This window comes from Streptomyces sp. NPDC026062 (assembly GCF_055568375.1).
Map to the genome: position 1 here is coordinate 1 of NZ_JBVHOQ010000035.1, position 57,454 is coordinate 57,454.

The window sequence follows — 57,454 nt, forward strand, 5'->3', positions numbered from 1 at the left end:
CCCCATGCACGCACCCGCACCAGCCCCCTGGCAGCACTTCGCCCCGCCGCATACGACGGGGCGAAGCAGCCAGGCCCGAATTAACCAACAGCGTCCCACCACAGGCTGCCGGGCCTCAGCACGCACATCAGTCGACGAGATAGTGGGCTTCGACGTAGGCGACGGTGGAGCCGTAGGGCTCTCCTACCGGCTTCAACATATACCGGCGGAAGACTGCAGCGGTGGCACGGCGGACGCCGCGATTGCGGGCTTCAGCGTTGTCCCATGACTGGGCGAGGGTGCGCCTGACCACCTGGTCGATCTCCTCGGCCAGGTTCTGCTCCGTGACGGTGAGGCCGGACGGCGCGTGGTCATGGATGATCCGCGACAGGACTCCTACGTGGTCATCGTCCAGTACAACGGCTTCGTCGGGGTGCTTCTCCGCGTTCACGATGGCATGGGCGACCCGGAGTGCTTCGGCCAGGAACTCCAGGGCGTCCTGGGCGTTCTGGATGATCCGGTCCCGCAGCTGCCTGATCCGCTCTGCCAGGGCGGTGTACTTCGCGGACCCCGGTTCGACGCCCTTCTCAAGGGCCGCCTTGATGTGGTCCAGGATCTCCGCCGCAGACGGCGGCCTCTTGTCCTCGCTGTCATCCTTGTCGGGCTTGGGACGGACGAGGGCCAGAAGCTCTTTGAGGATTGTGATGCCTTGGGCATCCAGGACGAGGGCTTCTTCCTGGGACGCGGCCACCGAGAAGGAGTGGACGTGGGCATTGATTATCTCCAGGACCATCGGTCCCAGCTCGCCCAGTCGCTCCTTCCTTTCCTCGTCGGAGGACTTCTTGAACAGGGTCGTGTACACAGACCCGAAGAGCCCGAACCCGTCCTGGTATTTGGTGACGCGCTTGTCCGTGTTGATGAGTGGGTACAGGCGGGCTAGAAGCCGGTAATTCTTACTGAAGACCTCGGCGGCGGCCGGATCGCCGGCCAGGTAGCTGTTGATGACGCGTACGGACTCGTAACCGTTGGCTGTGAGGTCAAGGCCGTCCACGTTCGCGAGGAGGTCCTCGATGCAGGCGAAGGTGGTGCGGAACTCGGCGACCAGATCGGTCACGTCGGTGACGAATCCGCCGCCCTTGCCAGCGGACCCCTCCGAGGTGGGGTCGACGACGGCACGCTGGACCTCTTCGGCCAGGCTGATGTAGTCCACGACCACGCCGGTGGTCTTCACGAATCCGGCCGGGGACACCCAAGTGCGGTTCGGGCGTGTAATCGTCTGGAACAGGTTGTGAGCTTTCATCGGCTTGTCCAGGTAAAGGACGCCCTCGTTGGGGGCGTCGAACCCGGTCATCAGCTTGGCCGTCACGACCAGGAAGCACAACGGGTCATCGGGAGTGAGGAATCGCCGCTTCTGGTCCTCCTCGTCGACCTCGGAGAGCCTGTAGGGCCGCATGGTCGCTTCCTCGGACTTGGCGTCCGAGACGTGGATATTTACCTCTGCGGTGATCCGATCGTGCTTGCCGACCTCGGCGAGTACCCGAGATGCCTCAAAGCCGGCCAACAGCTCGTTGATCTTGTCCGTGTATGCCACGGCCAGCTCACGGTTGTAGGCAACGACCTGCGCCTTGAGGCCGTTGCGATAGGTGCCAGCCAGGTAGTGGTCCACGATGTCCTGGCAGACCGTGTGGATGCGTTCAGGATTGGCGAATACCGAGGTGAGGCGCCCGAACTTACGGGACAAGGTTTCACGGTCGGGGTCGTCGAGGTCGAATTCGTCGGCGAACTGGTCGAACTCGGCCTGTAGGGCCCGGTCGTTCATCTCGAAGGTGACTGGGTGCGGGTCCAGCATGACAGGAACGGTTGCCTCGTCCCGGAGAGACCGGGACACCGAATACCGGTGCAACACCCTGTTCGGGTCGGTCTCCTCACCGAAGAGGGCGAAGGTGTTGGTGGCGAGATTCCTGACGGGTGTGCCGGTCATGCCAAAGAACTTCGCGTGCGGCAATGCTGCGCGCATCTGCCCCGCCAGGGACTCTTCCTCAGATGACTGCGTGCGGTGTGCCTCATCGACCAGCACGATGATGTTGCGGCGGGTCGACAGGTTCTTGCCGGCATCGGCGAATTTGTGAACGGTTGTGGAGATGACGCCGCGCACATCGTCAGCCAGCAAGGAACGCAACTCCTTGCTGGTGGAGGGCTGGTGGAAGTAGGCGTCGCCCATCGCGGAGGTGAATACCCCGGAGGTTTGCCGCACGAGCTGGGTCCTGTCCGAGAGCAAGATGATCGTCGGCGATTCGGTGCGGGTGTCAGCCAGCAGCAGCGAAGCGGCGAACACCATGAGCAACGTCTTCCCGCTGCCTTGGTGGTGCCAGACCAGACCCTTCTTGCCGTCGGCCAGGACCCGTCCGTGGATCAGATGGGCGGCCTCCATCTGTGGGTAGCGGGGCAGGTACTTCTTGTCTGCCCCGCCTCCAGAGGTGTCGAAGAGGACGAAGTTGGCGAGCATGTCCAGGACCGTGGCCGGGTTGAGCAGCAGCTCGACGGAGCGCCGCACGTCGGCCTGCCCGGACAGGTTCTCGTCGTCTTCGGTTGATCGGAACGGCTGCCACAGGTTCAGCGGCGCACCAGCGGCGCCGAACCGCAGTTTCAGCCCGTCGGAGGCGACAGCGAACACGTTGGGGGTGAAGAACCACGGGTACTCGGTGGCGTACACGTCGTTGATCTCGCGTGCGGCCTCGGCCCACCCTGACTTAGCGGTCGGTGACTTCACCTCTACGACAACGAGAGGCAGTCCATTGACCCAGTACACGAGGTCGAACCGGCGGGGGGTCTTGCCGGGGACGGTTATGGTCACCTCGTCCGACACGACCAGGGTGTTGGCGGTTGGGTGCTCGAAATCGATGACCTTCAAGGCGTGCCATACGCCGTCGGCGCCCCTGAACTCCTTGTGCCCGCGCAGCAGTTCCAGCACCTGTTCGTTGGCTCGCACCAGCCCGCCGTCGACGGCGTTGACCGCGGCGACGATCTCCTCGACCACGGCGTCCACGCCGAACCCGTCGATCACCTCAGGGTTAAGCCGGACGATGGCGTCCCGCAGATGGCCGGCGAGAACCGTTTGTGTCGTCTCACGCGGCAGTGACCTGCCCGCTTCGAAGCCCCACCCCATGGGGAGGGACCACTGGATCATCAGGTTCTGGAACTCGCGTTCCGCGATACCCATCGCCATCAGGCGACCTCCAGCTCGGCTGACTCGATGGTGATTGCTCGATCCAACAGCCCTGATAGCAAACCAGCTCGAACCTGACGGAGACTTGTGGCCTCCGCGCGCAGCGTGATGACGAGTGCGTCGACCGCCGCAGCACGCTCAACTAGTGCTGCCTGTTCCTCTGGCGAAGGCACGGGCACTTCGCGAGCGATATATTCCTTTACTGACAGATTAGTGATGCCAGTCGTGCGGCGTGAGTAGTTGCGGGTGATCCCAGATACCCAGTCGTGTCGGAGTCGCCAGAACACCCACTTTGGGAGCGCCCTCTCAGGCTCTACCCGCATCAAGCGCTGGAAGTCGGTAGGCACACACGGTGCTAGGCCGGGGCCCGCAATAGCGACTCTGCCGACGGGCTGCTCGGGTGAACCGCCAGATCGCTCCAGGATGATGTCCTGCTCCTGCACCGTTCGGGTGTCAGCCTGCTTGGTCGTGAACGACCGTACTGGTGAGCCGTCGGTTACGAAGTCGGAGGTGCCGGGCGCGTAGATGCGAGGCCCAAGCGCAAGGCGATCAACTTCCCCTTCACCCTCAGGCTTGCCCCAGACGCCCCCGACCACATGGGAGCACAGATCAACAATCCGCTGCGGTTTGCCCATGACGGTCGCGAAGTGCTCTGCGAGCACCGAGTTGAGAAGCCTCCGTGCGGTGCTGGCCTCGGATTCAAGCGCAGCAATCTGGTAATCTACCGCGCCGATAATCTTGACGATCCGCTCCTGCGTCGACCGCGGCGGAATGAAGATCGGAGCCTCTTTAAACACCGGAATAGTTGTGCGGCGACGCCGAGCGATAGAGCCGATTGCGCGACTGTCAAAGTACGGGGTGAGTACACCGCCTTCGAGGACTATTCCCCAGAACCTGGCGTCCTGCCCTTCGCGTACACGGAACACCGGGTAGACCGGAGAGGTAACGCCGGCGCTGTCGCGGAGCCATTGCCCAATGGCTCCGGTCCAGAGGAGGTATGGGTTCCAAGCGATGTCGAAGGGTTGGAGTACTTTGTACTTGCTCGTGTCCTCAGTAGCGACCCTCTTGTTGAACACCTCGCTCTGGGGGACGATGCCGCGCCCCTCGGTAACGCTGAGGACCACCTCGACAACCTTGTCCTTGTTTCGGACATCGACGTGTTCGAGGACGTCATCCAGAGTGCCTGGTTTCCACCCGGCGGGCTCAGTCATCGAAGCCCTCGATCCCTGTGGCGGTGAGGACCTGCAGCATGCGAGCCTCGGCCCGTTGCCGGTCGGCCCGGGCGAGGTTGTAGGCGTCGACCAGAACGTCCAACTCCTCCTGCTCAGCTGTGGCCTGCTTGATGTACCGGCCGATATGGAGGTCGTACCCGTTCTCCGCGATCTCTGGCAAGGGAACGAAGCGGGCGGCGAGCCCTCTACCACCATCGAGTTCGGTGGGGGAGGCGTCAGCATTGAAGCTGGAGTGGTAGGCAGCCACCGTATCGGCGATGTCGGTGTCGGTGATCGTATTGCGGTTCTTTCCAGGCGTGAACCGTTCTGATGCGTCAATGAACAGCACACCTGCCCGGCGCTCCGGGGCCTTGGTGCCGGGGGCGCGGAAGACGAGGATGCAGGTCGGGATCGGCGTACTGTAGAAAAGGTTCTTTGGTAGGCCGATGACGGCTTCAAGTAGGTCGTCATCCAGGACACGCCGACGGATGACTGCTTCCTGGCCACCTCGGAAGAGGACGCCATGGGGTAGGACGACACCAGCGCGGCCCTTCTTCGGGGCCATGCTAGCGATCATGTGCTGTACGAATGCCCAGTCCGCCGATGACTGTGGAGCGACCCCGCCGATGGCGCGCGGGTCATTAGTCCAAGGCTTCCACTTGAGGCTGTAGGGCGGATTGGCGACGATCACGTCGAATTGCTTGACGGATCCGTTCGGCCTCTTGAAGCGAGGATCCCTCAAGGTGTCGCCGATCTCGACCTTGAACTCGGTCAGGTTGTGCATGAAGAGGTTCATGCGGGCCACACCCGCAGTGTCCGTCACAGCCTCCTGCCCGTTCAGGCTGAGTGTGTATCCACGCCCGCCTCGGGCTTTGAGGAAGTTAGCGGCGGCAATGAGCATGCCGCCTGAACCGCAGGTCGGGTCGTACACCGACTCGTGGTTCTTGGGGTCCAGCAGTTCGATGATTAGCTCGACGACCTCGCGCGGGGTAAAGAACTGGCCGGCACGAGTACCGGACCCGTCTGAGAACCGCTTTAGGAGGTACTCGTACGCCCCGCCGAGCACATCGTGGGACATATTACCCTCGTGCATTTTGGGGACACGGTTCATCGTCCGCATGACCGACGCCAGCACCTCCCCCGGCAGCACGGCTTCGGAGGTCCACGTCATGGACCCAAACAGACGGGAGAACTTGTCAGGGTTGGCCGACTCGATGGCCTGCAGGGAAGCGCGAACCCGCTGGCCGAGGCCGTGCTGGGCGACTGTGGCGAGGATGGATGACCAAGAGGCACGGCTCTCGGCAACGGTGCCAGGGAAGATGAGGGGGATCTTGAACGTCTGGTAGTTGCTGTACTCGACCTCGTCGGCTTCCTCGGCTGAGAGGTCAAGGTCCTCGTTCTCCTTGAGGAAGGTCTGATGAGTGTGCTCCCAGGTATCCGACAGGTACTTCCAGAACATCAGAGGGAAGACGACCGAGGAGTACTGCGCTTCAGGCATCGCCACGCGCAGCTCGTCGGCGGCGTCCCACAATCGGTTCTCGATCTCTTGCTGGGTCACTGCCATCAGTTGGGGTCCTTGCTCGTGTCCGGGTGGCGATCTCAGGGCCGTGGAGCTGCTGCGGGGCATCCTATTTTGTCCCTCTGACAGTGAGGGTGCGTTCGACCGCTTCTGCTGGCTGGTTCAGGGAACTGACTGGGCTGGGGGCCATGCACGTTGCCTCGGGTCTATGCGGGCCATTCAGGACCAGACGTGGCAGAGCGTCGGCGAAGCCCGTCCGTGGTTGCCCACGACTGCCCGCCCTGCCAACTGAGACCAAAACTGAGACCACGAACGTCGAAGGGCCCCACCGCAAGCGGTGGGGCCCTTCGACGTATTGCCCGGTGAGAGCAATGGCGGAGGATACGAGATTCGAACTCGTGAGGGGTTGCCCCCAACACGCTTTCCAAGCGTGCGCCCTAGGCCACTAGGCGAATCCTCCGGGGCAAACAATACAAGACGTTGAGGAGTGCTCGCGAACACGTTCCGCCTCGGAGCTCTCCGGAGGTTCCGGAGGGGGCTCCGGGTTCGGGGGAGGTGGACTCGCGGGGGTGGGGATCGGCTAAGGTGGGCGTCAGCCCCTCACGTGGCGCTATCTGACTGAACTCCCCCAGGGCCGGAAGGCAGCAAGGGTAGGTTGGCTCTGGCGGGTGCGTGGGGGGCCCTTGTGTGTCCGGACCCGTTTCAGGGAGGGCCGGCGGCGCCCGGATTTCTGCGGTGAGCTGCTTCCGAGGCCGGTGGTGTGCCCGGTCCGGGGCCGGTTGTCAGTCGGCCCCGATAACCTCGTATGTGTGTCGTCCCTTGCGCTGTACCGCCGCTATCGCCCCGAGTCGTTCGCCGAGGTCATCGGTCAGGAGCATGTCACTGACCCGCTGCAGCAGGCCCTGCGGAACAACCGGGTCAATCACGCGTACCTGTTCAGCGGTCCGCGAGGCTGCGGCAAGACGACCAGCGCGCGCATCCTCGCCCGCTGTCTGAACTGCGAGCAGGGGCCCACGCCCACGCCCTGCGGGGAGTGCCAGTCGTGCCAGGACCTCGCGCGCAACGGACCGGGGTCGATCGATGTGATCGAGATCGACGCCGCTTCGCACGGTGGCGTGGACGACGCCCGTGACCTGCGGGAGAAGGCGTTCTTCGGGCCCGCGTCGAGTCGTTACAAGATCTACATCATCGACGAGGCGCACATGGTCACATCGGCGGGGTTCAACGCCCTGTTGAAGGTGGTCGAGGAGCCGCCGGAGCACCTGAAGTTCATCTTCGCGACCACGGAGCCCGAGAAGGTCATCGGCACCATCCGGTCGCGCACCCACCACTACCCGTTCCGGCTCGTGCCGCCAGGGACGCTGCGCGAGTATCTCGCCGAGGTGTGCGGCAAGGAGAACAGCCACGTCGAGGACGGGGTCTTCCCGCTCGTCGTGCGCGCCGGTGCCGGATCCGTGCGTGACTCGATGTCGGTCATGGACCAGCTGCTGGCCGGTGCGGGCGACGAAGGTGTGACGTACGCCATGGCGACGTCCCTGCTCGGTTATACGGACGGCTCCCTGCTGGACTCGATCGTGGACGCCTTCGCCGCCGGTGACGGGGCCGCCGCCTTCGAGGTCGTGGACCGGGTGATCGAGGGCGGCAACGACCCGCGCCGGTTCGTCGCCGATCTCCTGGAGCGGCTGCGCGACCTGGTGATCCTGGCCGCCGTGCCGGACGCGGGGGAGAAGGGGCTGATCGACGCGCCGGCGGATGTGGTCGAGCGCATGACGGCCCAGGCGTCCGTCTTCGGCGCCGCCGAACTGAGCCGCGCCGCCGACCTGGTCAACGAGGGGCTCACGGAGATGCGCGGCGCGACCTCGCCGCGTCTCCAGGTCGAGCTGATCTGCGCCCGGGTGCTGCTGCCTGCCGCCTTCGACGACGAGCGTTCCCTCCAGGCCAGGCTGGACAGGCTGGAGCGGGGCGCGTCCTTCGCCACCACCGGACCGGGGCCCGCCATGGGTTACGTCCCCGGGCCCGAGGCGCTGGCCCACGCCCCCGTCGCACCGCAGGCCCACGCCCCGGCCGCGCACCAGGCCCCCGCGCCGCCGCCCTTCGCGCAGCCGGACGCCCCGTCGGGCCCCGCCGCCGCACGCGCGGCGGCACGCGGGGACGCGCCCCCGCCGGCTCCTGTGCAGGCGGCTCCCGTCCCCGACGCTGTGCGTCCGCCGCCCGCCGAGGCGCCCGCAGCCGGACAGCGGCCCGGCGCCTGGCCCACTGCGGCCGCGCCCGAGCAGGGGCGGCGGCCCGGCGGCTGGCCGACCGCCTCCACCCCGGGACAGGCCCCCGTACCGCAGGCTGCCGCCCCGGCGCCGGTTCCTGCCGCACCCGCCGCCGCGCCGCAGCCCGTCGCTGCCGAGCCCGCCGCGGGCCTGACGCAGGGCGCCGCGCAGGTGCGCAACATGTGGCCCGACATCCTGGAGGCGGTCAAGGGCCGCCGCCGGTTCACCTGGATCCTTCTCAGCCAGAACGCCCAGGTCACCGGATTCGACGGCACCACCCTGCAGATCGGCTTCCTCAACGCCGGCGCCCGCGACAACTTCGCGAGCAGCGGCAGCGAGGAAGTGCTGAAGCAGGCTCTGGCCGAGCGGTTCAACGCGCAGTGGAAGATCGAGGCCATCGTCGACCCGTCGGGCGGTGCCGGCCAGCCTCCGCAGGTCGGCGGAGGCCGCCCCTCCGCAGCCGCGCCGCCCGCGCCGCAGCGCCCCGCGGCTCCCGCCGCACCGCAGTCGTACGAGCCCCGGCCCGCGCCGGAGCGCCGGCAGCCGGGCGGCGGTGGCTCCGCCCCGGAGCCCGCACCGCCGTCGTACACCGCTCCCGAGCCGCCCCGGTCGGTCGCCCCCGAGGACGACACCCCCGAGGCCGACGACCCCGACCTCGTCGACTCGGCTCTCTCCGGCCACGACCTGATCGTCCGCGAACTGGGCGCCACGGTCGTCGAGGAGTACACCAACGAGTAGGGCGTGTGCGGGCGGGGCCCTTCGTCGAGCCGTCCGGGCCGTCCGGGCCGTCCTGGTCGTCCTGGTCGTCCTGGTCGTTCGGGCCGGACGAGCGTCCCCGGACCGGCGCCCGCAGTGTCCACGCCCGGGCACCCGCAGCGTCCCGCCCCTGCACCCGAGGCCTCCCGCAGTGTCCACGGACCGGCATCCGTCAAGGGCGCCACGCCCCGGCGGCTAGGCTGCACCCCGTGAAGGTCCTCGTCATCGGCGGCGGCGCCCGCGAACACGCCCTGTGCCGCTCTCTTTCCCTCGACCCCGACGTCACCGCTCTGTACTGCGCTCCCGGCAACGCCGGCATCGCGGAGGTGGCCGAACTGCACCCGGTCGACGCTCTCGACGGCGCTGCCGTCGCGCGCCTCGCCACCGAACTGGGCGCCGAGCTGGTGGTCGTCGGCCCGGAGGCACCGCTCGTCGCCGGGGTCGCCGACGCCGTGCGCGCCGCCGGCATCCCCTGCTTCGGCCCGTCCGGGAAGGCCGCCCAGCTGGAGGGCTCCAAGGCCTTCGCCAAGGACGTGATGGCCGGAGCGGGCGTCCCGACAGCCCGTAGCTATGTCTGCACCACGCCTGCCGAGATCGACACCGCCCTCGACGCGTTCGGAGCCCCGTACGTCGTCAAGGACGACGGCCTCGCCGCCGGCAAGGGCGTCGTCGTTACCGACGACATCGAGGCGGCCCGTGCCCACGCGCTGGCCTGCGACCGCGTGGTCATCGAGGAGTTCCTCGACGGCCCCGAGGTGAGCCTCTTCGCGATCACCGACGGCACCACCGTGCTGCCGCTCCAGCCCGCCCAGGACTTCAAGCGGGCCCTCGACAACGACGAGGGTCCGAACACCGGTGGCATGGGTGCGTACTCCCCGCTGCCGTGGGCCGACCCGAAGCTGGTCGACGAGGTCATGCAGTCGGTCCTCCAGCCGACCGTCGACGAGCTCCGCCGTCGCGGTACGCCGTTCTCCGGGCTGCTCTACGCGGGCCTCGCGATCACCTCGCGCGGCGTTCGGGTCATCGAGTTCAACGCCCGCTTCGGCGACCCGGAGACCCAGGTGGTCCTGGCCCGTCTGAAGACCCCGCTGGCCGGTGTCCTGCTGGGCTCCGCCAACGGGACCCTGGACGAGCTGCCCCCGCTGAAGTGGCGGGACGAGGCCGCCGTCACCGTGGTCATCGCCTCCCACAACTACCCGGAGACCCCGCGGACGGGCGACCCGATCGAGGGGCTCGACGAGGTCGCGGCTCAGGATGCGCCCCATGCGTATGTGCTGCACGCCGGGACCCGGCGGGACGGCGACGCGGTCGTCAGCGCGGGCGGCCGTGTGCTCTCCGTGACTGCGACGGCCAAGGATCTCGCGGGCGCCCGTGAGCGCGCCTACGCGGCTGCGGCCAGGATCCGGCTCGACGGCTCGCAGCTCCGCACCGACATTGCCAAGAAGGCCGCGGAGGCCTGAGCCCAACCCCTTCCACGCGATCCACGGACAACGGATACCTGAGCCGTCGAGCCGCAAGCCATAGGCCGCAAGCCGTACCGTCCCGACCGCTGCCCCGACCGCCGTCCCGACCGCCTTTCCGGCGACGGGCCCCGACCACCACTGACGCGCCGCTGCCCTATGGGCGGCGGCGCGTCAGCACCTTTGCCCAAAGCCATTCCATCGAGTGACGGCTGAGCCATCCGGATGACGCCCGCCGAAGCCCCAACTAGGGTGCGGCGCAAGCGTTCCGGCACTTGGCCCACCGGCATTGCGATGTCAGTGACGGGTGCCACAGTGGGGGAGTGAGCAACACCGTCCTGGGGGCAGAGGGGGTGACGTCCGGCCATGTCCGGTACCGGTACAGGTGAGGAGCTGGGTGCGCAGGCAGCGCGCGCCCAGGCTCTCGCCCTGCTGCGCATCCGCAGCAGGGCGACGGCGGTGGCACTGCTGCCTGCCGCGTCGGCCGTCGTGCTGTTCGCCGCAGGCGTGCAGGGCTTCGCCGAGGGCGGCGGCTGGGCTGCGGTGCGCTGGACCGTGACGGCCTGCGCCGTCGTCGTCCTGCTCGTCGCCGCGGCCGTCGCGATCGCGGTCGTACAGGCGAAGCCGGCGGTCAGCCCGACCGTCCCGCTCAGCGAGGAGGCGGCCCCGGATCTCTACCGGCTGGTCCGCGATCTGGCGGAGCGGCTGGAAGTGCCCGCGCCCTCGGCCATAGCGCTCACACCCGACTGCGACAGCTGGCTGGAGGACCGCACCCACCCGGCCGCTGACCCGGCGGCCGAGGAGGCCGCGTCGCGCCGGGACCCGAGAGGCCCGGCGGACGTTCCGGGCAGCCGTCCGGGACGCCGGCGCCGGGTCCAGGCGGCGCCCGTGCTGGTGATCGGCTCCCCGTTCCTCTGGTGGATCAGGGTCGCCGAGCTGCGGGCGGTGCTCGCCCCGGTCGTCGCCGGTACCGGCCCCGCCGCCCACCCCGACATAGCCGCGGCCCGGCGCTTCGTAAGAGGACTGGACGGCGCGGTCGCCGACGCGGCCGCACCCGCCCACGGGCCCCTGCGCAAGGTCCTGCGGCTGCCGGGCCGCTTCATCGGACGGATCGCCCGGCTGCTGCTGCGCAGCTGCCGGGGCCATGCCGCCGAGATGGAGCGTGGCGTCGCCGCCGCCGCGTCGACGCGTGCCCAGGACGTGGACTACGGGCTGCGGGTCGTCGCCCAGGAACAGGTCGGTCTCGCCTACGCGGGCTGGGACCGGCTCCTCACCCGCGTCGCGCTTCCCGCCTGGCGCATGGGGCGCTGGCCCTCCCGGCTGGACGCGGGTGTCGTCTCCGCCCTCACCGAGCTCTCCCGCCGCGACCGGCTGGCCGAAGGGTTCGCCACCCGGCTCGGCGACCGCCCCGCCTGCGACCTCCTGGAGGAACCGGGAGCGGCCGACGAGGCGGCGTCCCTGCTGGCCGCCCGCCTCTTCCACGGCGGCCCCGCCGCGGCCGGGCCCGACTGGGCTCCGGTGGACTGGCAGCAGTATCCGGAAGAGGTCGTCGACCGTAAGTGGCGTACGGAGGCGGCGCGGCTGCACCGTGTCCTGGACGCCATGGGTGTGCTCTCCGCCTCCGGCTCCGACACCGCCTGCGCAGCGGTGCCCACACTGGCGCGTGTCATCGAGCACCTTGCCGCAGGACGGGACGGGGGCGAGGAGCTCGCGGCCGGAATCAGCGCGGCTGTGGCCCGGGAGGAGGCGCAGGCCCCGCAGCCGGTCACCGGCGGAGCGAGGGACGCCGGCGGCGCAGGGGGTGCGGGAGGCGATGTGCTGGACCTCTGGGGTCCCGACCCGCTGCCACTCTTCCCGCTCCAGCCGCCCCGTACCGGGACCGAGCTGCTCGCGGACCATGTCGCGGCCATGGTCTGCTGCGCCGCCGTCGACACGGCGGGCGCGGCGCCCGGACTGGACTGGCTCGACGGCCCCGTGCTGCTGGTCGACGGCGAACGCGGGGCCGACCTCGGCAGCCCTGTTCTCGGTCTCGTCGAGGACGGCGACGCGGGACCGCTGCTGTCCTGGCTCGCCTCGGTCGGCGTGCGTTCCGACAAGCCCGTCCGACTCGTCTGAAACCCACCTGGACGGCTTCGTCGAAACCACCGGGACGGCTTCGTCGAAACCCGCCTGGACGGACGGCTGTTCACATCGGCTGACTCCCGATTCCCGGAATATCAGGTTTCGTTAACGTCAATTCGCGACGAACGGTAACGGAGTGCATGCGTTATGTGATGTGCTGGGGGCCGGGCGCTGACAGGCGGCGTGCCACTGTGGTTCCGGGGGCCTGAGGGAGGGGTGCGTCATGGGGGCGGAGCAGATTCGTCGTTGGGAGTCGGGTGCCCTCGCGCACGCCGTAACCGACCCTTTCGGCCAGGGGCCCGTTCCCTGGCTGCGCGGCAGCGAGACCTACTTCGACGACACGGGTCAGGTCGTGCCCTGGTACGCCGACCCCACCCTGTCCCGCGGCTCGAACGGGGGCGGTACCCGTACCGCCGACGACGTCCGCCGCCAGATCAAGGGATTCATCTCCACCGGCGCCGCGGCCCCGGGCGAGGCGATCGACTTCCACATCACCGTGGACCCGCCGCAGCAGTTCTCCGTGGACATCTACCGGATCGGCCACTACGGGGGCGACGGCGCCGCCAAGATCACCACGAGTCCGAGGCTCTCCGGCATCGTCCAGCCGGCCCCCCTCGCCGCCGACCGCACGGTCTCCTGTCACCACTGGTGGCAGTCCTGGCGGTTGCAGATCCCCACGTACTGGTCGATCGGCGCGTATGTCGCCGTGCTCACCACGGTCGACGGCTACCGCTCCCACATCCCCTTCACCGTCCGCGACGACCACCCGGCCGACCTGCTGCTGGTGCTCCCGGACATCACCTGGCAGGCGTACAACCTCTATCCGGAGGACGGCCGGACCGGTGCCAGCCTCTACCACGCCTGGGACGAGCAGGGCAGGCTGCTGGGGGAGGAGGACGCCGCGGTCACCGTCTCCTTCGACCGCCCCTACGCGGGCGCCGGCCTGCCGCTCCACGTCGGCCACGCCTATGACTTCATCCGCTGGGCCGAGCGCTACGGCTATGACATCGCCTACGCCGACACCCGCGACCTGCACGCGGGCCGGATCGACCCGACCCGCTACCGGGGCCTGGTCTTCCCCGGCCATGACGAGTACTGGTCGGTGCCCATGCGGCGTACGACGGAGCGCGCCCGCGACAACGGCACCTCCCTCGTCTTCCTCTCCGCCAACACCATGTACTGGCAGGTCAGCCTCGCGCCGTCGCCCTCCGGCGTTCCCGACCGGCTGCTCAGCTGCCGCAAGCGCCGGGGCCCGGGAAAGCCCGCGCTCTGGCGCGAGCTGGACCGCCCCGAGCAGCAGCTCCTCGGCATCCAGTACGCGGGCCGGGTCCCCGACCCGCACCCTCTGGTCGTACGGAACGCGGACCACTGGCTCTGGGACGCGACCGACGCCGTCGAGGGCGACGAGATCGACGGCCTGGTCGCGGGCGAGGCCGACCGCTACTTCCCGCGCACCACACTCCCCGAGCACGACAACCGCATCCTGCTCGCGCACTCCCCCTACCAGGACGGCGACGGCGTGACCCGGCACCAGGAGACGTCCCTGTACCGGTCCCCGTCCGGTGCGCTCGTCTTCGCCTCCGGCACCTTCGCCTGGTCCCCGGCCCTGGACCGCCCCGGCCATGTGGACCCACGCATCCAGCGAGCCACCGCCAACCTGCTCGACCGCATCTGCAAGCGCGCCTGAGGCCCTGACGCCCCGGCCCGGCTCCCGGCACACCGGCAGGCCGCCCGCGCCCCTCCGCCTCTTTCCGCGCCCCTCCCCGGCGGGCCCGCGCCCCTCCACCCCGTCCCGCCTCTCCGCACCCCTCCGCAGCCGTCCGCACCCGGATACGGGACAATCGGAACAGCTCCTGGATCAACCTACGCGGAGGCAGCGTGTCCGGATTTGTAGAAAAGCCCGAGCCCGTGCAGGTTCCGGGACTCACCCACCTGCACACGGGCAAGGTGCGCGACCTGTACCGGAACGAGGCGGGCGACCTCGTCATGGTCGCCAGCGACCGGATGTCCGCGTACGACTGGGTCCTGCCCACCGAGATCCCGGACAAGGGACGCGTCCTGACGCGGCTCTCGCTGTGGTGGTTCGACCAGCTCGCCGATCTCGTGCCGAACCATGTCCTGTCGACCGAGCTGCCGGCCGGTGCTCCCGCGGACTGGGCCGGCCGTACGACTATCTGCAAGTCGCTGCGGATGGTCCCGGTCGAGTGCGTCGCCCGCGGCTACCTGACGGGCTCCGGCCTCGTCGAGTACGACGCGTCCCGCACCGTCTGCGGTCTCGCCCTTCCCGAGGGCCTCGTCGACGGCTCCGAGCTGCCGACGCCGATCTTCACCCCGGCCACCAAGGCGGCTGTCGGCGACCACGACGAGAACGTCAGCTACGAGGAAGTGGCCCGTCAGGTCGGTGCCGAGACCGCCGCGCAGCTGCGCCGCACGACCCTGGACGTATACAGCCGGGCCCGTGACATCGCGCGCGAGCGCGGGATCATCCTCGCGGACACGAAGTTCGAGTTCGGCTTCACGCCCACCGCCGACGGCGGCGAGGAACTGATCATCGCGGACGAGGTGCTGACTCCGGACTCCTCCCGCTTCTGGCCGGCCGCCGCCTGGGAGCCGGGCCACGCCCAGCCTTCGTACGACAAGCAGTTCGTGCGCGACTGGCTGACCTCGCCGGCCTCCGGCTGGGACCGCAGGAGCGAGCAGCCGCCGCCGGCGCTGCCCCAGGAGATCGTGGACGCGACCCGCGCCAAGTATCTGGAGGCATACGAACTCCTCACCGGTACACCCTGGAGGTAAGGGCGCGTTTCGAAAGTCCCGCCGAACCCGTCCTCCGGGCGGACGGCGCCACTTTCGAAACACGACCTGGCGCAAGCACACGAAGAAGCCCCCGGCCGAAAGGCCGGGGGCTTCTTGCTGAACCGAGCGGACGACCAGGTTCGAACTGGCGACCTCAACCTTGGCAAGGTTGCGCTCTACCAACTGAGCTACGTCCGCAAGCGCCGAAGCGCGAGAACTACTATACCCATCCTCGCGGGTGTGCGGGACGCGTTGTTGCGTGACGGCCCTCCGCCCCGGGCTTCGCGGCCGCCGCCGAGAGGCAGTTGCGCTTCGTTCCATGTGGCAGGGGCTACCGCTCCATGATCGCGTCGACCGGCGCCCTGCCCGCCGTCGGTTCCGGCACCACGGCTTCGTGGCCGGTCACCGGCGAGGCCCCGGCGGCCACCGGTCGTCGTCCAACTCCGGCTCCACGCAACGATTTCCGTGGTTCGTGGCGCGGATGATCCCGGCCGGCCGGCGGGTGCGGGCGTTCTCCGGTACGAACGCCCGCACCCGCGCTCACCTGCCCGCGACGGGCCGCTCCAGGCACCCCGGACGGTCTCTGCCGGGCACGATCACGGCCTGGCAGCCCGGGAGTTCGGCCCGAACCGATGTGGCGACGCTCACATCGTTCCTCCGCGGCACCACCCGGTGCGGGGGCGCGGACCGGCAGAGCGTTCGACGTCCGGGGCGGAGCCGGACACCCGTCCCGTGCCGCCGCGGACGGGCCGCGCACCTGTGCCGGCCCAGCCCCCGCCGCCGGGCCGCACCCCTTCGCCGCCGCAGCCCTCGTCGCCGGCGGGCCGGCCCCATAGGCGGCTCAACGAACTGGATCACCTCTGTGATCTTGATCGCCTCGACCGCGTACACATGGGGAATTCATCGAGGGGCATGAATCAAGGTTCTCTGCCGGGTGGTGCCGGGAGCAGCACGTGAGCGTTTCATCGCAGTCCACGCAACGCCATGGGGCTCAACGGCATGGGGTTCCACATCATGGAGATGGTGCGTATTGACCGGAAAGGAATACGACGAAGGCCCCGGTCGAAATCGACCGGGGCCTTCGATCAAGAGCGGACGACCAGGTTCGAACTGGCGACCTCAACCTTGGCAAGGTTGCGCTCTACCAACTGAGCTACGTCCGCATGTGCAACCACTCGGCTTTCACCGGTGGAGCAAGCACTACTCTACCCGATCCACCGGAGTGGTTGAGGAGAGCTGTGCAGAGCGGGTGACAGGAATTGCACACTGCGCCTTCCCCCTGGAAGGGGGATGTTCTGCTACTGAACTACACCCGCACGCTGTCCGGGGGTTTGGCTTTTCGGCCTTGCCCTTCGGCGTGCTCCAGACTCTAGCCGACCTGCGGGGGTGTCGCGCAAGTCGGCTCCCGCGGGGTGTCGCTCAGGGGGGCCGGTGGCGGCCGGTCCGGTGCCCGCCACCGGCCGGCCGTTGGCACCCGTCCACTCAACTCGCTTCCTGGAACGCCTCGTAGACCTTCTTGGGGATCCGGCCCCTGGCCGGCACCTCCATCCGGTGCGAGCGGGCCCAGGCGCGGACGGCCGCCGGGTCCGGCGCGAGCGAGGTGTGCCGGTACGAGACGGGGGCCTTGCCGTGCTTGGCCGCATTTGTCTGCTTGCGACCGGCTGCCACGTAGGGCGCCAGGGTCCTGCGCAGTTTCTTGGCATTGGACGGATTGAGGTCGATCTCGTACGACTTCCCATCCAGGGCGAAGGTGACCGTTTCCGTCGCTGCTCCCCCGTCGATGTCGTCGGAGAGTGTGACCACTACACGCTGAGCCACGGATATCGGTCCTTTCCTACGGCGTCCGCGCCTGACATGCGCGGATACCGGCCTTCCGGCTGTGAGCACGGATGTGGGCCGACCGGTGTCGGCCTTTTAGGGGCAATGTTGCTTTCCCTGGTAATCATTTGTACAGCGGTGGGCACCGCATTGTGAAGCCCGCCCAATTACCTGCGCGTGTCAACCGGCTTTGCGTGCTGCTGGTGAGGATCTTTTTTGCAGGATTTTCGCATCCGTTGTCAGGGTCGATATCTCGGCGTGATCCGGTCCACCCGATATCTACCCGCGTAGAATTTCTGGCCAGGTACGCTGAGTGGACCCGCGGGGGTCTGGGGAACCCCCCGGAGAAACAGCCGCACCACACCACCACACCGGGAGTGCCAGTGGCACGCGTCGTAGTCGACGTCATGCTCAAGCCCGAGATCCTCGACCCGCAGGGACAGGCTGTGCAGCGTGCGCTGCCCCGTCTCGGCTTCGAGGGAATCGCGGACGTACGTCAGGGAAAGCGTTTCGAGCTGGAGGTCGAGGGGCCGGTCGATGATGCCGCCCTCAGCCGTATTCACGAGATGGCCGAGACGTTCCTCGCCAACACCGTGATCGAGGACTTCACCGTGAAGGTGGAGAAGGCCGAGGAGTCGAAGTGACTGCTCGTATCGGAGTCGTCACCTTTCCGGGCACGCTCGACGACCAGGACAGCCTTCGGGCCGTACGGGTCGCCGGCGCCGAACCCGTATCGCTGTGGCACCGCGACAAGGACCTGCACCAGGTCGACGCGGTCATCCTCGCGGGCGGCTTCTCCTACGGCGACTATCTGCGGGCCGGAGCCATCTCCCGCTTCTCGCCGGTCATGGAGACGGTGATCGAGCAGGCGAAGGCGGGCATGCCGGTTCTCGGTATCTGCAACGGCTTCCAGATCCTGACCGAGGCGCACCTGCTCCCCGGCGCGATGCTGCGCAACAACCACCTGCACTTCATCTGCCGCGACCAGAAGCTCCGTGTCGAGAACGCGGGGACGGCCTGGACCTCGGACTACTCCGAGGGCCAGGAGATCTCCGTACCGCTCAAGAACATGGACGGCCGCTACACCGCCGACGAGCGCACGCTCGACGAGCTGGAGGCCGAGGGGCGCGTCGCGTTCCGCTACGTGGACGTCAACCCCAACGGCTCGCTGCGCGACATCGCCGGCATCACCAATGCCGCGGGCAACGTCGTCGGTCTGATGCCGCACCCGGAGCACGCCGTGGAGCCGCTGATCGGCACCGGGCGTACCGACGGTCTCGGTTTCTTCACCTCGATCATCAAGAAGCTGGTCAACGCATGAGCCTCGACACGGTCAAGCACGCGGCCGAAACCCCGGACGCCGGGCAGCCCTGGAAGGAGCTCGGCCTCAAGGAGGACGAGTACGCCCGGATCCGCGAGATCCTGGGCCGCCGTCCCACCGGCGCCGAGCTCGCCATGTACTCCGTGATGTGGTCCGAGCACTGCTCGTACAAGAGCAGCAAGGTCCACCTCAAGCAGTTCGGCGAGAAGGTCCCCGCCAACGACGCCATGCTCGTCGGCATCGGTGAGAACGCCGGTGTGGTCGACGTCGGCCAGGGTTACGCGGTCACCTTCAAGGTCGAGTCGCACAACCACCCCTCGTACATCGAGCCGTATCAGGGCGCGGCCACCGGCGTCGGCGGCATCGTCCGTGACATCCTCGCCATGGGCGCCCGTCCGATCGCGGTCGTCGACCCGCTGCGCTTCGGTGCGGCCGACCACCCCGACACCAAGCGTGTCCTGCCGGGCATCGTCGCGGGCATCGGCGGCTACGGGAACTGCCTCGGCCTGCCCAACATCGGCGGCGAGGTCGTCTTCGACGCCTGCTACCAGGGCAACCCGCTCGTCAACGCCGGCTGCATCGGCGTGATGAAGCACGAGGACATCCACCTGGCCCAGGCCTCCGGCCCCGGCAACAAGGTGATCCTGTACGGCGCCCGCACCGGCGGCGACGGCATCGGCGGTGTCTCCGTGCTCGCCTCGGAGACCTTCGACGACACCAAGCCCACCAAGCGGCCCGCCGTGCAGGTCGGCGACCCGTTCCAGGAGAAGCTCCTCATCGAGTGCACCCTGGAGATCTTCAAGGAGAAGCTCGTCGCGGGCATCCAGGACCTCGGCGGCGCCGGGCTCTCCTGTGCCACCTCCGAGCTGGCCTCGGCCGGTTCCGGCGGCATGCGCGTCGAGCTGGACACCGTGCCGCTGCGCGACTCCTCCCTCTCGCCCGAGGAAATCCTCATGAGCGAGTCGCAGGAGCGCATGTGCGCGATCGTCGAGCCGCAGCACGTGGACCGGTTCCTGGAGATCTGCGAGAAGTGGGACGTCATCGCCACCGTCATCGGTGAGGTGACCGAGGGCTCCCAGCTGGAGATCTTCTGGCACGGCGAGCAGATCGTGGACGTGCCGCCGCGGTCCGTCGCCCACGAGGGCCCGACCTACCACCGCCCGTTCGCCCGCCCGTCGTGGCAGGACGCGCTGCAGGCGGACGACGCCAACAGGCTGGCCCGCCCGGCGAACGGTGCCGAGCTGCGCGAGCAGGTCCTGCGGCTGGTCTCCTCGCCCAACCAGGCCTCGAAGTCCTGGATCACGGACCAGTACGACCGGTTCGTGCAGGGCAACACCGTGCTCGCGATGCCGGAGGACGCCGGCATGGTCCGCATCGACGAGGAGTCCAACCTCGGCGTGGCCATGGCGACCGACGGCAACGGCCGGTACGCGAAGCTCGACCCGTACACCGGTGCGCAGCTCGCGCTGGCGGAGTCGTACCGCAACGTCGCCGCCTCCGGCGCCAAGCCGCTCGCGATCTCGGACTGCCTGAACTTCGGTTCGCCCGAGGATCCGGACGTCATGTGGCAGTTCGCCGAGGCCACCCGTGGTCTGGCGGACGGCTGCCTGGAGCTGGGCACCCCGGTCACCGGTGGCAACGTGTCGCTGTACAACCAGACCGGTGAGACGGCGATCCACCCGACGCCGGTCGTGGCCGTGCTCGGTGTGATCGACGACGTCACCCGGCGTACGCCGGTCGCGTTCAAGGAAGAGGGCCAGCTCCTCTACCTGCTCGGTGACACGCACGAGGAGTTCGGCGGCTCGGCGTGGTCCGAGGTCGTCCACAACCACCTCGGCGGCATGCCGCCCAAGGTCGACCTGGGCCGCGAGAAGCTGCTCGGCGAGATCCTGATCTCGGCGTCCCGCGACGGCATGATCGACGCGGCGCACGACCTGTCCGACGGCGGTCTGATCCAGGCGGTCACCGAGTCCTGCCTGCGTGGCGGGAAGGGCGCCCGGCTGGTCGTGCCGGACGGGCTGGACGCGTTCACGTTCCTCTTCTCCGAGTCGGCGGGACGCGCGATCGTCTCGATCCCGCGCAGCGAGGAGCTCCGCTTCAACGACATGTGCGGGGCGCGGGGTCTGCCCGTGACCCGGATCGGTGTTGTGGACGGCGAGGAGATCGAGATCCAGGGCGAGTTCAGCATTCCGCTGAGCGAGCTGCGTACGGCGCACGAGGGGACGATCCCCGCGCTGCTCGCGTAGCCCGGCGGATACGCCCGTCACAGGTCGCGGAAGCCCTCGCCCGGTCCGACCGGGCGAGGGCTTCCGCCGTGGTTCGTCCGGCCCGGTGTCCTGTCGCGGGCGGGTGCCGCTTCCTGCGTAAGTGTTCTGAGTAAATTATTAGTACCGGATTAACTTTAATCCTGTCATAATGATCGTATGCTGACCGAGGGGCTGGGCCTGCGCGAACGCAAGAAGATCCAGACGCGACGCCGTCTGCTGGCCGAGGCCATGAGGCTCTTCGGCGCTCGCGGGTTCGATCAGGTCTCGGTCGCGGAGATCGCCGAAGCGGCCGACGTATCGAAGATGACTGTCTTCAACTACTTCGACAGCAAGGAGGATCTGGTCCTCGCTCCCCTGGAGAAGCACATCGGCGATGTCGCCCGGGTGGTACGGGACCGGGCGCCCGGTGAGTCGGTGGTGGCCGGTGTCCGGAGCCAGTTCCTGGCCGCCGTCGAGAGCCGGGATCCGGCGGTCGGGATGAGCGATTCACCGGTGGTCCTCGGGATCCTGCGGCTCATCCAGCAGACGCCGTCCCTGCTCACCCGGGCCCATGCCCTCTTCGTCCGCACCGGCGAGCTGCTCACCGACGTCCTGGTCGAGGAGGGCGAGGAGCCGGCCGTCGCGCGCATGGTGGCCGCCCAGCTGATCGCCACCCGCAATGTCCTGATCGCCGAGAACCAGCGACGGCTGTTGGCCGGCGAAGCGGCCGACGCGATCGCGGCGGACGCCGCGGCGCTCGCCGAGCGGGGGTTCGGCCTGCTCGACAGGGGCCTGAGCGGTTTCGCGACGCGGGCCTGAGCAGTTTCGCGACGCGGGCCTGAGCGGTTTCGCGACCCGGGCCCGGGCGGTTTCGCGACCAGGACCTGGGCCGCTTCGCGCCGTTCCGTGCGGCCGTCCCCCGCCCCGCCCGTTCGCCTTGTGTGGGGTGGTCGCCGAGGCCGTAGGCTCGCCTCCATGCCACCGTCCCAGAAGCGCGCCCGCCGCTACGACCCGGTCAGGACCCGTACCGCGGTCCTGGCGCAGTTCGCCCATGTCCGGGACGCCGTACGCACCCTGACGCCTGAGCAGCTCAGCGCGCCGAGCGGGCTCGGCGCGTGGACGGTGCGTGAACTCGCCGTCCATCTGACCATGGCCCTCTCGCACGTCAGCAGGAACCTTGAGCTCCCTGAACCGGCCCTCGCCAAGCCTGAGGTGAGCCTGCTGGAGTGGCCCTTCTCCACGGCCGGGCGGGCCGGCCGGATCGCCGATGACACCGTGGCGCTCGCCGCCTCCCGCCCCGATACGGACGCCTTGTACGCGGAGGTGGCCGACCGCTTCGAGGCGCTGGTTCCGGGGGCCTCCGAGGACCGACTGCTGGCCACCAGGGTCGGCGCCATGCGGCTCGGTGACTTCCTGGTCACCCGCGCTGTGGAGCTCGTCGTCCACACGTACGACCTCAACGAGGCGACCGGGCTCGGTATCCCGTACGACCGCCAGGCGCTCGCCGCCTGCACCCGGTTGCTCGCCGACGCCCTCGCGGAGAAGGCGCCGGGGGGCTCGGTCGAGGTGAGGGTCCCGCCCTTCGCGGTCGTCCAGTGCGTCCAGGGCCCCCGGCACACGCGGGGCACGCCGCCCAACGTGGTCGAGACCGACCCGCTCACCTGGATCGGGCTCGCCACCGGGCGTACGGACTGGGCACGGGAGCGGGACGCGGCCAAGGTCAGCGCCAGCGGTGAACGCGCCGACCTTGCCGCTCTGCTGCCCCTGATGGGGTGAACGAGGGTTCGGGCGGAGTTCAGGAGGCGTTCGGGTACGGGAGCAGGCCGGCGTTCGTCCGTTCCCAGGCTGCCCGCAGCTCGGCCAGGAGCTCCGGTTCCGCGGCGGCCCGGTTCGCCTGCTCCCGCTGGTCGACCGTCAGGTCGAAGAGCTGATCGGCCCCGCCCTTGCCCCGGTAGTACTTCCACCCGCCCCGGCGCAGCGCGCGCTCTCCGCGCACCCGCCAGAACAGGTCCCGTTCCTTCGGCTGCTCGCCACGCAGCAGATATCCGGCCAGGCTGACGCCGTCCAGCGGATAGGCCGGATCGGGCCGGGCGCCACCGAGCTCCAGCAGTGTCGCCGTCCAGTCGGGCGAGAACAGCGGCAGGTCGCTCACCTGGTGCGGATCGATCCTGGTCGGCCAGCGCAGCACGGCCGGGACCCGGATGCCGCCCTCCTGGAGGGAGCTCTTGTTGCCGGAGAGAGGCCACTGGTACGAGAAGCGCTCACCGCCGTTGTCGCTGGCGAAGAACACCAGGGTGTCCTCCTCCTGGCCGGATCGCTTCAGCGCCTTCAGTACCTCGCCGACCGACCGGTCCAGGTCCTCGACCATCTCCTTGTACTTGGCGAGCGAGCCCCCGTCGGCGTGGAACAGCCCGCCGAGTCCGCCCTCCTTGATCTTCCGTACGATCTCGGCGCTCTCCGCCGTGTCGCCCTCGGCGATCCAGGGCCAGTGCGGGGTGGTGAAGTTGAGGTTCAGCAGCCAGGGCTTGTCGTGGTCGCGCTGTACGTACTCGCCGGCCCGCTCGGTGAGGATGCGGGTGTAGTAGCGGAGGTCCTTGTACTCGGCATCGCCCTCGTAGAGGTCGTACTCGCCGCCCAGGCCCAGCTTCGAGTAGTACTCCAGCGCCCCTCCGAAGTTGCCGAAGAACTCGTCCCAGCCCGACTTGGTGGGGCTGTAGTCCGGCAGATAGCCGCAGTGCCATTTGCCGATCAGCGCGGTCGCGTATCCGGCGCCGCGCAGCAGCGAGGCAAGGGTCGGATGAGTCGGTTCGAGACCGACCGAGCGGTCTGCGATGGGTTCGGCGAGGCCGCCCTTCGTACGCCCGGGATAGCGGCCGGTGTACAGGCTGAACCGGGTCGGCGAGCAGGTCGCGGACCCGGCGTAGGCATCGGTGAACCGGACGCCCTGGCGGCCGAGCCGGTCCAGGTTCGGGGTGCGGATGTCCGGCGAGCCGTAGGAGGAGAGGTCGGCCCAGCCGAGGTCGTCCCCGAGGATGAAGAGGATGTTGGGCCGCCGCGAGTGCCGGCCCCGCGCCGCCCGGAATGGCCGCTCGTGCGCGGTGGGCTCCGTCGGTGCGGCTGTGGCGGGGGCGGCGGTCAGTCCCACTGCGGCGGTCGCGGCCGTGGCGCCGACGGCCGTGCCGAAGGCGCGCCGCGTCAGAGGATTGCTGGAACCTGTGTTCGGGTCGCGAGAGGGCATGGCTGCTCCAGGGCAGGGCTCGGCCGCGCGGGGCGGCGAAGGCGATGGCGAAGGGGCCCGTCCCGGAACCGGAGCCGGAACAGAGCCGGAACCAGAGCGGGAACAGGGCCGGAATCGGAGCCGGAACCGGCTGAAGACCGGCTGGGGACCGGGCAGGCGGTTACGGACGCGCGAAGGGCGCAACGGGGGCAAGCGGCGCGAGGGACTCAGGACGCGGCGGGAACCCAGGGCTCGCGGCAGTCACAAGGATGCCGGGAGAAGGGGGTGAAGAGCAGACCGAGGTGAGGGGAAGCAGGAGTCCTCGCGCGCGCCGGCGAATCAGGCGTGGCGACAGATGGCGCTCGACACACGTCCCAGATCGACGTGACGGCGCTCCACGAGCGTGACCGTGCGGTCACCGAGGGGCTGCATGAGGCAGGAGCCTGCCAATGAGGCATGGGCCTGTCAACGCCGGTCTCGCACTCCGGACGGTCTCCGCAGCCGCGGCCGGTGCCTTTCCCGGCCCGTAAGGCACCGCAAGCACTTCTCCCCCGGCCCGCACGAGCACACCCCCGCCCGCACGAGCACACCCCGGCGCGTAAAAGCACTCGCCCTGGCCCCACAAGCGCCCCCGGCCCGCGCAAGCCGTCTCTCCCCGGCTCGCACCAGTACGTCCTCGGGGTGTCACAAGAAGCCGCATACCGGTCGCCCCCACGTGCACCCGGTGTGAGGCTCGCCACGAAACGAGCGTTCGGCCACCCCTCGCTCAGCCGTGCCGGGACTCCTCACAGGGCGCCACGAACCGGTGGGGTCGCCCCGTGGACCGCTGGCCGGAACCCGTCGGTAACCCGCCGTCGATCCGGGCGACAACTGCCCTGAGGCGGCTGCGGCGGACCGTTGGGCATCGGGCAGTGATCACTCCGCGTCACTGTCCGACCCGGCCCCGGAGGGGGGTCGGGGGGCGCTTCTTCCGCAGTCCGGCGGGGCGTCCCCAATTCGGACCAGTGGTCGATCTCGCCTACACTCGGTGGCGTGCCTCGTGGTGATGGACGACTCAACCACGACCTGCTCCCCGGAGAGAAAGGCCCCCAGGACGCTTGCGGCGTCTTCGGTGTCTGGGCTCCGGGCGAAGAGGTCGCCAAGCTCACCTATTTCGGACTGTATGCCCTGCAGCACCGTGGACAGGAGTCCGCGGGCATCGCAGTGAGCAACGGGTCCCAGATCCTGGTCTTCAAGGACATGGGACTGGTCTCGCAGGTCTTCGACGAAACTTCTCTGGGATCGCTCCAGGGTCATATCGCGGTCGGTCATGCCCGCTACTCCACCACCGGTGCCTCGGTGTGGGAGAACGCGCAGCCGACGTTCCGTGCGACCGCGCACGGCTCGATCGCCCTGGGTCACAACGGCAACCTGGTCAACACGGCGCAGCTCGCCGAGATGGTCGCCGACCTTCCGCGCAAGGACGGTCGCGCCACCCAGGTCGCCGCGACCAACGACACCGACCTCGTGACCGCGCTGCTCGCCGGCCAGACCGACGACGAGGGCAAGCCGCTCACCATCGAGGAAGCCGCCACCCGGGTGCTTCCCGAGGTGAAGGGCGCCTTCTCCCTCGTCTTCATGGATGAGCACACCCTCTACGCGGCCCGCGACCCGCAGGGCATCCGCCCGCTGGTCCTCGGCCGTCTGGAGCGCGGCTGGGTGGTGGCCTCCGAGTCCGCCGCCCTCGACATCTGCGGCGCCAGCTTCGTCCGCGAGATCGAGCCGGGCGAGCTCGTCGCCATCGACGAGAACGGCCTGCGCACCTCTCGATTCGCAGAAGCGAAGCCCAAGGGCTGTGTCTTCGAGTACGTCTACCTGGCCCGCCCCGACACCGACATCGCCGGGCGCAACGTCTACCTCTCCCGGGTCGAGATGGGCCGCAAGCTGGCCGCCGAGGCCCCTGTCGAGGCCGATCTGGTCATAGCGACTCCGGAATCCGGCACCCCCGCCGCCATCGGCTACGCGGAGGCCAGCGGCATCCCGTTCGGTGCCGGTCTGGTGAAGAACGCCTATGTCGGCCGGACCTTCATCCAGCCGTCCCAGACCATCCGGCAGCTGGGTATCCGCCTCAAGCTGAACCCGCTCAAGGAAGTCATCAAGGGCAAGCGGCTGGTGGTCGTCGACGACTCGATCGTCCGCGGCAACACCCAGCGCGCACTCGTCCGGATGCTCCGCGAGGCCGGTGCCGCCGAGATCCACATCCGGATCTCGTCCCCGCCGGTGAAGTGGCCCTGCTTCTTCGGCATCGACTTCGCCACCCGCGCCGAGCTCATCGCCAACGGCATGTCCGTCGACGAGATCGCCACGTCGATGGGTGCCGACTCGCTCTCGTACATCTCGATCGACTCGATGATCGAGGCGACGACGATCGACAAGCCGAATCTGTGCCGCGCCTGCTTCGACGGCGAGTACCCGATGGAGCTTCCTGACCCGGAGCTGCTCGGCAAGCAGCTGCTGGAGACCGAGCTGGCGGCAGGCCCTGCGGCGACCGCAGCGGCCGACGCGCTGCGCCGTCCGTGACCCGGACCGCACGGCAGCCCTTCCACCAGCCCCGTATTTCCACACGAAAGATCCCAGGCAATGTCTGAGACAACAGGTGCTTCCTACGCGGCAGCGGGCGTCGACATCGAGGCCGGCGACCGTGCCGTAGAGCTGATGAAGCAGTGGGTGAAGAAGACGCAGCGCCCCGAGGTCGCAGGCCTCGGCGGGCTCGGCGGCTTCGCCGGACTCTTCGACGCCTCGGCGCTCAAGCGCTACGAGCGTCCGCTGCTCGCCTCCGCCACGGACGGCGTCGGCACGAAGGTCGACCTCGCCCGTCAGATGGGCGTGTACGACACGATCGGCCACGACCTCGTCGGCATGGTCGTCGACGACCTCGTCGTCTGCGGTGCCGAGCCGCTCTTCATGACCGACTACATCTGTGTCGGCAAGGTGCATCCCGAGCGTGTCGCGGCCATCGTGAAGGGTATCGCCGAAGGCTGTGTGCTGGCGGGCTGCGCCCTGGTCGGCGGCGAGACCGCCGAACACCCCGGCCTGCTCGGCCCGGACGACTTCGATGTCGCCGGCGCCGGTACGGGCGTGGTCGAGGCCGACCGCCTGCTGGGCCCGGACCGCATCCGCAAGGGTGACGCCGTCATCGCGATGGCTTCGTCCGGTCTTCACTCCAACGGGTACTCGCTCGTCCGTCACGTCGTCTTCGACCGGGCCGGCTGGACGCTGGACCGCCAGGTCGAGGAGTTCGGCCGGACGCTCGGCGAGGAGCTCCTGGTGCCGACCAGGATCTACTCCCTGGACTGCCTGGCGCTGACGCGTACGACCGAGGTGCACGGCTTCAGCCACGTCACCGGCGGCGGTCTGGCCAACAACCTGGCCCGGGTCATCCCGGACTCCCTGCACGCCACGGTCGACCGCTCCACCTGGACACCCGGCGCGGTCTTCGACCTCGTGGGCAAGGCCGGCCAGGTCGAGCAGCTGGAGCTGGAGAAGACGCTCAACATGGGCGTCGGCATGATCGCGATCGTTCCGGCGGATTCGGTGGACTCCGCACTGACGACCCTGGCCGACCGGGGCGTCGATTCCTGGGTCGCCGGGGAGATCACCGACCGGGGCGCGCACACGACGGGCGCCGAGCTCGTGGGCACGTACGCGCGCTGAGGTACGGGGCGACCGGTCCGGCGGACGCGCGCATCACGGGGGTGGGCGAGCTGCGGGATGTCATACGCAAGGCCGGGCGGGCCGGAAGGCCTGCCCGGCAGCCGGGAGCCGTATCGGATCGGGAAGCCGGATCCGACCGATACGGAAGGCCTGGCGGATCGGATCCGGACCGGGACAGCACAGAACCCGGTCCGGGACAGGCCCGGACCGGGTTGATGTGTCAGCGCGAGGTCAAGCGCCGCGGCGCTGTGACGACGGACCGGACTGATCGTCCTCGTCGTCGTCATCGTCGTTGTACTGATCCGCGTACTGTGCGTACGGGTCATCTTCCTCGTCGTCGTCCTCGAACGGCTCGGCGTTCGGTGGTTGACTCGAAGGTGATGCGCCCAGCTCATTGGCCAGACGCGACAGGTCAGTCCCGCCGCTGCTGTACTTCAGCTGACGGGCGACCTTGGTCTGCTTGGCCTTTGCCCGGCCGCGCCCCATGGCTCGACCCCCTCGGTGACGGGGCTCGACGGCCCCAGAGTCTTGACACGCGTTCATGTTTCAGGACGGACTCTCAGCAGAGAGACCGCGCCTGTAGGGCTTTAACGGTACCTGCTTCCGTGGCCATACGGTACGCCGCCCGCGTCACACGCCCCGGAAGAGGACCCGTGAGGAGCTCCGTCCTCGCTGGTCAACTCCGATTTTAACCTCTTATTGGCATGCGACCCGCCGACCGGCGTGAGTCTTGTCTCGCCGGTCGGCGGGTCGCGGGGCCAAGCGCGGAAATGACGCCCTGTAGGGGTTTCCGCACGCTGGGCCACCGGTGCCCGGGCTCAGCCGCGGCGGGCTTCGGCCATCCGCTGCTCGGCGATCCGGTCGGCGGCGGCAGCCGGCGGAATGCCGTCAGCCTTCGCGCGCGCAAAGATGGCCAGGGTCGTATCGAAGATCTTCGACGCCTTCGCCCTGCACCGCTCGAAGTCGAAGCCATGCAGCTCGTCCGCGACCTGGATGACACCGCCCGCGTTCACCACGTAGTCGGGGGCGTACAGGATCGAGCGGTCCGCCAGGTCCTTCTCGACGCCCGGGTGCGCGAGCTGGTTGTTGGCCGCGCCGCACACCACCGATGCGGTGAGCACCGGCACGGTGGCGTCGTTCAGGGCGCCGCCGAGTGCGCACGGCGCGTAGATGTCCAGACCTTCCGTACGGATCAGGGCCTCGGTGTCGGCCACGACGGCGACCTCGGGGTGCTTCTCGGTGATCCGGCGCACGGACTCGTCCCGCACATCGGTGATCACGACCTCGGCGCCGTCCGACAGCAGATGCTCGACGAGATGGTGGCCCACCTTGCCGACGCCCGAGACCCCCACTTTCCGGCCACGCAGCGTCGGGTCGCCCCAGAGGTGCTGGGCGGAGGCCCGCATGCCCTGGAAGACGCCGAACGCGGTGAGTACCGAGGAGTCGCCGGCGCCGCCGTTCTTGGGGGAGCGGCCGGTGGTCCAGCGGCATTCGCGGGCCACGACGTCCATGTCGGCGACGTAGGTGCCGACATCGCAGGCCGTCACGTAGCGCCCGCCGAGCGAGGCCACGAACCGGCCGTAGGCCAGGAGGAGTTCCTCGGTCTTGATCCGCTCGGGGTCGCCGATGATGACGGCCTTGCCGCCACCGTGGTCGAGACCGGCCATGGCGTTCTTGTACGACATGCCACGCGCCAGGTTCAGCGCGTCCGCGACGGCCTCCTGCTCGGAGGCGTACGGGTAGAAGCGGGTACCGCCGAGGGCGGGGCCCAGGGCGGTGGAGTGGAGGGCGATGACGGCCTTGAGGCCGCTGGCGCGGTCCTGGCAGAGCACGACCTGTTCGTGTCCCCCCTGGTCCGAGTGGAACAGGGTGTGCAGTACGTCAACAGGCACGCCGGTCACATCGGTCACTGTGGTGACTCCCAAGTACGAAGCGGCGGGTAGACCCCCCTGAAGGTGGGGAGGGCCCCGGACCGCCCGGCACGGACGGTCCGACTGGGCAAGAGCGTAAGTCCTCCGGGGCCGCGGATCCGTGCCAGTGCCGTGGATCACCCACTACAGGAGTACTGGCGTGACACGATCGCTGCATGTCGGTGGTGTCTTCCGTGCTCGTCCCTTACGCGTCCTACCTCCGGGTGTACGAGCCACTGGCGGCCTTCCCGGAGGCCGAACGTGCTCACTGGGCCCGCTATGCGGGCCGCGGGCTGATCCCTACGGCCCAGGACGAACTGCGCCGTTCGCTGGCCGACTTGGTGTCGACGCCGCCGGTCGGAGTGCCGGTGCACGAGAGCGCCGACGCGTTCGTCGCCGAGGCGGACGGTGTGGTGTGCGTCTGCCCGTGGCGGACCCGGCTGCGCGGGTGGCTGGCGCTGGACGGGCTGGCGGAGATGTTTCCGGGTGCGGTGCTCGACGCGGTGCTGCCGCCGGTGGTGCGCGGGCAGGCCGCGGCCGACCACGAACGGTGGGCGGAGCGCAATCCGGATGCCCGGCCGTGGATCAGGACGGCGGTGTGGCAGGTTCCGGTGCGCTGGTTCGTCCTGTTCTCGGACGAGGAGCGCGAGTACCGGGAGGCGGGGGAGGGCGGTGAGCCGCCCCTGCTGCGCTACCGGACGCCGATGGTCCAGGCACGGCGCAGGCTGGCCCGGGGTCTGAAGACACTGCGGGAGTCCATGGACGACGGCCCGTTGAGCGAGGGGCTCGTGGACGTCGGTCGGTGGCTGGAGGAGTTCCATCCGCGCGCGCTCGTGGAGCTGGACTACGGCGGGCTGGTGCACGCCCTGTCGGCCGAGCAGCTTGCCGGGGACCGGAGCGCCGCGGATGTGGCGGAGGGCATCGCGGCGCTGGGTGCCGGGGACGCCGAGAGGGCGAGCGAGGCATATACCCGTCTCGCGGAGCGCTGGAGAGCCGTGAGGGATCGCCAGTTTGCGAACTGACGCTCTATGAACCTGTGGCCTGTGTGACACGTGAGAGTGAAGAGGTAGAACCCTACTTCAGTGGTTGTGGGACCTACGTCCCGAACCGGGCTTTTTTCTCAAGCGTGATGGATTGCACTTACGGGGCTCTTGCGTCCTTCCCTACCCCTCGTGCCAAAATAGGACAAGGAGTCCGGGGAGGGCTCCATCCGTCCAAGTGTGGGCGGAATGCTCAGCATTGCACTCTATGGGGGGTCTGATGGCTCCTGATCGCTCTGTGACTGATCGTCACGGCGGTGTGACTGTCCGCTATGGCATGGTCCATCGGCTTCCGTCGCTGATGAACACCTGGGAGGGCAATTCCATCGGTTTGGCCGACGCGGCTGGACGGATGGTGTAGTTGTAGTGCCGAGGACAAGCCGTTCGTCCTATAACCGACTCGGCCCGCGTCCGCCATTTCGGGCAACGCGGGTCAAGGTGCAGAATTTAGAGGAAAGAACCGAGATGGTTCGGTTCTCCCGAGGAGGCCGCTCATGACCGCTCGCACCCCTGATGCCGAGCCGCTGCTGACCCCGGCTGAGGTTGCCACGATGTTCCGCGTGGACCCGAAGACGGTTACCCGTTGGGCGAAGGCAGGCAAGCTCACGTCCATCCGCACGCTCGGTGGACATCGCCGGTACCGCGAGGCAGAGGTCCGCGCACTGCTTGCGGGTATTCCGCAGCAGCGCAGCGAGGCCTGATTCACCCCTGTCGCCGCGTCACAACTGGGCTTTTGGGTCCCCCAACCCATATAGCCCACCCATAGCTCCATATGACGGGCGCCCGCCCCAACGGGCGCCATACCTGTGCCATACGGGTGTCGTCATGAGATCGCGCTGGACTCCGCCGGGTCCAGCGCGATCTTTTTGTGCGCCCGGCCGGCGTCGGCACCCGCCGCTCAGCTCGTCGCCCCTGTCGTCCGTCAGTATTTCGCCATTTGAAACCGGGCGTCCGGTTGGCTCCGGGGCGGGCTTGTGCGGGCGTGTTCGCCTCTGTCGGGAGGCGTGCGCCCAGGCCCTCGTGGAGGGTGGATCGGGGCGGGGCGGAGGTTCCCGGGGGTGCGTCTGCAGAGTGGTGCAATTGCACATATTAAATTCGCCAGTTGTAGGAAGGGTGTAAAGCCACCCCTTCTGAAAACTGATTCAGTGACACCCGTCACACGGCATGAGTCTTGCCAACTACGAGCCTGCCACTGCGATGGAGCGGAACGCCAAGCCATTGGTCACGTGGCGCGAGGACTTTCGACCTGCGCCCCTGTGGGGCCGTGCCGCTTCCCGGCGACCTCTTCGGTGCGACAGGGCGGCACCGGAGGGGGCGAGAGGACCGGGCGGGCCGGCGTCCGCCGGCTGACGGGCTCTCCTGTGGGGGCCCCGTCCGGCGGTTCGGCGGCCCCCTGCGGGGCTCCGGAGCCCCGCAGGGGGCCCATCACGGGGCCCGGAGCCCGTCCTGGGCGGCCCGGGGGCAGTCGGGGGCCTCGTGGCTCGCAGCGGCCGTCTGCGGGCCATCTCGGGGTGTGCGGTCTGTTCCCGGGGCAGGGAGTGGCCGCGGGCCGTTCCGGGACTCCGGGAGCGGTCGCGGGCTGCGCGGTCGGTTCCGGCGGCCCGGGGGCCGTCACGGGCCGTGTGGTCTGTTCCGGCGGTCCTGGGGCCGGCACGGGCCATGTGGTCTGTTCCGGCGACCAGGGGGGCCGTCAGGGGCGCCGTGGCGAGCCGCGGCAACCGCGTGCGGACCGCACGGCCCCGGGGGCGGTGGCGATCGCCGGAGGCCGCCGCCAGGGGGGCGCGCGGCAGGGCGTGGATCTCGTGGCGGGGTGGCCTCTCGCGGGCGGCGCCCGGCACGCGGGCACCCGGCCGGTCCGGCCGTAAGCCCTCGTCCGTGGATGCCGCCATTCGCGCCACCTCCCGGTGGATGCGCGCCGCCCCGTCCGGGAAAACAGGGGCAGCCCTTGGCTTCTGAGTACTAGTCGGCGGATACCGGAGTCAAGACGCGCGAAAGCCCGGATCCAGAGGATCCGGGCTTTCGTTACTGCGGTCCTGACGGGATTTGAACCCGCGGCCTCCACCTTGACAGGGTGGCGAGCACTCCAAACTGCTCCACAGGACCAGGTTTTCGCTGCTGCCTTGCGGCTGGCTGCGAAGACAGACTGTACAGGAGGTCGGAGGGTGCGGTCGAACTCACTCCTGGTGGTGGGGCCGTTACGCGCCCACCGTCCCGCGGTCTACGGAGCCGCCGCGTCGATCGCCTTCACGATCCGCTTGTCGGAAACGGGGAACGCGGTGCCCAGGGCATGCGCGAAATAGCTGACCCGCAGCTCCTCGATCATCCAGCGGATGTCCAGGACCTCCTGCGGAACGGGCCTGCCCTGCGGCAGTTGCTCCAGCAGCCAGGCGTACTCGTCCTGCATCTCGTGGACCTTCTCCATGCGCGTGGTGTCGCGCTGGACGTTCGTCGGCATCTGCTGGAGCCGGCGGTCCTCGGCGACCAGGTAGCGCATCAGGTCGGGCAGCCTGCGCAGCCCGGTCAGGGTGACGAAGCCGGGCGGCACGAGACGGGCGAGGTGCTCCCGTACGTCCGTGACGTTGTTGATCAGGACCAGGCTGCTGGTGGACTTCAGCCGGCGTTCGCAGGCCTGCCAGGCCGCCAGGATCTGCTGGACCTGGCCGATCGTGCGGACGGTCAGGTCCACCAGGTCGGCGCGCACCTTGTCGTACAGCTTCCGGAACGACGCCTCGTCCCAGGCGGGGCCGCCGTGGGCGGCGATCAGACGGTCGGCGGCCGCGGTCGCGCAGTCGTCGAACAGTGCCTGGACGGAGCCGTGCGGATTACGGGACAGGGCCAGCTTCTGCTGGTTCGTCAGCTTGTCCGACGCGAACTTCGCCGGGTTCACCGGGATGTTCAGCAGGATCAGCTTCCGGGTGCCGCGCCACATCGCCTGCTGCTGCTCGGCCTCGGTGTCGAAGAGGCGTACGGCCACGGTTTCGCCCTGGTCGACGAGGGCCGGGAAGGCCTTCACCGGCTGGCCCGCCCGCCGGGTCTCGAAGACCCGGTCCAGCGTGCCGATCGTCCAGTCCGTGAGGCCCGAGCGCTCGATGGACTCCCCGGACGGCCCCGCGGTCGCCGCGGCGGCCTTGGAGAGGGCCTGACGGGCCTTGGGACGCAGTTGGGCCCGCAGCGCCTCCAGGTCCTTGTCCTCGGCGACCTTGCGGCGCCGCTCGTCGACGACCCGGAAGGTGATCTTCAGATGGTCCGGGACCCGGCTCAGGTCGAAGTCGTCCGCGGTGACCGGGACACCGACCATCCGCTGCAGCTCGCGGGCCAGTGTCAGCGGCAGCGGCTCCTGGAGGGGCACGGCCCGGTCCAGGAACTTGTCCGCGTAGTTCGGCGCGGGGACGTAGTGCCGGCGGATGGGCTTGGGCAGCGAGCGGATCAGTTCGGTGACCACTTCCTCGCGCAGGCCCGGGATCTGCCAGTCGAAGCCCTCGGAGGTGACCTGGTTGAGCACCTGGAGCGGGATGTGGACGGTCACACCGTCGGCGTCCGCACCGGGCTCGAACTGGTACGTCACCCGGAACTTGAGCTTCCCCTGCCGCCAGGAGTCCGGGTAGTCGTCCTTGGTGACGGCCCCGGCCTTCTCGTTGATGAGCATGGAGCGCTCGAAGTCGAGCGCGTCCGGCTCGTCCCGGCGCTTGTGCTTCCACCAGGAGTCGAAGTGCGCGCCCGAGACGATGTGTTCCGGGATCCGCTGGTCGTAGAAGTCGAAGAGCGTCTCGTCGTCCACCAGGATGTCGCGGCGCCGGGCGCGGTGCTCCAGCTCCTCGACCTCGCCCAGGAGCTTGCGGTTGTCGTGGAAGAACTGGTGGTGCGTGCGCCAGTCGCCCTCGACCAGGGCGTTGCGGATGAAGAGGTCCCGTGAGGCCTCCTGGTCGATCCGGCCGAAATTTACCTTGCGCTGGGCCACGATCGGTACGCCGTACAGCGTGACCCGTTCGTACGCCATCACCGCCGCCTGGTCCTTCTCCCAGTGCGGCTCGCTGTAGGTGCGCTTCAGCAGGTGCCCGGCCAGCGGCTCGATCCACTCCGGCTCGACCCGGGCGTTGACGCGCGCCCACAGCCGGGACGTCTCCACCAGCTCGGCGGACATCACGAACCGGGGCTGCTTCTTGAAGAGCGCGGACCCCGGGAAGATCGCGAACTTGGCGCTGCGGGCACCCAGGTACTCGTTCTTCTCGGTGTCCTTCAGGCCGATGTGCGACAGCAGACCGGCCAGCAGCGAGGTGTGCACCGACTGCTCCGGCGCGTCGTCCTCGTTGAGCTCGATCCCCATCTGCTTGGCGACCGTGCGCAGTTGCGCGTAGATGTCCTGCCATTCGCGGATGCGCAGGAAGTTCAGATACTCCTGCTTGCACATCCGGCGGAAGCTGGAGGAGCCGCGCTCCTTCTGCTGCTCGCGGAGGTAGCGCCACAGGTTCAGGAACGCCAGGAAGTCGGACGTCTCGTCCTTGAAGCGGGCGTGCTGCTGGTCGGCCTGGGTCTGCTTCTCCGAGGGCCGCTCGCGCGGGTCCTGGATGGAGAGCGCGGAGGCGATGACCATGACCTCGCGGACACAGCCGTTGCGGTCGGCCTCGATGACCATGCGGGCCAGGCGCGGGTCGACGGGCAGCTGGGAGAGTTTGCGGCCCAGCTGGGTGAGCCGCTTCTTCGGATCCTTCTCCTGCGGGTCCAGCGCGCCCAGCTCCTGGAGGAGCTGCACGCCGTCGCGGATGTTGCGGTGGTCCGGCGGGTCGATGAAGGGGAACTTCTCGATGTCGCCGAGTCCTGCGGCGGTCATCTGGAGGATGACGGAGGCCAGGTTCGTCCGCAGGATCTCCGGGTCGGTGAACTCCGGACGGGTCAGGAAGTCGTCCTCGGAGTACAGCCGGATGCAGATGCCGTCCGACGTACGGCCGCAGCGGCCCTTGCGCTGGTTGGCACTGGCCTGCGAGATCCGCTCGATCGGCAGCCGCTGGACCTTGGTGCGGTGGCTGTAGCGGGAGATACGGGCGTTGCCCGGGTCGATCACGTATTTGATGCCGGGGACGGTGAGCGAGGTCTCGGCGACGTTGGTCGCCAGGACGATCCTGCGTCCCGTGTGACGCTGGAACACGCGGTGCTGCTCGGCGTGCGACAGGCGCGCGTAGAGCGGGAGCACCTCGGTATGTCTGAGGTTGCGTTTGCCGAGCGCGTCCGCCGTGTCGCGGATCTCGCGCTCTCCGGAGAGGAAGACCAGGACATCGCCCGGTCCCTCGCCCTGGAGCTCGTCGACGGCGTCGCAGATGGCGGTGATCTGGTCGCGGTCGGAGTCGTCGCTGTCCTCTTCGAGGAGCGGGCGGTAGCGCACCTCCACGGGGTACGTACGGCCGCTGACCTCGACGATCGGGGCCTCGCCGAAGTGGCGGGCGAAGCGCTCCGGGTCGATGGTCGCCGAGGTGATGACGACCTTCAGATCGGGACGCTTGGGCAGCAGCCGGGCGAGATAGCCGAGCAGGAAGTCGATGTTCAGCGACCGCTCGTGGGCCTCGTCGATGATGATCGTGTCGTAGGCGAGCAGCTCGCGGTCCGTCTGGATCTCGGCGAGCAGGATGCCGTCCGTCATCAGCTTGACGAAGGTCGCGTCAGGGTTGACCTGGTCGGTGAAGCGGACCTTCCAGCCGACCGCCTCGCCCAGCGGCGTCTTCAGCTCGTCGGCGACGCGCTCGGCCACCGTACGGGCCGCGATCCGGCGCGGCTGGGTGTGCCCGATCATGCCTCGTACGCCACGGCCCAGCTCCATGCAGATCTTGGGGATCTGGGTGGTCTTGCCGGATCCGGTCTCACCGGCGACGATCACGACCTGGTGGTCGCGTATCGCCTCCAGGATCTCGTCCTTCTTCTGGCTGACCGGCAGCTGTTCGGGGTACGAGAGGGCAGGCATCCGCCCGGCTCGCAGCGCGAGCCGCCCGGCTGCCTTCGTGGCCTGGGCCGCGATCTCGTCCAGCACGGCCTGCTGGGCCTCGGGTTTGCGAATGCGGCGCGCGCCTTCGAGGCGGCGGCCGAGCCGGTGCGCGTCGCGGAGCGAGAGCTGCCCGAGCTGGGACTGGAGATCGGCAAAGGAAGTAGACATACGGATCCCAGGATCTCACCCGGGCCCGAGGAACGGCGAACCTATTTCGCGCGGTCCCGGTCACCTGGCCCGTACGGCCGGTTTCACGCGTTTCCGGTCACCTGCGCCGTACAGCCGGAGACGGCGTGATCACAGCACGTACCATTCCGGACAGCTGATTCTCTTGCCGAGCTCCCTGCCGGAAGGCCTGCCCGCCATGTCCCGTTCGTCGTGGTGCTGCTGCCTGGTGGCGGCCCTCGCGGTCGTCCTGGGACTGTTCTGCGGACCGTCGACGGCTGTCACGTCGGCACCTTCTTCTTCTCCTTCTTCGGATCCTGCGGTGGCCGTGTCCACGAACGCCGCGTCCATGAGTGCCGGGCAGGGGGACGGGCTTCCCGGCTGCGGCAGGAAGGGCAAGCACGACGGCACCGAGCCGGCCGTTCCCGGGCCGTCCCGCGCCGCCCACGACCAGGCGCCCGGCCTCGCCGAATGGGGCCTGCCCGCGGCCACCGTGCCGGGGCCGCTCCGGCAGTCCGCGCCGATGACACCGCGCGGACCGGACGAGGCCGCGCCGAGCCCGGTGGAACTCTCCGTACTGAGGGTGTAGACGGCCCGCCGCGCCGTCCCCTGCCCACTCTCCCGCACCACCAGCTCGGAGTTCCGCATGCCCACATCCATGCCCAAGCCCTCCCCGAAGCCGTCCCCGAAGCCGTCCCCCAAGCCTTCCCCGAAGCCGTCCGCGAAGTCCTCCGCGAAGCCGAGGCGGGCAGCCGGCAGGAAGCCGCTGGTCTACGGCGTCGGGGTCGTCGTCGTGGCCGCGCTGTTCGGCTACGTCTCCTACCGGGCGACCGCCCCCGACGCCCCCGGCCCCGATTCCTCGTCCTCGGCGGTGGCCGATGTCACCCAGGACCCCGAGGAGGGCGTCTACCCGGAGCTGGCGAAGCTCGCCCGGCGCGACGCCGGCGACAAGCTGGCGCTGGGCCGGGTGGACGCCCCCGTGGTGCTCATCGAGTACGCCGACTTCAAGTGCGGCTACTGCGGAAAGTTCGCCAGGGACACCGAACCCGCCCTGGTGAAGAAGTACGTCGACAACGGCACCCTGCGCATCGAGTGGCGCAACTTCCCGATCTTCGGCGCCGAGTCCGAGGCCGCCGCGCGCGCTTCCTGGGCCGCCGGGCAGCAGGGCCGCTTCTGGGAGTTCCACCGCGCCGCGTACACCGAAGGGGCCAAGGAGAAGGGGTTCGGCACGGACCGGCTGAAAGCCCTTGCCACCGAGGCCGGGGTGCCCGACCTCGACCGCTTCGTCCGCGACACGGACGGCTCCGCGGCCGCGGCAGCGGTGAGCGAGGACCAGGAGCAGGGGTACGGGATCGGCGCGACGTCCACCCCGTCCTTCCTGATCAACGGCCGCCCGATCGCCGGGGCGCAGCCGGCGGAGACGTTCACCCAGGCCATCGAACAGGCCGCCCGCCGCGCGAAGAACCTGGGCAACGCGGGCCAGGACACCAAGGGCTCCGCCTCCCCGGAAGCGGGCCCGGCTTCCCCCAAGAGCCCCGCTTCCCCCGAGACCTCGGCTTCCCCCGAGGACGCCCACAAATGACGGCGGACATCGGCTACTTCGCCGCCTTCCTCGGCGGGCTCCTGGCGCTGCTCAGCCCGTGCAGCGCCCTGCTGCTCCCCGCCTTCTTCGCGTACTCCATCGACTCCGCCTCCCGGCTGCTCGCCCGGACCGGGATCTTCTACGCGGGCCTGGCCACCACCCTCGTCCCGCTCGGAGCCGCGGGCTCGTACGCCGGACGGATCTTCTACAGCCATCGCGACGCCCTCGTCCTCGGCGCGGGCTGGCTGATCATCGGGCTCGGCGTCGCGCAGATCGTCGGTCTGGGCTTCGCCTCGCGCCGGATCTCCGAGCTCAGCGGCCGGATCCGGCCCACGACGGCTCTGTCCGTCTACGCGCTCGGTGCCGTATACGGCCTCGCCGGTTTCTGCGCGGGGCCGATCCTCGGCAGCGTGCTCACCGTCGCGGCCGTGAGCGGCAGCCCGGCGTACGGAGGACTGCTGCTCGCCGTCTACGCCCTGGGCATGGCGGTGCCGCTCCTCCTGCTCGCGCTGCTCTGGGAGCGGTTCGAGCTGGGCCGGAGGGTGTGGCTGCGTGGCCGGGTCCTGCGGCTCGGCCGCTTCGGGCTGCACAGCACGACGCTGCTGTCGGGGCTCTTCTTCATCGGCCTCGGTGCGCTGTTCCTGGTGTACGACGGGACGACCGCGTTGCCCGGTCTGCTGAACGTGGACCAGTCGTTCGCCGTCGAGCAGTGGGCCCGGGGCATCGGTGAGCACGTACCGGACGAGATGCTGCTGGTCGCGGTGGTGGCCGTGGTCCTGGTGGTGCTCGCGGTGCGCTCGGGGCGGAGCCGGGGCAGGGCCGGGGCGGACGTCGTGGACGCGGACGCGGTGCACGCGGCGGAGCGGGAGGACGCCTGACACGGCGAAGGCCCCGTCCACGTGGACGGGGCCTTCGGGTGGTGGCTGGGGCCGGGATCGAACCGGCGACCTATCGCTTTTCAGGCGATCGCTCGTACCAACTGAGCTACCCAGCCACGCAGTTCACCGGAGTGATCTGCAAGCGGTCCTGACGGGATTTGAACCCGCGGCCTCCACCTTGACAGGGTGGCGAGCACTCCAAACTGCTCCACAGGACCAAGCTTTGTGCGACCAAGTGTCGCACAGGTTGTGCGTGCCCCCAACGGGATTCGTACCCGAAAACGATACCTCGCTGACCTGCGGAGATGTGCGAGAGCCGGGCTATTGCCCCGTTTGGGTCCTGCTGAGTCCCGCTCGGCGACTACTGGACCGGGAACCACTCCATGAGCCGCTTGGCGATCACGGGCACGTCGAGATGGTCCTGCGCGATGGCCTCGACGAACGGGCCGGCCTCCTCGGCCGGCGGGACCGGATGCCCGGCGGGCAGGCCGTTGACGCGCAGGAAGAAGCGCATGGCGAGCCAAGCGGTGCGCTTGTTGCCGTCGATCAGCGCGTGGTTGCGGGCAACGGCATGCAGCAGGGCTGCTGCCTTCTCGTGGAGCGCGGGATACAACACGGCACCGAACGCGTTGGTCCGTGGTCGCTCGACGGCCGAGACGAGCAGGCCGAGGTCACGCACACTGTGTTCGGTGCCGTTGATCTTGGCCGCGATGGCCAAGATCTCGTCGAGCTGGACGTAGCGGACTTCGCTCACTTCAGATAGTCCAGGATCTCCGAGTCGGTGTCCGTCAGCTCGGCCAGGATGTCGTGCACGTTGAGTTCGGCTCGGGCCTCGGCGTCCCGGATCGCTTCGATGGCAAGAGTCTGCTTGCTGCGGCCGGTGCGCTCGGCGCGTTTGGTGAGCTTCGCGTCGAGATCGTCGGGGAGGCGGAGTGTCATGGCCATACATGGATGATACCGCGTTGGTATCAGACGTGGATGATGTCGTTCTCGTCGATGCGGCAGACCAGTCGGTGTTCGGGGTTGATGCGCCGTGACCAGCAGCCGGAGAGGTCGCTACGCAGCGGTTCGGGCTTGCCGATCCCTTCGTGGCCTCCCCACTCGTCGTGGGCGAGCATCCGGTCCGCGGTGATCCGGGCGCGCGTCGAGATCCTCCGCGGCTCGCTCTGCTGACGTTCGCTCAGCGGCCTTGCCAGGGCCGCGAACTGGCAGTACTGGGCCTGGCTCGGATGGGTGAGGAGCCGGGCCCGCACGGATTAGAGGGAGAATCGACCCGCGCCCGGACCGATGAGCCGGCCGCGACAGAGCGTCCGGAGCGCATGAAAAAGCCCCGGACGGCGGGCCGTCCGGGGCTCTTCGCGGTGGCTGGGGCCGGGATCGAACCGGCGACCTATCGCTTTTCAGGCGATCGCTCGTACCAACTGAGCTACCCAGCCACGCAGCTCACCGGAGTGATCTGCAAGCGGTCCTGACGGGATTTGAACCCGCGGCCTCCACCTTGACAGGGTGGCGAGCACTCCAAACTGCTCCACAGGACCAAGATCTGTGCACACGTGAAGACTGCACAGGGTAAGACGTGCCCCCAACGGGATTCGAACCCGTGCTACCGCCTTGAAAGGGCGGCGTCCTGGGCCACTAGACGATGAGGGCAGAACTGCTGTTACAGCTTGCTTCTACGTCTGTCGCCCGAAGGGAAAGTGAGAAGCCGGTGACTCCGCTTCCCCCCAGGAGGTTCCGCTTCTCCTTCAACCTTTGAGGTTTCAGAACGGTCGAGCCCTGACCGGTGCCCTTGGGCACGTCGGAGACAATACACGTGCGTTTCGGTGTCAGCCAAACCGAATAGGGGAGGGCGTCGCTCCGGGCCGGCTTTCCTCGGGCAGGTGGCGGCTGACCTCGGCGGTCGTCAGACCGAGGCCGCCCAGGGTGATCTCGTCCCAGGCCTGCAGACGGCGGGTGGAACGGTCCAGATAGAGCACCGACGCGAGCACCTGCTCCGGCTTCTCGTTCTGTACGGCACGCAGCCCGCCGCCACCCGTGGAGCCCTCGACCATCAGCCGGGTGCCGCCCTCCATGAGCTCGTTCTGCCGGTGGTGCACATGGCCGGCCAGGGCGAGGGGGACCGTTCCGTCCGCCTGCCTCACCGCCTCCGGCTCGTGGGCGACGGCGATGTCCGCCGGGGTGCCCGCCCGCCGCTGGTCGCGCAGCGCGGCGGCGAGCCTCAGGCCCGCCGCCCGCTGGGCCCCCTCGGCCTGCTCCGGGCCCGTGCGGTCCGGGGTGAACTGCGGGTCCCCGGTGCCCGCGACCCGCAGACCGCCGACGGTCACCGCGCGGCCTTCGTCCAGCACATGCACGTTCCTGAAGCGCTTGTCGCTCTCCAGGTACTTCTGCGTCATCGCCGAGTCGTGGTTGCCGCGTACCCAGACGTAGGGCGCGCCCAGATCGCTGATCGGGTCGAGGAAGCCGTTCTCCACGGCCGTTCCATGGTCCATCGTGTCGCCCGAGTCGATGATCACGTCGATGCCGTACTGCTCGACGAGTGAGCCGATGATGTGCCACGCCGCCGGATTGAGGTGGATGTCGGAGACATGCAGGACGCGGAGCGTGGCGGGGTCAGGGCTGTACACGGGGAGCGTCGACGTGGCGTCGTACAGCTTGGTCACGTTGGTGACCAGCCGGGCGAGTTCCTGCTGGTAGACGTCGAATTCGGTGACGATCGAGCGGGCGTCGCCGACGACGGAGGGGGCGCTGGAGAGCAGCCCGGAGAACTTCGGCTCCAGGACCGACTCGGGGTTCCAGGTGGCGTACGCCCCGGCGCCCGAGGCGGCCAGCAGCGTGAGCGCGAGACCTCCGGCGGCCAGCGCGCGCCGGGGCCTGCGGTAGACGGCGAGTCCGAGCGCGGTGGCGCCGAAGACGGCTGCGACGACGGAGCGCTCGGCGAGTTCACGGGTGCCGGCGCTGACATCGGCGCTGACCTCGTCCTCCAGACCGGCGAGCCGTTCGGGGTGCTGGACCAGGGCTTCGGAGCGCACCGGGTCGAGGCGGTCGACGTCGACGTCGAGCCGGACCGGGGCGTGGTGCGAGTCCAGTTCGAGGGCGCCGAGCGGGGACACGTCGATCGTGGTGCCGCCGCTGAGGGAAGGCCGCAGGGTCATGGTCGTGTCCATCGGGCCCACGGGCGTACGGACACTGCCGACGGCGAGCAGCCCCAGCCAGGCGCCGAACAGCACGACGGCGACCAGGCCGAGCGCGTGGGCGAACGGACGGGCCGGACCGGCGAGTGCACCGCCGCCGCCGGAACGCCCGCCGGGCCGGCCGACGGAGCGTGGGCGTGGGCGGGAGCGGAGGAGGTGCCGGACGCGGGCTGCTGCGGCACGGAACGGGTCGCGGGCCATTGGGCGCGTATGCCCCGGCCGCAAGGCAGATATGCGCCTTTGGTGCGCCGGGGCACATCCGGCGCCCGTACGTGACAATGGCGGGGTGCTGGAGATGACGCGGGAAGCGTTCGAGGAGCTGGTCGGCGAGGCGCTGGACCGGATTCCGCCGGAGCTCACCCGGCTGATGGACAACGTCGCGGTGTTTGTCGAGGACGAACCGGAGTCCGACGACCCGGAACTGCTCGGCCTCTACGAGGGCACGCCGCTGACCGAGCGCGGCGAGTGGTACGCGGGGGTGCTGCCGGACCGGATCACCATCTACCGGGGGCCGACGCTGCGGATGTGCGAGTCGCGCGAGGACGTCGTCGCCGAGACGGAAATCACGGTCGTGCACGAGATCGCCCACCACTTCGGCATCGACGACGAGAGGCTGCACGCGCTCGGGTACGGGTGAGGAGTTGCGCGGCGCGGCGCGCTCGGGACCGGGGCGGGCCGCGGCGGGACGTTGTACGCACGCGGGTTCGGGTGGTGGCGGGGGCCGCGCACGCGGGTCGCGCGACGCCCGCGTGCCTGCGGCTTGCGGGGGTCGCGGGCGGGCTGCGGCACCAGCCGCGCGGTGTGAATGAGGTGTGCGGTCCTGCCCGGGAGCGTGTCCCCGGCGGGGCGGCGGGAGTTGGGCACAGCGCTCCCGGCTCGTTTCCGCGATGCCTCGTCTTCTTCGCGCCTCCGGAGGTGCCCCCGTGCGCCAGTTGCCCGTTCCCGTCCGCTGGGCGGCCGTCACCGCGGTGACGATCGCCGCGTCCACCGGCTGTATGAGCATCGGTTCCGAGGGCGGGGAGCCCGAGCCCTCCCGCGCCTCCGCTCCGGAGGGCTCGGCGGTGGAGCCGGACGGATCCACGGTGTCCGGTACCGGCCGGGTCCGTACCGGTGGCGGCGCCGGGGCGCACTCCGGGCGCGAGGGCGACCGGTCCGCCGACCCGAGTGCCTCGGCCGCCCCCTCCGGCAGCCCCGGCACCGCCACCGGCCGGCCGGGAGAGGTACGGGCCGGCCGGCCGCCGACGCAGACGCCCTCCGCCCCGGGGCCCGGGGTTCCGGAGCCGGCGGAGTCGCCGGCTCCGCCCGTACCGGAGCCCGGAACCCCGGGGACCCCGCAGCCGCCGGAGCTGCCGGAGCCCGAGCCGGAGCCTTCCGAGCCGGTGTCACCGGCGCCCTCGGCCTCGCCGGCCGCTCAGCTCCACAACGAGGCCTGGGGCGCTCCGGACAGCGTCTACGCGATGCGGACTCCGGAGGCATCGCCGCAGGTGGGGCCGGCCTGAGGGGGTGGCGGACCGGAGGCGGTTTGCGCAATGTGGGTGAGAGTGCGTATGGTGGTAGATCGTTTGATCCCATTGCCCGGCGCCGACACAGAAGAGCGCCGCGTGGCGCGTACTCTCCCTTGCCGTGGCTGGACCGCATTGAGGCGGTCGAAATTGCGAAAACACGGAGTTACGGGCGCGTGCCGAGACTCCGAGAGGTTTCGCATTTCGCATGTCAATTTCCAGTTCTGACCACACCGTCATGCCCGAGAACGTCGAGAACGACGAGCTCATCGAGGCCGCAGAGGCCGTCGTCGCCGAGGCCGCCGAGTCCGTCGAGACCGACGCCCCGCAGGCCGACACCGCCGCCGACGAGGCGGACGCCGAGCCGACCATCACGTTCGCCGACCTGGGCCTGCCCGAGGGCATCGTCCGCAAGCTCGCGCAGAACGGTGTGACCGCGCCCTTCCCGATCCAGGCCGCGACCATCCCGGACGCCCTGGCCGGCAAGGACATCCTGGGCCGTGGCCGTACCGGCTCCGGCAAGACCCTCTCCTTCGGTCTCCCGACCCTGGCCGCGCTGGCCGGTGGGCACACCGAGAAGAAGAAGCCCCGCGCGATCATCCTCACCCCGACCCGTGAGCTCGCGATGCAGGTCGCGGACGCGCTTCAGCCCTACGGCGACGTGCTCGGCCTGAAGATGAAGGTCGTCTGCGGCGGTACGTCGATGGGCAACCAGATCTACGCCCTGGAGCGCGGTGTCGACGTCCTCGTCGCCACCCCGGGCCGGCTGCGCGACATCATCAACCGGGGCGCCTGCTCCCTGGAGAACGTCCAGGTCGCCGTCCTCGACGAGGCCGACCAGATGTCCGACCTGGGCTTCCTGCCCGAGGTCACCGAGCTGCTCGACCAGATCCCCGGCGGCGGCCAGCGCATGCTCTTCTCCGCCACCATGGAGAACGAGATCGGCACCCTGGTCAAGCGCTACCTGAGCAACCCGGTCACCCACGAGGTCGACTCAGCCCAGGGCAACGTCTCGACCATGTCGCACCACGTCCTCGTCGTGAAGCCGAAGGACAAGGCGCCGGTCACCTCCGCCATCGCCGCCCGCAAGGGCCGCACCATCATCTTCGTCCGCACCCAGCTGGGCGCGGACCGCATCGCCGAGCAGCTCATCGAGTCCGGTGTGAAGGCCGACGCGCTGCACGGCGGCATGACCCAGGGCGCGCGCACCCGCGTTCTGGAGGACTTCAAGAAGGGCTACGTCAACGCCCTGGTCGCCACCGACGTCGCCGCCCGAGGCATCCACGTCGACGGCATCGACCTGGTCCTGAACGTGGACCCGGCCGGCGACCACAAGGACTACCTGCACCGCTCGGGCCGTACCGCCCGTGCCGGCAAGTCCGGTGTCGTCGTCTCCCTGGCGCTGCCGCACCAGCGCCGCCAGATCTTCCGCCTCATGGAGGACGCGGGCGTCGACGCCTCGCGTCACATCGTCCAGGGCGCGGGCGTCTTCGAGCCGGAGGTCGCCGAGATCACCGGCGCCCGTTCGCTCACCGAGGTCCAGGCCGACTCCGCGAACAACGCCGCCAAGCAGGCCGAGCGCGAGGCCGCCGACCTGACCAAGCAGCTGGAGCGCATCCAGCGCCGTGCCGTGGAGCTGCGCGAGGAGGCCGACCGGCTGGTCGCCCGCGCCGCACGCGAGCGGGGCGACGACCCCGAGGCGGCCGTCGCCGAGGTCACCGCCGAGGCGGAGGCCGCACTGCTGGCCGCCACCTCCGTGCCGGAGCAGCCCGCGGCGCGCGATGACCGTCGCGACGACCGGGGCAACTACGAGCGCCGGGACAACCGGGGCGGCGACCGGGGCGGTTACCGGGGCAACAACGACCGTGTCGGCGAGCGCAGCGGCCGTCCGGCCGGCAGCAACGGTTACCGGGGCAGCAGCGACCGTCCGTCGTTCCGGGGCAGCAACGACCGCCGTGAGGACCGTCCGGTCGGTGGCGGTTTCCGCTCCGGTGGCGACCGTCGTGACGACCGTGGCGGCCGTTCCTTCGAGCGCCGCGACAACGACCGTCCGTCGTTCAGCCGCGACCGTCGTGACGACCGTCCGTCGGGCGGTTTCCGCTCCGGCGGCGACCGTCGTGACGACCGCGGTGGCCGTTCCTTCGAGCGCCGCGACAACGACCGTCCGTCGTTCAACCGCGACCGTCGTGACGACCGTCCCTCCGGTGGCTTCCGCTCCGGCGGCGGCGACCGTCCGTTCAACCGCGACCGTCGTGACGACCGTCCGTCGGGCGGCTTCCGCTCCGGCGGCAACGACCGTCCGACCGGCCGCCGCGACGACCACCGCTCCACGGGAACCGGTACGAGCACCGGCTCCTTCGGCCGCCGCGACGACAAGCCGCGCTGGAAGCGCAACGGCTGATACCGGCTGACCGCCTGACCGAGAGGCCCTGCCCGACGCACCGCGCCGGGCAGGGCCTCTCGGCATTCCCTGAGCAGACCATGCCAAGGGGGCCACCGCTGATAACCTGCGTCCTCCAGGTACGTGGCCCACACACGCGTACTTGTGCACACGAACTTTCCCGGTCCCGTGCCCGCGCACGCGGTACCGCCCGAGGGCCCCACCCCTCTTCGCTGCCCGGAAAGCGCCATGCCGCGTTCCGGCCTCCGCAGATTGGGGAGGTCCCCCTGTGGGACGTCATGTCCTGGCACGCCCTCGTGCACTCCGAAACGTCACTGCCGCAGTGGGGGTCGCCGCTGCTCTCGCCGGGGTCCTGGGGCCACTGGGAGGCCCGGCCGGCGCCGCCGTCCCCGCGTCCGAGGCGGTGCTGGACTCGATCACCAGAACGATCAGCCCCGTCTATCCCGTGAGCGCCGGCCGCACCGGCTTCGCGTACCGGATGAGCGGCAGCGTCGGCTGGACGGACTACGCGAGCGGCGAGACCTCTTTCGTGCCGGTGAAGGACGCCTCCGGCCCTTCCGTCAACACCATGGCGGACGTGATCGCCTATCGCGGCCCCGACAACACGGTCGAACTGGTCGACGTTCCGGGCGGCACCGCACGGACCATGCGACTGCCCGAGGGATTCAGCCTTCTGACGGTGCACGGTGAGACCGCCGTGGCCTACACCAGGAGCGGGGACGCGGCAGGCGAGTGCCACCTCTTCCGCCTGGACGGTTCCGCTCTCGTCGACCGCAAGGTGACCGGGCTGCCCCCGGGCGCCGTGTGCGGCGCCGCCCAGCTGCCGCCGTACGGGATCGGCGACATGTCCAGCACGGTTGTCGCGTACGGGCTCGGATCGGTCGTCCACTACGGGCTCGTCGATCTGGACGACGGCACCTTCACCGAGCTGCCGATCACCGAAGCGCCGAAGAACATGCAGGTCACCGAGGACTCCGTGTCCTGGTACTCGACCGCGTCCAAGAGCGTCAAGGTGCTTTCCCGCGCCGATCCGGGGGCGGCACCTCGCGAGATACCCGTCGATTCGTCGACCGGGAGTCCGCTCACGTTCCTGCTCGGCGACTACGTGGTCTGGGTGAGCAGCGTGAACGGTGTGCTCCACGCCATCGCACCCGACGGCACGACCACCGCGCTGCTCTCCTTCGCCTACGGGCGCGGCGCACTGGCAAGCGCGGACGGCAGCCTGGTCGTCCTGGGCCACGGACCTTCGGGCGACTACGCCGTACAGCGCTACACCGTGGGCCCGGACGGGGCGCCGCAACGCAGTGAGGTCCTCCCCGTGCCGTGGGAGCCGTCGCGGAGCGCGCGGCTGGGTCTGAGCGGGAACCGGCTCGTCACGTACGAGACGGATCCGTCGGGCAGCGGCATCGGCTTCTACGAGCGGCAGCCGGCGCTGACGGGCACGCCCTCGGTGAACGGGCGGACGCGCCTCGGACCGGAGTCCGACTCGTACAGCGCGGCGTGCGAGGACGCGGCGGGCTGCCCTGACCTGTACCCGACAGCCGACGGATCCGTTGTGTACACGACGCAGGAGAGCGACGGGTACCGGATCCATGTGGCCGACAAGGACCATCCCGCCCCAGGACGTCAGGTGAACGTCGGCGCCACAGCGCCCAAGGTCTACGGCGTGTCCGGCCACTACGTCGCGTACGGGACGGGAACCGGTACCGAGGCGCGCACCGAAGTGCGCAACCTGGACTCCCTCAAGGTGGTGCGTACGGTGCCCGCCGGGGCCGCCGCCCTCTGGGGCAACACGCTCTGGCAGCTGTCCACGGCGGGCAAGCTGACGGCCACCGCCGTGGCGAAGGGCACGCCGACCCGCACGCTCACCACCGGGGCGTCGTGCGCCGCTCCCGTCCTGCAGGCTTCCGAGCGCTATCTCTACTGGGAGTGCGGTGCGGTACCGACCGCCGCCGGCGTCGTCTCGCTCGCCGACGGAAAGGCCAGGAAGGTCGGTGCCGGCGTCACCCCAGGCCGGCTCGGCGACGGTTTCGTCTCCCGGCTGGACGCCGGGAACCGGGTGGTCGTCACGGACCTCACCGATCCCTCCGCCACCGACGTGGTGACGGGAACGGCCGGCTCGTCCGTTCCCGGTGCCGGCTGGACGGCAGACCCGCACAGCGGCCTGGTGGCGTACAACGGCACGGACCACAAGGTGCACCTCGCGCCGACCGGGACCGGTTCGTCCCCGCTCGTCCAGATCGACTCATCGGTGAAGGACGCCGTCGACGTGGACAACGAGGGCTCTCCCTGGACCCCGAGATGGTGGCTGTCCAAGGCGGTGGGGTCGTGGAAGCTGTCGCTGAAGAACAAGGCGACGGGCGTCACCGTGCAGACGCTCTCCGGAGGAGAGACGCGCGGGCTGGTCGACCCCTCCTGGTCCGGCGTGCCGTCGGCCGGCCACCCGGTGCCCGACGGGGCGTACACCTGGACACTGACGGCGCAGCCCGCCGACGGTTCGGGCGCACCGCTGACGAGGTCGGGCACGCTGAAGGTGACGGGCGGCGCCCCGGTCCACCGCGACTACAACGGTGACGGCATCGGGGACGCGCTCACCCTGAACACCAGGGGCGAGTTCACCTTCCAGCACGGCGACGGGGCGGGGAAGTTCTCCGGGAAGACCTCGGGCGGCGGCTGGCCGACGTCGGTGGTCGCCGTCCCGTTCGGGGACCTCACCGACGACCACCGCAACGACGTGCTGGTGCGCATGACGGACGGATCGCTGCGGGGCTGCAGTCCCGCGCGCGGGAAGGCCGTGACGCCCACCACCGCCTGCACGAAGCTCGGCACGGGCTTCCAGGTGTACAAGACCCTCACCACCGCCGGTGACCTGACCGGTGACGGCCGTGCCGATCTGCTCGGCTGGGAGAAGACGACCGGCGACCTCCACCTCTTCCCGGTGAAGAGCGACGGGACCCTGGCGGCCAGGAAGAAGATCCGCTCCAAGTGGACCTACACCAAGGTCGTGGGGGTGGGCGACCTGAACGGCGACGGGTACGGCGACCTGCTGGCCACGGACAAGTCGAACGAACTCTGGCGCTACAACGGCACGGCGTCGGGCCAGTTCAAGGAGCGGGTGCTGGTCTTCAAGGACTGGGGTTCCTCGTACGACACCATCGTCGGAGTCGGTGACATCACCGGGGACGGCAAGGCGGACATCGTCGAGCGCGACTCGGCGGGCAAGCTGTTCCGCAACAACGGTGACGGCAAGGGTTCCTTCGGCAGCCGTACGCAGATCGCGACCGGGTGGACCTACAAGGGAATCTTCTGACCCGGCTGCCACCCCGGCACGGGTGAGGACGAGGGCGCGCCCTCGCGCCGTCGTACGCCGTCGTACGCCATGTTTTCCCACTCGTGACCCCGGCGGCGGCATGCGGACACCGGGGCCAGGGCATCGCTGGGGTCATGACAACAGACATCAGCGAGGACGAGCCGCCACCCGGCGTTTCCGACGAGGAGCGTCTGGCGCAGCTCGGATACACGCAGACACTCGCCCGCCGGATGTCCGCCTTCTCCAACTACGCGGTCTCGTTCACGATCATCTCGGTGCTCTCCGGCTGCCTGACGCTGTATCTGTTCGGCATGAAGACCGGTGGCCCCGCCGTCATCACCTGGGGCTGGGTCGGCGTCGGCCTCATGACGCTGTTCGTCGGTCTGGCCATGGCCGAGATCTGTTCGGCCTACCCGACCTCCGCCGGCCTCTACTTCTGGGCGCACCGGCTGGCTCCGCCGCGCTCGGCGGCTGCCTGGGCCTGGTTCACGGGCTGGTTCAACGTCCTGGGCCAGGTCGCCGTGACCGCCGGGATCGACTTCGGTGCGGCGTCGTTCCTCGGCGCCTACCTGAACCTCCAGTTCGACTTCCGGGTCACGTCCGGCCGTACGATCCTCCTTTTCGCCGCGATCCTGCTGCTGCACGGCCTGCTGAACACCTTCGGCGTGCGCATCGTCGCGCTCCTCAACAGCGTCAGCGTCTGGTGGCACGTGCTCGGCGTCGCCGTGATCGTCGGTGCGCTGACCTTCGTACCCGACTCGCACCAGTCGGCGTCGTTCGTCTTCACCGAGTTCGTGAACAAGACCGGGTGGGGGAGCGGCTTCTACGTGGTGATGATCGGGCTGCTGATGGCCCAGTACACCTTCACCGGCTACGACGCCTCCGCCCATATGACCGAGGAGACGCACGACGCCGCGACCGCCGGCCCGCGCGGCATCGTCCAGTCGATCTGGACCTCCTGGATCGCCGGTTTCGTCCTCCTCCTCGGCTTCACCTTCGCCATCCAGTCGTACGACGGTGCCCTGGGCTCCCCGACCGGCGCCCCGCCCGCCCAGATCCTCCTCGACGCCCTGGGCGCCACCACGGGCAAACTCCTCCTCCTGGTGGTGATCGGTGCCCAGCTCTTCTGCGGGATGGCCTCCGTGACCGCCAACAGCCGGATGATCTACGCGTTCTCCCGGGACGGCGCCCTGCCCTACTCCCGGGTCTGGCACACGGTCAGCCCCCGCACCCGCACCCCCGTGGCAGCGGTCTGGCTGGCCGCCTCCGGCGCGCTGGTCCTCGGCCTCCCGTATCTGATCAACGACACCGCGTACGCGGCCGTCACCTCCATCGCGGTCATCGGCCTCTACATCGCGTACGTCATCCCGACCCTGCTCCGCCTCCTGCGCGGCGACGACTTCCGCCCCGGCCCCTGGCACCTCGGCCGCTGGTCCCGCCCCGTCGGCATCGTCGCGGTGGTGTGGGTGGTGGTCATCACGGTGCTCTTCATGCTGCCCCAGATCTCGCCCGTCACCTGGAAGACCTTCAACTACGCCCCGGTCGCGGTCCTGGTGGTCCTCGGTTTCGCCGCCACCTGGTGGTTCGCCTCGGCCCGCCACTGGTTCCTCAATCCGGATCACAAGCGCACGATCGCCCGCAATACACCCCGCTGAAGAGGGCCGCTGCGACGACGACGGGGCCCGGCAACCGATACCCGATCGGCGGCCGGGCCGTGGCGGGCTATGCTCGGGGGTGATTCGCAGAGGGCCGTTAGCTCAATTGGTCAGAGCAGCGGACTTTTAATCCGTTGGTTGTGGGTTCGAGTCCCACACGGCCTACGCGACGCAGGACGGGGAAACCCCTTTTGACCTGCCACTTGGCGCCTCGACCGGCTTCGGCCGGCCGGGGCGCTTCGTCGTTTCGGGGCTTGCGTGGGTGATGCCTGAGCGGTCGGTCCGACGGCGGGCGCTACGGAGGAAGCCTTACGGGCACGCGGAACCAGGGCGACGACCAGACCGCACAAGGCCAACTGGTACTACGCGGTGCGACATCCTGGCTCTCGGTCACCGCACCCTGGACGATGCCGACAGCCCGCCCGCGCTGACCTGACGCAGACGCCGCCTCGCGGACCTTCCCGCCCCTGGTCCCCTCGCCCAGGGCCCCAGCAAGCTGCTGCCTCCGCCCACCCGGCAGCAGCCCCGCCGCCCGCACCGCGGCGCCGATCAGGCCCGTGCGGACAGCTCGGGAGCAAGCAGTTCCAGCGCCTCTTCCCAGCGGTACTGGTCCGCCCCACCGCCGGCCTTCGGCTTGTGGGGCTCGTACGAACCGATCAGGACGCCCATCTCGCGCAGCCGCTCCAGGCTGTGGCTGTATGCGGGATGGGCGGCCTGCGCCGAGTTCAGGTAGGGCATCACGGCAGTAGGGATGCCGAAGCCGTACGCCTCGCACAGGATGCCCAGCGCCAGGGTGTCCGAGATTCCGGCAGCCCATTTGTTGATCGTGTTGAAGGTGGCCGGGGCCACTGCGATGGCGTCGGCGGGCGGCAGCGGCCGTGGGTCGCCGGGCGAGCGCCAGGCCGAGCGGATCGGGTAGCCGGTCTGTGCCTCGACCGCCTCGGTGTCTATGAAGCCGAGGGCCTGCGGGGTGGCGACGACACCCACATCCCAGTTGGCCTTCTGGGCCGCGGTGATCAGGATGCCGACGTCGCCGGCGATGCCGGAGGCGCACACGACGACGTAGAGGAAGGGCTTCTTGGTCTGCCGGTCCGGCTGATCACTCACGCGGGGACTCCCAGTTGACGGCTGAAACGGTGCAGTTCCGGCAGCGTACGACGGCGGTCGCGGGCGGCCATGTCGGCCACCAGCTCACGGACGGCGGGGCGACGGATGTCCTGGGCCGCGCAGCTCTCCGCGATGCGAAGCGCCTGGTACCCGTCCGCCAGGCGGCCCTGCTGGCTGTAGGCGCGGCCGGCCTCGATCCACAGGGCGGCACGACGTTCAGGGACGGGGATGTGGCGGCGCATGAGAGGCCGGGCGGTGTCCAGGGCGACGCCTGCGTCGCCGAAGACGACGGCCGCGCTGAGTCCGTGCAGGGCGACGTTCGTCGGGCTGAAGTTGGCCCAGGCGTCGGGGCTGTCGAGTGCCACGTAGCGGGCGACTTCCTTCGCCTCGGTGAGGAAGTCGCGGGTGGCGGAGCGGTCGCCGCCGCTGCTGGCGGCGGTGACCCCGCGCAGAAGCAGCAGTCCGAGTGCCGCGAGGTACTTCGGGGAGCGCTGGTCGTACGAGCCCGTGAGCTGGTCGGCGGTGTGCCGGACGAGGGCGACGGCCTGAGCGGTGTGGCTGTCGCGTGCCAGGGCGTGGGCGTGAACGCGGACGCTGGAGGCGAGGACGACGGGGTCGCCGGAGCGTTCGGCCTCGGACATGGCGCGTCCGGCCGCGAGCCAGGCATTGCCCTGGTCGCTCTGCTTGAGCAGCAGGCTCGCCGAGGTCTGGTACGCCGTGGCGAGGAGCCCGGACAGGTCGCTCGATCCGGGACTGTCGCTGATGGCCTGCCGTAACTGCCCGATCAGGACGGGCAGTGTGCCTTCCAGCTTTGTGTAGTCGCAGGTGTAGAACAGGCGGCATACGCCTGTGACTTGGTCTCGCATGCTTTGGAGATCCGGCATCGGTTCGGCAGTCACACGGGCTGTTCCAGGCAGCAGGGACTGGACCAGGTCCTGATGGGCGGTGCTGGGGAGGGTCGGTGCAGCGAGCGCGGCGATGCCGGCGGCGAGAACGGTACGGCGGTGCATGTCCTCTGTCTCGGGTTCGGAGTGGTTGATGTCCGAGGTGGAGGCGAGGCCGAGGCGGTAGGGCGGAATCGCCAGCACGCGCGAGACCTCGCGCAGCATACGGACATCGTCCGTGCCCCTGCCGCCTTCCAGCCGGCTCACCTTGGACTGGTGGTAGCCCAAGGCGAAGGCGACTTCCTTCTGCGAACGCCGCTGTAATACGCGGGCCTGACGGATCACTTCACCGATCCGTCTCGCTTCGCTGTGATCTTCGGCCATCTGCGCCACGGCTCCTCCCGCCGTCGCCGATCCTGCCTTCCCGACCGAGCGTAAGGGACCAGCAGTGCACCGTGATGCAGCTCCTGCATAGACGATGCAGCACCCGCACACGCCCTGGTTCAAGAGGCTCGTCCGGCGGTTACGTGGAGTGGCCGAACCAATCAGGAGGCCGCTCATGGAAGCGCACCACATCCGGATTCCCGTCCACGGCACACCTGCCGGCGCCGCGTCGGCGCGCCGACAGATCGCCGAGGCGATACGGGATTGGGGTGCCGCTCTCGGCCCTGCGCTCCTGGATGCGGCTGCGTTGGTGGCCTCGGAGCTGATCACCAACGCGGTACGGCACGCAGACAAAGGACCGATCACGGCTGGTGCCTACCTCAGCGACGGGGCGCTACGGATCACGGTGATCGACACCAGCTTCGACATCCCGCAAGTCGGCCTGCCGGATGCGGAAGAGGAAGACGGACGCGGCCTGTTCCTCGTCGCCGCACTCGCCGACCGCCACGGATTCGACCCGCTGCCTTCCGGTAAGCGCTGCTGGGCCGAGCTCGATCTCAGCGCCCCGCTTCCCACCGTCGCCACACACGTGTCCCAGATGAGGAGCTGACTGTTGCCAGCCGTACGCATTCCCCCAGTCGCCGCAGAAGTCGTCGCCGTGCGCCCGAGCGTTCCGCTCGCCGGGGCCGTGACCGTAGACGGGTCGAAGAACGCGGCTCTGCCCCTGCTGGCCGCCGCCGCAGCCATGCACCGCCCGGTGCACCTGAGCAACGTCCCGGCCAACACGGATGTCGGGACGATGCTCACCCTCCTCCAGCAGTCCGGCTGGCACGCGGCCCGCCCGGTCAGCGATCCACACACCACGGTGATTCTGCCGAGCGACAAGCAGCGGCCGGATCCCGATCCCGAGGTCGCTGCGCGGATCAGAGCTTCGTACTACCTGGTCCCGGCGCTTCTCGGCGCCTATGGGCGGGCCCGTTTGCCGTGGCCGGGCGGCTGCGCCATCGGGGATCGTGAGATGGAGCAGCACTTCAAGGTGTACGAGCGGTTCGGCGACCGCTCGACCGTCGATGACCGCGGCCACCTCGTGGAGGCAGCCACTGGTGGACGCGGGACGGTGTCGATCATGCTCCCCTTCCGCTCCCGCGGAGCGACCATCGCGGCTGTCCTGCGTACGGTCGTCGCCGGACGGCCGCTGCGCTTGGGCCAACCGAATCTGTCGCCCGAAGTACTCAGTGTCGTGTGGGCGTTGAGGGCCTCCGGGTGGGAGTGCCGGGTCAGCGAGGCTGTCCTCACCCTTCAGCCGCCTCGATCCGTCTCCGGCGAGGAGATCGCGTGGCGGGTGCCTGGCGACAAGATCGAAGCGGGCACTCTGGCCTGCGCAGTCGCGGTAACAGGCGGCAACGCACACATCCACGGCGTACGCCGCGACGACATCACCCCCCTGATCACCGCGCTCCGCTGGCTCGGCATTCCCGCCGACGCCGAGGACGGCACCCTCACCGTGCAGGCCCGGGACGCTCAGCCCACCGGCCGACCTCTACGGGCCATTGCCTCCCTGTCCCCCGGCGGCCTGGACGCGGACTTCGAGCCCCCGCTGCTGGCCCTGGCCCTCACCCTGCCCGGCACCCACCTGTTCGCCGACGACATCAACCCCGGCCGCCACCGCAACCTGCTGCCCCAGCTCGCCCGCCTAGGAGCCACGATCGACGAGCTGTCGCCCACGCAGTGCCGCTTCACCGGGCCGCAGCAGCTGACCGGTGCTGGAGTGGAAGCCACCGACATCCGCACGGGCTCCGCCCTGCTCATCGCCGGCCTCACCGCTCGCGGCGTGACCACCCTCGGCGGCCTCGAACAGCTCCGGCGCGGTCACGCCGACCTGCCCGTCAAGCTGCATGCCCTCGGAGCCGACATCTGCGAGGTGATCCCGTGAACCGGCAACTGCGACAGATCATCGCGACGACCGACGTCCACTCCGCCTTCGACTCGGCGGCTCCGATGCTCGCCCACCTCCACGCTGCGAGGACCGACAGCCTGATCGTGGACTGCGGAGACTTCTTCGAGGGGAGCGGCTACTACCACCTCGGCGAAGGACGCATCGAGCGCGAAGTCCTCACCACCCTGTACGACCTGATCGCGCCCGGAAACCACGGGTGGCCGCACTACTTCGAGCCGCAGCTGCGCCGGATGACGGTGTGCGCGAACACGACCGACGACTACGGCACGCCCCTCTTCGACCGCGTACGCATCCGGGACATCGGCGGACGACGAGTCGCTGTCAGCGCGGTGATGGGCCCGCAGGCGTTCAACGCCATCCCTGCCGACCAGCGCGCCGGCCACTGCATCAGCAACCCGGCACAGGCTCTCCACGAAGTGATGCAGGAGAACCACCATCACGCTGACGCGTGGATGGTGCTGTCCCACTCCGGCTTCGAGGAGGACCTGAAGCTGGCCGCAGCCTGCCCGCGCGCCGATGTCATCTTCGCCGGGCACTGCCACAGCGACAGCTTCGGCCCCGTGCACGTCGGCGACACCCTCGTGGTCAAGGGCCGCGAACTCGGTGTCGGATACGCCGCAGCCGAGCCTGTCGGCAGCGGCTGGGGCGCCCGCATCGGGTCCTTCCCCGACGCTCGTTCCGTTCCTCACGAACTCACCTCGCTGATGGAGAAGATCTCAGCCATCGGACTGCGGCTGAGAAGTCCCATCGGCGCTGTGGACGAGCGCCTCCGCGATGCACCCTTGGATCGCCGCGGACTGCTCGAAGAGATCGCCGGCCTACTGCACTCCTGCCTCGGCGCTGACGCGGTCATCCTCAACGAGACCGCCCTGCGTCCCGTGCCACTCGGCGCCGCGCTGACCCTCGGCGACCTGTTGGCCATCGAGCCCTTCGGCAACCAGCTCGTGCACGCCTTCCTCCCCGAGCAGCACGTCCAGGACCGCGGCAAGCTGCTCGACCACCTCACCCAACTCGTCGGCCCCCTGATCGTCGCCCCTGCGCCTCTTCCCCCGGCGATCCGAACCGTGCTGACCACCGACTACCTCGCCGACAGCTACCTCGGCGGGCGAACTCGTCAAGCGGGCTTACGCCTTCGCCAAGCCGTAAGCCATGTCCTGACCACCTCGCTCCCCAGCTCCGCCGACTCCCAAGAAGGAGGCCAGTAATGATCCTCACCGGACCTGAGATCAAGGCTGCCGTGGCCAACGGGCGCTTACGGATCACTCCCTTCACCCCGGACCAGACGAACCCCAACAGCTACAACGTCCGCCTCGGTACGACCTTGCTGACGTATGCCGCCAAGGTGATCGACGCCCACCAGACCAATCCCACGCGCTCGATCCTGATCGGCGACGACGGATACGTCCTGCAGCCCGGCGAGCTGTACCTCGGCCACACCGTCGAGGAGGTCGGCTCGGACATCTTCGTCCCCCTGCTCTTCGGCCGCTCCTCGGTCGGACGCCTCGGCCTGTTCGTCGAGATCACCGCGCCGATCGGCGACATCGGCTTCCACGGTCAGTGGACCTTGATGCTCTCGCCCATCCGCCCGCTACGGGTGTACGCGGGCATGAAGATCGGGCAGATCATGTTCTTCGTCTCCACCGGCGACGTCGACCTGTACCGCGGCAAGTACCAGGGTGCCGCCGGCCCCCAGCCCTCCCGCTGCTGGCAGGACACCGCGCCCATCCAGGCGGTCGCCTCGTGATCCTCACAGGCTCAGCCATCGCCGCTGCCGTCAGCACGGGAGAGATCACCATCTCGCCCTATGAGCCCGAGCGGATCTCACCCAATGCGTACGACTGGCGGCTGGGCGACACGATCCGCATCTCTGACGGCGACCTCGACGCCGCCACCCGC

General features: G+C 69.4%; 44 protein-coding genes, 11 tRNA genes and 1 other RNA gene (1 of these 56 cut by a window edge). 29 read left to right on the forward strand and 27 right to left on the reverse strand.

Going from position 1 to position 57,454, the window contains the following annotated elements:
• Positions 1 to 127: 127 nt before the first annotated feature.
• The 4 genes from ACZ4LX_RS27680 to ACZ4LX_RS27695 form a co-directional block, all read right to left on the reverse strand.
• Positions 128 to 3,205 (reverse strand): type I restriction endonuclease subunit R, encoded by a 3,078-nt coding sequence (locus tag ACZ4LX_RS27680; RefSeq protein ID WP_467649546.1) that lies wholly within the window; start codon positions 3,203 to 3,205, stop codon positions 128 to 130.
• Positions 3,205 to 4,416, reverse strand: a complete 1,212-nt coding sequence (locus ACZ4LX_RS27685) for a restriction endonuclease subunit S domain-containing protein (protein ID WP_467649547.1) — start codon at positions 4,414 to 4,416, stop codon at positions 3,205 to 3,207. The genes ACZ4LX_RS27680 and ACZ4LX_RS27685 overlap by 1 nt, the downstream gene beginning before the upstream one ends.
• Positions 4,409 to 5,980 (reverse strand): type I restriction-modification system subunit M, encoded by a 1,572-nt coding sequence (locus tag ACZ4LX_RS27690; RefSeq protein WP_467649548.1) that lies wholly within the window; start codon positions 5,978 to 5,980, stop codon positions 4,409 to 4,411. The genes ACZ4LX_RS27685 and ACZ4LX_RS27690 overlap by 8 nt, the downstream gene beginning before the upstream one ends.
• 327 nt (positions 5,981 to 6,307) lie before the next feature.
• Positions 6,308 to 6,395, reverse strand: a tRNA-Ser gene (locus ACZ4LX_RS27695).
• Between the two features lie 132 nt (positions 6,396 to 6,527).
• Here ACZ4LX_RS27695 and ffs point away from each other — a divergent pair.
• The 6 genes from ffs to ACZ4LX_RS27725 all read left to right on the forward strand — a co-directional run bounded on the left by ffs (position 6,528) and on the right by ACZ4LX_RS27725 (position 15,326).
• Positions 6,528 to 6,622: signal recognition particle sRNA small type (gene ffs / locus ACZ4LX_RS27700), an RNA gene on the forward strand.
• A 122-nt stretch (positions 6,623 to 6,744) separates the two neighbouring features.
• Positions 6,745 to 8,934, forward strand: coding sequence for a DNA polymerase III subunit gamma and tau (locus ACZ4LX_RS27705; RefSeq protein WP_467649549.1), 2,190 nt, complete (start codon positions 6,745 to 6,747; stop codon positions 8,932 to 8,934).
• Between the two features lie 227 nt (positions 8,935 to 9,161).
• The gene (gene purD, locus ACZ4LX_RS27710) at positions 9,162 to 10,412 is read left to right on the forward strand and encodes a phosphoribosylamine--glycine ligase (RefSeq protein ID WP_467649550.1); all 1,251 of its coding nucleotides are present in this window, start codon (positions 9,162 to 9,164) and stop codon (positions 10,410 to 10,412) included.
• Between the two features lie 366 nt (positions 10,413 to 10,778).
• Positions 10,779 to 12,527, forward strand: coding sequence for a hypothetical protein (locus ACZ4LX_RS27715; RefSeq protein ID WP_467649551.1), 1,749 nt, complete (start codon positions 10,779 to 10,781; stop codon positions 12,525 to 12,527).
• Between the two features lie 229 nt (positions 12,528 to 12,756).
• Positions 12,757 to 14,220 (forward strand): N,N-dimethylformamidase beta subunit family domain-containing protein, encoded by a 1,464-nt coding sequence (locus ACZ4LX_RS27720; RefSeq protein WP_467649552.1) that lies wholly within the window; start codon positions 12,757 to 12,759, stop codon positions 14,218 to 14,220.
• A 191-nt stretch (positions 14,221 to 14,411) separates the two neighbouring features.
• Positions 14,412 to 15,326, forward strand: coding sequence for a phosphoribosylaminoimidazolesuccinocarboxamide synthase (locus ACZ4LX_RS27725; RefSeq protein WP_467649553.1), 915 nt, complete (start codon positions 14,412 to 14,414; stop codon positions 15,324 to 15,326).
• Between the two features lie 125 nt (positions 15,327 to 15,451).
• On the opposite strand, the gene ACZ4LX_RS27730 is transcribed toward ACZ4LX_RS27725, so the two are convergent.
• From ACZ4LX_RS27730 to ACZ4LX_RS27745, 4 genes are all read right to left on the reverse strand, one after another.
• Positions 15,452 to 15,524 (reverse strand) — tRNA-Gly (locus tag ACZ4LX_RS27730).
• 892 nt (positions 15,525 to 16,416) lie between these two features.
• Positions 16,417 to 16,489: transfer RNA gene (locus ACZ4LX_RS27735), tRNA-Gly, on the reverse strand.
• A gap of 81 nt (positions 16,490 to 16,570) precedes the next feature.
• Positions 16,571 to 16,642, reverse strand: a tRNA-Gly gene (locus tag ACZ4LX_RS27740).
• A 166-nt stretch (positions 16,643 to 16,808) separates the two neighbouring features.
• Complete coding sequence (locus tag ACZ4LX_RS27745) at positions 16,809 to 17,144, reverse strand: histone-like nucleoid-structuring protein Lsr2 (RefSeq protein WP_467649554.1); 336 nt, start codon at positions 17,142 to 17,144, stop codon at positions 16,809 to 16,811.
• A 383-nt stretch (positions 17,145 to 17,527) separates the two neighbouring features.
• Between ACZ4LX_RS27745 and purS the strand changes: the two genes are divergently transcribed.
• From purS to ACZ4LX_RS27770, 5 genes are all read left to right on the forward strand, one after another.
• Positions 17,528 to 17,788, forward strand: coding sequence for a phosphoribosylformylglycinamidine synthase subunit PurS (gene purS / locus ACZ4LX_RS27750; protein ID WP_176729353.1), 261 nt, complete (start codon positions 17,528 to 17,530; stop codon positions 17,786 to 17,788).
• Entirely contained in the window at positions 17,785 to 18,465 is a 681-nt protein-coding gene (purQ, locus tag ACZ4LX_RS27755; protein WP_467649555.1) for a phosphoribosylformylglycinamidine synthase subunit PurQ, read from the forward strand. The genes purS and purQ overlap by 4 nt, the downstream gene beginning before the upstream one ends.
• Complete coding sequence (purL, locus tag ACZ4LX_RS27760; RefSeq protein ID WP_467649556.1) at positions 18,462 to 20,711, forward strand: phosphoribosylformylglycinamidine synthase subunit PurL; 2,250 nt, start codon at positions 18,462 to 18,464, stop codon at positions 20,709 to 20,711. Before purQ ends, purL begins: the two co-directional genes overlap by 4 nt.
• A 180-nt stretch (positions 20,712 to 20,891) precedes the next feature.
• A complete protein-coding gene (locus ACZ4LX_RS27765; RefSeq protein ID WP_467649605.1) occupies positions 20,892 to 21,530 on the forward strand; it encodes a TetR/AcrR family transcriptional regulator in 639 nt (212 codons plus the stop codon).
• A gap of 156 nt (positions 21,531 to 21,686) precedes the next feature.
• Positions 21,687 to 22,487 (forward strand): maleylpyruvate isomerase family mycothiol-dependent enzyme, encoded by an 801-nt coding sequence (locus ACZ4LX_RS27770; RefSeq protein WP_467649557.1) that lies wholly within the window; start codon positions 21,687 to 21,689, stop codon positions 22,485 to 22,487.
• A gap of 19 nt (positions 22,488 to 22,506) precedes the next feature.
• Here the strand turns inward: ACZ4LX_RS27770 and ACZ4LX_RS27775 are convergent, their stop codons facing one another.
• Together ACZ4LX_RS27775 and ACZ4LX_RS27780 are read right to left on the reverse strand one after the other, a co-directional pair.
• A complete protein-coding gene (locus ACZ4LX_RS27775) occupies positions 22,507 to 23,949 on the reverse strand; it encodes a sulfatase family protein (RefSeq protein ID WP_467649558.1) in 1,443 nt (480 codons plus the stop codon).
• Between the two features lie 318 nt (positions 23,950 to 24,267).
• On the reverse strand, positions 24,268 to 24,360 hold the full coding sequence (locus ACZ4LX_RS27780) for a putative leader peptide (RefSeq protein WP_385282077.1): 93 nt from the start codon (positions 24,358 to 24,360) through the stop codon (positions 24,268 to 24,270).
• Between the two features lie 600 nt (positions 24,361 to 24,960).
• Here ACZ4LX_RS27780 and purF point away from each other — a divergent pair.
• Together purF and purM are read left to right on the forward strand one after the other, a co-directional pair.
• Complete coding sequence (gene purF / locus ACZ4LX_RS27785; RefSeq protein WP_467649559.1) at positions 24,961 to 26,487, forward strand: amidophosphoribosyltransferase; 1,527 nt, start codon at positions 24,961 to 24,963, stop codon at positions 26,485 to 26,487.
• Positions 26,488 to 26,547: 60 nt separating this feature from the next.
• Positions 26,548 to 27,621: a phosphoribosylformylglycinamidine cyclo-ligase gene (gene purM, locus ACZ4LX_RS27790; RefSeq protein ID WP_467649560.1), complete on the forward strand. Its 1,074-nt coding sequence runs from the start codon at positions 26,548 to 26,550 to the stop codon at positions 27,619 to 27,621.
• Positions 27,622 to 27,852: 231 nt separating this feature from the next.
• Here the strand turns inward: purM and ACZ4LX_RS27795 are convergent, their stop codons facing one another.
• Both ACZ4LX_RS27795 and ACZ4LX_RS27800 read right to left on the reverse strand, forming a co-directional pair.
• Positions 27,853 to 28,107 carry a DUF3073 domain-containing protein gene (locus ACZ4LX_RS27795; protein WP_385282068.1) on the reverse strand — a complete coding sequence of 85 codons (255 nt, stop codon included), beginning with the start codon at positions 28,105 to 28,107 and terminating at the stop codon, positions 27,853 to 27,855.
• Between the two features lie 332 nt (positions 28,108 to 28,439).
• Positions 28,440 to 29,531: a Leu/Phe/Val dehydrogenase gene (locus ACZ4LX_RS27800; RefSeq protein WP_467649561.1), complete on the reverse strand. Its 1,092-nt coding sequence runs from the start codon at positions 29,529 to 29,531 to the stop codon at positions 28,440 to 28,442.
• A gap of 176 nt (positions 29,532 to 29,707) precedes the next feature.
• On the opposite strand from ACZ4LX_RS27800, the gene ACZ4LX_RS27805 reads away from it, so the two are divergent.
• Both ACZ4LX_RS27805 and bldC read left to right on the forward strand, forming a co-directional pair.
• Positions 29,708 to 30,553 (forward strand): DUF8083 family protein, encoded by an 846-nt coding sequence (locus ACZ4LX_RS27805; protein ID WP_467649562.1) that lies wholly within the window; start codon positions 29,708 to 29,710, stop codon positions 30,551 to 30,553.
• A gap of 512 nt (positions 30,554 to 31,065) precedes the next feature.
• Complete coding sequence (gene bldC, locus ACZ4LX_RS27810; RefSeq protein WP_003949541.1) at positions 31,066 to 31,272, forward strand: developmental transcriptional regulator BldC; 207 nt, start codon at positions 31,066 to 31,068, stop codon at positions 31,270 to 31,272.
• Between the two features lie 477 nt (positions 31,273 to 31,749).
• On the opposite strand, the gene ACZ4LX_RS27815 is transcribed toward bldC, so the two are convergent.
• From ACZ4LX_RS27815 to ACZ4LX_RS27830, 4 genes are all read right to left on the reverse strand, one after another.
• Positions 31,750 to 32,460: a DUF6274 family protein gene (locus ACZ4LX_RS27815; protein ID WP_467649563.1), complete on the reverse strand. Its 711-nt coding sequence runs from the start codon at positions 32,458 to 32,460 to the stop codon at positions 31,750 to 31,752.
• A 139-nt stretch (positions 32,461 to 32,599) separates the two neighbouring features.
• Positions 32,600 to 32,674: transfer RNA gene (locus ACZ4LX_RS27820), tRNA-Asp, on the reverse strand.
• Between the two features lie 115 nt (positions 32,675 to 32,789).
• Positions 32,790 to 36,710: an ATP-dependent RNA helicase HrpA gene (gene hrpA, locus ACZ4LX_RS27825; protein ID WP_467649564.1), complete on the reverse strand. Its 3,921-nt coding sequence runs from the start codon at positions 36,708 to 36,710 to the stop codon at positions 32,790 to 32,792.
• 129 nt (positions 36,711 to 36,839) lie between these two features.
• A complete protein-coding gene (locus ACZ4LX_RS27830; protein WP_467649565.1) occupies positions 36,840 to 36,992 on the reverse strand; it encodes a hypothetical protein in 153 nt (50 codons plus the stop codon).
• 43 nt (positions 36,993 to 37,035) lie between these two features.
• On the opposite strand from ACZ4LX_RS27830, the gene ACZ4LX_RS27835 reads away from it, so the two are divergent.
• From ACZ4LX_RS27835 to ACZ4LX_RS27845, 3 genes are read left to right on the forward strand one after another with little or no spacing between them, the layout of a single operon-like run.
• Entirely contained in the window at positions 37,036 to 37,296 is a 261-nt protein-coding gene (locus ACZ4LX_RS27835; protein WP_467721303.1) for a hypothetical protein, read from the forward strand.
• A gap of 57 nt (positions 37,297 to 37,353) precedes the next feature.
• On the forward strand, positions 37,354 to 38,289 hold the full coding sequence (locus ACZ4LX_RS27840) for a DsbA family protein (protein ID WP_467649567.1): 936 nt from the start codon (positions 37,354 to 37,356) through the stop codon (positions 38,287 to 38,289).
• On the forward strand, positions 38,286 to 39,167 hold the full coding sequence (locus tag ACZ4LX_RS27845; protein ID WP_467649568.1) for a cytochrome c biogenesis CcdA family protein: 882 nt from the start codon (positions 38,286 to 38,288) through the stop codon (positions 39,165 to 39,167). The genes ACZ4LX_RS27840 and ACZ4LX_RS27845 overlap by 4 nt, the downstream gene beginning before the upstream one ends.
• A 39-nt stretch (positions 39,168 to 39,206) precedes the next feature.
• Here ACZ4LX_RS27845 and ACZ4LX_RS27850 read toward each other — a convergent pair.
• The 9 genes from ACZ4LX_RS27850 to ACZ4LX_RS27890 form a co-directional block, all read right to left on the reverse strand.
• Positions 39,207 to 39,283, reverse strand: a tRNA-Phe gene (locus tag ACZ4LX_RS27850).
• 27 nt (positions 39,284 to 39,310) lie between these two features.
• A tRNA-Asp gene (locus ACZ4LX_RS27855) sits at positions 39,311 to 39,385 on the reverse strand.
• A 143-nt stretch (positions 39,386 to 39,528) separates the two neighbouring features.
• Positions 39,529 to 39,921 (reverse strand): type II toxin-antitoxin system death-on-curing family toxin, encoded by a 393-nt coding sequence (locus ACZ4LX_RS27860; protein WP_467649569.1) that lies wholly within the window; start codon positions 39,919 to 39,921, stop codon positions 39,529 to 39,531.
• Complete coding sequence (locus tag ACZ4LX_RS27865) at positions 39,918 to 40,112, reverse strand: ribbon-helix-helix protein, CopG family (RefSeq protein ID WP_467649570.1); 195 nt, start codon at positions 40,110 to 40,112, stop codon at positions 39,918 to 39,920. Before ACZ4LX_RS27865 ends, ACZ4LX_RS27860 begins: the two co-directional genes overlap by 4 nt.
• A 23-nt stretch (positions 40,113 to 40,135) precedes the next feature.
• Positions 40,136 to 40,420 (reverse strand): type II toxin-antitoxin system YoeB family toxin, encoded by a 285-nt coding sequence (locus ACZ4LX_RS27870; RefSeq protein ID WP_467649571.1) that lies wholly within the window; start codon positions 40,418 to 40,420, stop codon positions 40,136 to 40,138.
• Between the two features lie 109 nt (positions 40,421 to 40,529).
• A tRNA-Phe gene (locus ACZ4LX_RS27875) sits at positions 40,530 to 40,603 on the reverse strand.
• A gap of 27 nt (positions 40,604 to 40,630) precedes the next feature.
• Positions 40,631 to 40,705 (reverse strand) — tRNA-Asp (locus ACZ4LX_RS27880).
• A 39-nt stretch (positions 40,706 to 40,744) separates the two neighbouring features.
• Positions 40,745 to 40,817 (reverse strand) — tRNA-Glu (locus ACZ4LX_RS27885).
• A gap of 176 nt (positions 40,818 to 40,993) precedes the next feature.
• Positions 40,994 to 42,559: a metallophosphoesterase family protein gene (locus tag ACZ4LX_RS27890; protein ID WP_467649572.1), complete on the reverse strand. Its 1,566-nt coding sequence runs from the start codon at positions 42,557 to 42,559 to the stop codon at positions 40,994 to 40,996.
• A gap of 85 nt (positions 42,560 to 42,644) precedes the next feature.
• Between ACZ4LX_RS27890 and ACZ4LX_RS27895 the strand changes: the two genes are divergently transcribed.
• The 6 genes from ACZ4LX_RS27895 to ACZ4LX_RS27920 all read left to right on the forward strand — a co-directional run bounded on the left by ACZ4LX_RS27895 (position 42,645) and on the right by ACZ4LX_RS27920 (position 51,391).
• On the forward strand, positions 42,645 to 42,995 hold the full coding sequence (locus tag ACZ4LX_RS27895; protein WP_206309567.1) for a metallopeptidase family protein: 351 nt from the start codon (positions 42,645 to 42,647) through the stop codon (positions 42,993 to 42,995).
• A gap of 286 nt (positions 42,996 to 43,281) precedes the next feature.
• On the forward strand, positions 43,282 to 43,857 hold the full coding sequence (locus ACZ4LX_RS27900; protein ID WP_467649573.1) for a hypothetical protein: 576 nt from the start codon (positions 43,282 to 43,284) through the stop codon (positions 43,855 to 43,857).
• Between the two features lie 241 nt (positions 43,858 to 44,098).
• Positions 44,099 to 46,261: a DEAD/DEAH box helicase gene (locus ACZ4LX_RS27905; RefSeq protein WP_467649574.1), complete on the forward strand. Its 2,163-nt coding sequence runs from the start codon at positions 44,099 to 44,101 to the stop codon at positions 46,259 to 46,261.
• Between the two features lie 322 nt (positions 46,262 to 46,583).
• Positions 46,584 to 49,571, forward strand: a complete 2,988-nt coding sequence (locus ACZ4LX_RS27910) for an FG-GAP-like repeat-containing protein (RefSeq protein WP_467649575.1) — start codon at positions 46,584 to 46,586, stop codon at positions 49,569 to 49,571.
• Positions 49,572 to 49,705: 134 nt separating this feature from the next.
• Positions 49,706 to 51,226 carry an amino acid permease gene (locus tag ACZ4LX_RS27915; RefSeq protein WP_467649576.1) on the forward strand — a complete coding sequence of 507 codons (1,521 nt, stop codon included), beginning with the start codon at positions 49,706 to 49,708 and terminating at the stop codon, positions 51,224 to 51,226.
• Positions 51,227 to 51,317: 91 nt separating this feature from the next.
• Positions 51,318 to 51,391, forward strand: a tRNA-Lys gene (locus ACZ4LX_RS27920).
• Positions 51,392 to 51,775: 384 nt separating this feature from the next.
• Here the strand turns inward: ACZ4LX_RS27920 and ACZ4LX_RS27925 are convergent.
• Positions 51,776 to 52,333, reverse strand: a complete 558-nt coding sequence (locus ACZ4LX_RS27925) for a flavoprotein (protein ID WP_467649577.1) — start codon at positions 52,331 to 52,333, stop codon at positions 51,776 to 51,778.
• Complete coding sequence (locus tag ACZ4LX_RS27930; RefSeq protein WP_467649578.1) at positions 52,330 to 53,601, reverse strand: helix-turn-helix domain-containing protein; 1,272 nt, start codon at positions 53,599 to 53,601, stop codon at positions 52,330 to 52,332. The genes ACZ4LX_RS27925 and ACZ4LX_RS27930 overlap by 4 nt, the downstream gene beginning before the upstream one ends.
• A 175-nt stretch (positions 53,602 to 53,776) precedes the next feature.
• On the opposite strand from ACZ4LX_RS27930, the gene ACZ4LX_RS27935 reads away from it, so the two are divergent.
• The 5 genes in view from ACZ4LX_RS27935 to ACZ4LX_RS27955 are tightly spaced (at most 3 nt apart) and all read left to right on the forward strand, a layout consistent with a single transcriptional unit that may run on beyond the window.
• Positions 53,777 to 54,211, forward strand: coding sequence for an ATP-binding protein (locus tag ACZ4LX_RS27935; protein ID WP_467649579.1), 435 nt, complete (start codon positions 53,777 to 53,779; stop codon positions 54,209 to 54,211).
• 3 nt (positions 54,212 to 54,214) lie between these two features.
• Positions 54,215 to 55,534 (forward strand): UDP-N-acetylglucosamine 1-carboxyvinyltransferase, encoded by a 1,320-nt coding sequence (locus ACZ4LX_RS27940; protein WP_467649580.1) that lies wholly within the window; start codon positions 54,215 to 54,217, stop codon positions 55,532 to 55,534.
• Positions 55,531 to 56,763, forward strand: a complete 1,233-nt coding sequence (locus ACZ4LX_RS27945) for a metallophosphoesterase (RefSeq protein WP_467649581.1) — start codon at positions 55,531 to 55,533, stop codon at positions 56,761 to 56,763. The genes ACZ4LX_RS27940 and ACZ4LX_RS27945 overlap by 4 nt, the downstream gene beginning before the upstream one ends.
• A complete protein-coding gene (gene dcd, locus ACZ4LX_RS27950) occupies positions 56,763 to 57,302 on the forward strand; it encodes a dCTP deaminase (protein ID WP_467649582.1) in 540 nt (179 codons plus the stop codon). Before ACZ4LX_RS27945 ends, dcd begins: the two co-directional genes overlap by 1 nt.
• A protein-coding gene (locus ACZ4LX_RS27955) for a dCTP deaminase (protein ID WP_467649583.1) crosses the window boundary here: on the forward strand, positions 57,299 to 57,454 show its beginning. 381 nt of this gene lie beyond the right edge of the window; the window shows 156 of its 537 coding nt (coding positions 1-156); its start codon is at positions 57,299 to 57,301; the stop codon falls past the right edge of the window. Before dcd ends, ACZ4LX_RS27955 begins: the two co-directional genes overlap by 4 nt.

What these genes read in the sequence shown, in the direction of transcription:
- purL (WP_467649556.1), top strand. Translation starts at nt 18,462, where the DNA reads ATGAGCCTCGACACGGTCAAGCACGCGGCCGAAACCCCGGACGCCGGG.
- ACZ4LX_RS27690 (WP_467649548.1), bottom strand. Translation starts at nt 5,980, where the DNA reads ATGGCAGTGACCCAGCAAGAGATCGAGAACCGATTGTGGGACGCCGCC.
- hrpA (WP_467649564.1), bottom strand. Translation starts at nt 36,710, where the DNA reads ATGTCTACTTCCTTTGCCGATCTCCAGTCCCAGCTCGGGCAGCTCTCG.
- ACZ4LX_RS27795 (WP_385282068.1), bottom strand. Translation starts at nt 28,107, where the DNA reads ATGGGGCGCGGCCGGGCAAAGGCCAAGCAGACCAAGGTCGCCCGTCAG.
- ACZ4LX_RS27845 (WP_467649568.1), top strand. Translation starts at nt 38,286, where the DNA reads ATGACGGCGGACATCGGCTACTTCGCCGCCTTCCTCGGCGGGCTCCTG.
- ACZ4LX_RS27775 (WP_467649558.1), bottom strand. Translation starts at nt 23,949, where the DNA reads ATGCCCTCTCGCGACCCGAACACAGGTTCCAGCAATCCTCTGACGCGG.
- dcd (WP_467649582.1), top strand. Translation starts at nt 56,763, where the DNA reads ATGATCCTCACCGGACCTGAGATCAAGGCTGCCGTGGCCAACGGGCGC.
- bldC (WP_003949541.1), top strand. Translation starts at nt 31,066, where the DNA reads ATGACCGCTCGCACCCCTGATGCCGAGCCGCTGCTGACCCCGGCTGAG.
- ACZ4LX_RS27915 (WP_467649576.1), top strand. Translation starts at nt 49,706, where the DNA reads ATGACAACAGACATCAGCGAGGACGAGCCGCCACCCGGCGTTTCCGAC.
- ACZ4LX_RS27680 (WP_467649546.1), bottom strand. Translation starts at nt 3,205, where the DNA reads ATGGCGATGGGTATCGCGGAACGCGAGTTCCAGAACCTGATGATCCAG.
- ACZ4LX_RS27770 (WP_467649557.1), top strand. Translation starts at nt 21,687, where the DNA reads ATGCCACCGTCCCAGAAGCGCGCCCGCCGCTACGACCCGGTCAGGACC.
- ACZ4LX_RS27865 (WP_467649570.1), bottom strand. Translation starts at nt 40,112, where the DNA reads ATGGCCATGACACTCCGCCTCCCCGACGATCTCGACGCGAAGCTCACC.
- ACZ4LX_RS27905 (WP_467649574.1), top strand. Translation starts at nt 44,099, where the DNA reads ATGCCCGAGAACGTCGAGAACGACGAGCTCATCGAGGCCGCAGAGGCC.
- purM (WP_467649560.1), top strand. Translation starts at nt 26,548, where the DNA reads ATGTCTGAGACAACAGGTGCTTCCTACGCGGCAGCGGGCGTCGACATC.
- ACZ4LX_RS27780 (WP_385282077.1), bottom strand. Translation starts at nt 24,360, where the DNA reads ATGCAGCCCCTCGGTGACCGCACGGTCACGCTCGTGGAGCGCCGTCAC.
- ACZ4LX_RS27815 (WP_467649563.1), bottom strand. Translation starts at nt 32,460, where the DNA reads ATGGCGGCATCCACGGACGAGGGCTTACGGCCGGACCGGCCGGGTGCC.
- ACZ4LX_RS27930 (WP_467649578.1), bottom strand. Translation starts at nt 53,601, where the DNA reads ATGGCCGAAGATCACAGCGAAGCGAGACGGATCGGTGAAGTGATCCGT.
- ACZ4LX_RS27685 (WP_467649547.1), bottom strand. Translation starts at nt 4,416, where the DNA reads ATGACTGAGCCCGCCGGGTGGAAACCAGGCACTCTGGATGACGTCCTC.
- ACZ4LX_RS27720 (WP_467649552.1), top strand. Translation starts at nt 12,757, where the DNA reads ATGGGGGCGGAGCAGATTCGTCGTTGGGAGTCGGGTGCCCTCGCGCAC.
- ACZ4LX_RS27840 (WP_467649567.1), top strand. Translation starts at nt 37,354, where the DNA reads ATGCCCACATCCATGCCCAAGCCCTCCCCGAAGCCGTCCCCGAAGCCG.
- ACZ4LX_RS27935 (WP_467649579.1), top strand. Translation starts at nt 53,777, where the DNA reads ATGGAAGCGCACCACATCCGGATTCCCGTCCACGGCACACCTGCCGGC.
- ACZ4LX_RS27890 (WP_467649572.1), bottom strand. Translation starts at nt 42,559, where the DNA reads ATGGCCCGCGACCCGTTCCGTGCCGCAGCAGCCCGCGTCCGGCACCTC.
- ACZ4LX_RS27715 (WP_467649551.1), top strand. Translation starts at nt 10,779, where the DNA reads ATGTCCGGTACCGGTACAGGTGAGGAGCTGGGTGCGCAGGCAGCGCGC.
- ACZ4LX_RS27805 (WP_467649562.1), top strand. Translation starts at nt 29,708, where the DNA reads ATGTCGGTGGTGTCTTCCGTGCTCGTCCCTTACGCGTCCTACCTCCGG.